This is a genomic window from Moritella sp. PE36 (assembly GCF_000170855.1).
Classification (GTDB): Bacteria; Pseudomonadota; Gammaproteobacteria; order Enterobacterales; family Moritellaceae; genus Moritella.
The window spans coordinates 1-51,887 of sequence record NZ_ABCQ01000030.1 but is presented as its reverse complement, the minus strand read 5'-3'; the positions used below and the strand labels follow the sequence as shown (position 1 = coordinate 51,887).

The 51,887-nt window shown below is 40.3% G+C and carries 44 protein-coding genes and 1 riboswitch; of the genes, 21 read left to right on the top strand and 23 right to left on the bottom strand.

The features are described from left to right. Window positions 1-305: 305 nt before the first annotated feature. Window positions 306-716 (bottom strand): hypothetical protein, encoded by a 411-nt coding sequence (locus tag PE36_RS15600; RefSeq protein WP_006033003.1) that lies wholly within the window; start codon window positions 714-716, stop codon window positions 306-308. A gap of 150 nt (window positions 717-866) precedes the next feature. Continuing rightward, window positions 867-2,540, bottom strand: coding sequence for a choice-of-anchor I family protein (locus PE36_RS15595; protein ID WP_369751265.1), 1,674 nt, complete (start codon window positions 2,538-2,540; stop codon window positions 867-869). A 267-nt stretch (window positions 2,541-2,807) separates the two neighbouring features. On the opposite strand from PE36_RS15595, the gene PE36_RS15590 reads away from it, so the two are divergent. Beyond that, on the top strand, window positions 2,808-3,107 hold the full coding sequence (locus PE36_RS15590; RefSeq protein ID WP_006033001.1) for a Dabb family protein: 300 nt from the start codon (window positions 2,808-2,810) through the stop codon (window positions 3,105-3,107). Window positions 3,108-3,184: 77 nt separating this feature from the next. On the opposite strand, the gene metE is transcribed toward PE36_RS15590, so the two are convergent. Beyond that, a complete protein-coding gene (gene metE, locus PE36_RS15585; protein ID WP_043994615.1) occupies window positions 3,185-5,479 on the bottom strand; it encodes a 5-methyltetrahydropteroyltriglutamate--homocysteine S-methyltransferase in 2,295 nt (764 codons plus the stop codon). 215 nt (window positions 5,480-5,694) lie between these two features. Here metE and PE36_RS15580 point away from each other — a divergent pair, with 215 nt between their 5' ends. Beyond that, window positions 5,695-6,612, top strand: a complete 918-nt coding sequence (locus PE36_RS15580) for a LysR family transcriptional regulator (protein WP_006032999.1) — start codon at window positions 5,695-5,697, stop codon at window positions 6,610-6,612. A gap of 69 nt (window positions 6,613-6,681) precedes the next feature. Here PE36_RS15580 and PE36_RS15575 read toward each other — a convergent pair whose 3' ends face one another. From PE36_RS15575 to PE36_RS15560, 4 genes are all read right to left on the bottom strand, one after another. After that, a complete protein-coding gene (locus tag PE36_RS15575) occupies window positions 6,682-7,401 on the bottom strand; it encodes a transglutaminase family protein (protein ID WP_006032998.1) in 720 nt (239 codons plus the stop codon). Window positions 7,402-7,526: 125 nt separating this feature from the next. Continuing rightward, on the bottom strand, window positions 7,527-8,249 hold the full coding sequence (locus PE36_RS15570) for a helix-turn-helix transcriptional regulator (protein WP_232286596.1): 723 nt from the start codon (window positions 8,247-8,249) through the stop codon (window positions 7,527-7,529). Window positions 8,250-8,314: 65 nt separating this feature from the next. Beyond that, window positions 8,315-9,112 (bottom strand): response regulator, encoded by a 798-nt coding sequence (locus tag PE36_RS15565; protein WP_006032996.1) that lies wholly within the window; start codon window positions 9,110-9,112, stop codon window positions 8,315-8,317. A gap of 457 nt (window positions 9,113-9,569) precedes the next feature. Next, on the bottom strand, window positions 9,570-10,445 hold the full coding sequence (locus tag PE36_RS15560) for a sterol desaturase family protein (protein ID WP_006032995.1): 876 nt from the start codon (window positions 10,443-10,445) through the stop codon (window positions 9,570-9,572). 143 nt (window positions 10,446-10,588) lie between these two features. On the opposite strand from PE36_RS15560, the gene PE36_RS15555 reads away from it, so the two are divergent. From PE36_RS15555 to PE36_RS24100, 4 genes are all read left to right on the top strand, one after another. Then, window positions 10,589-11,866, top strand: coding sequence for an imelysin family protein (locus PE36_RS15555; RefSeq protein WP_006032994.1), 1,278 nt, complete (start codon window positions 10,589-10,591; stop codon window positions 11,864-11,866). 93 nt (window positions 11,867-11,959) lie between these two features. Further along, the gene (locus PE36_RS15550) at window positions 11,960-13,429 is read left to right on the top strand and encodes a di-heme oxidoredictase family protein (protein WP_006032993.1); all 1,470 of its coding nucleotides are present in this window, start codon (window positions 11,960-11,962) and stop codon (window positions 13,427-13,429) included. A gap of 372 nt (window positions 13,430-13,801) precedes the next feature. Then, on the top strand, window positions 13,802-14,725 hold the full coding sequence (locus tag PE36_RS15545; RefSeq protein WP_043994614.1) for a DMT family transporter: 924 nt from the start codon (window positions 13,802-13,804) through the stop codon (window positions 14,723-14,725). A gap of 134 nt (window positions 14,726-14,859) precedes the next feature. Further along, window positions 14,860-15,081: a hypothetical protein gene (locus PE36_RS24100; protein ID WP_006032990.1), complete on the top strand. Its 222-nt coding sequence runs from the start codon at window positions 14,860-14,862 to the stop codon at window positions 15,079-15,081. Window positions 15,082-15,186: 105 nt separating this feature from the next. Here the strand turns inward: PE36_RS24100 and PE36_RS15535 are convergent, their stop codons facing one another. Both PE36_RS15535 and PE36_RS15530 read right to left on the bottom strand, forming a co-directional pair. Continuing rightward, window positions 15,187-16,920: a bifunctional UDP-sugar hydrolase/5'-nucleotidase gene (locus PE36_RS15535; protein ID WP_043994613.1), complete on the bottom strand. Its 1,734-nt coding sequence runs from the start codon at window positions 16,918-16,920 to the stop codon at window positions 15,187-15,189. Between the two features lie 508 nt (window positions 16,921-17,428). After that, window positions 17,429-18,763: an ISNCY family transposase gene (locus PE36_RS15530; RefSeq protein WP_198138623.1), complete on the bottom strand. Its 1,335-nt coding sequence runs from the start codon at window positions 18,761-18,763 to the stop codon at window positions 17,429-17,431. 425 nt (window positions 18,764-19,188) lie between these two features. Here PE36_RS15530 and PE36_RS15525 point away from each other — a divergent pair, with 425 nt between their 5' ends. Further along, window positions 19,189-20,379, top strand: a complete 1,191-nt coding sequence (locus PE36_RS15525; protein WP_006032987.1) for a sugar efflux transporter — start codon at window positions 19,189-19,191, stop codon at window positions 20,377-20,379. Window positions 20,380-20,942: 563 nt separating this feature from the next. Here PE36_RS15525 and PE36_RS15520 read toward each other — a convergent pair. Then, window positions 20,943-21,134, bottom strand: a complete 192-nt coding sequence (locus tag PE36_RS15520) for a hypothetical protein (RefSeq protein ID WP_006032986.1) — start codon at window positions 21,132-21,134, stop codon at window positions 20,943-20,945. Between the two features lie 318 nt (window positions 21,135-21,452). On the opposite strand from PE36_RS15520, the gene PE36_RS15515 reads away from it, so the two are divergent. Then, on the top strand, window positions 21,453-21,917 hold the full coding sequence (locus PE36_RS15515) for a hypothetical protein (protein ID WP_006032984.1): 465 nt from the start codon (window positions 21,453-21,455) through the stop codon (window positions 21,915-21,917). 245 nt (window positions 21,918-22,162) lie between these two features. On the opposite strand, the gene PE36_RS15510 is transcribed toward PE36_RS15515, so the two are convergent. The 3 genes from PE36_RS15510 to PE36_RS15500 form a co-directional block, all read right to left on the bottom strand. Beyond that, window positions 22,163-23,260, bottom strand: a complete 1,098-nt coding sequence (locus PE36_RS15510; protein WP_006032983.1) for a hypothetical protein — start codon at window positions 23,258-23,260, stop codon at window positions 22,163-22,165. 220 nt (window positions 23,261-23,480) lie between these two features. After that, window positions 23,481-24,947 (bottom strand): cell wall metabolism sensor histidine kinase WalK, encoded by a 1,467-nt coding sequence (locus PE36_RS15505; RefSeq protein WP_232286595.1) that lies wholly within the window; start codon window positions 24,945-24,947, stop codon window positions 23,481-23,483. Next, a complete protein-coding gene (locus PE36_RS15500) occupies window positions 24,937-25,641 on the bottom strand; it encodes a response regulator transcription factor (RefSeq protein ID WP_006032981.1) in 705 nt (234 codons plus the stop codon). Before PE36_RS15500 ends, PE36_RS15505 begins: the two co-directional genes overlap by 11 nt. Before the next feature lie 272 nt (window positions 25,642-25,913). Here PE36_RS15500 and PE36_RS15495 point away from each other — a divergent pair, with 272 nt between their 5' ends. The 5 genes from PE36_RS15495 (at window position 25,914) to PE36_RS15475 (ending at window position 33,150) form a co-directional block, all read left to right on the top strand. Beyond that, complete coding sequence (locus tag PE36_RS15495; protein ID WP_043994611.1) at window positions 25,914-26,369, top strand: hypothetical protein; 456 nt, start codon at window positions 25,914-25,916, stop codon at window positions 26,367-26,369. Between the two features lie 642 nt (window positions 26,370-27,011). Further along, window positions 27,012-28,553 (top strand): Re/Si-specific NAD(P)(+) transhydrogenase subunit alpha, encoded by a 1,542-nt coding sequence (locus tag PE36_RS15490; protein WP_043994609.1) that lies wholly within the window; start codon window positions 27,012-27,014, stop codon window positions 28,551-28,553. 12 nt (window positions 28,554-28,565) lie between these two features. Then, window positions 28,566-30,101 (top strand): Re/Si-specific NAD(P)(+) transhydrogenase subunit beta, encoded by a 1,536-nt coding sequence (gene pntB, locus PE36_RS15485; protein ID WP_006032978.1) that lies wholly within the window; start codon window positions 28,566-28,568, stop codon window positions 30,099-30,101. A 226-nt stretch (window positions 30,102-30,327) separates the two neighbouring features. After that, window positions 30,328-31,518, top strand: coding sequence for an amino acid aminotransferase (locus PE36_RS15480; RefSeq protein ID WP_006032977.1), 1,191 nt, complete (start codon window positions 30,328-30,330; stop codon window positions 31,516-31,518). A gap of 405 nt (window positions 31,519-31,923) precedes the next feature. Next, window positions 31,924-33,150, top strand: a complete 1,227-nt coding sequence (locus PE36_RS15475) for an OFA family MFS transporter (protein ID WP_006032976.1) — start codon at window positions 31,924-31,926, stop codon at window positions 33,148-33,150. Between the two features lie 61 nt (window positions 33,151-33,211). Here the strand turns inward: PE36_RS15475 and PE36_RS15470 are convergent, their stop codons facing one another. Further along, on the bottom strand, window positions 33,212-33,700 hold the full coding sequence (locus PE36_RS15470) for a hypothetical protein (protein ID WP_006032975.1): 489 nt from the start codon (window positions 33,698-33,700) through the stop codon (window positions 33,212-33,214). Between the two features lie 440 nt (window positions 33,701-34,140). Here PE36_RS15470 and mrcB point away from each other — a divergent pair, with 440 nt between their 5' ends. The 6 genes from mrcB to PE36_RS15440 all read left to right on the top strand — a co-directional run bounded on the left by mrcB (window position 34,141) and on the right by PE36_RS15440 (window position 41,515). Further along, window positions 34,141-36,420: a penicillin-binding protein 1B gene (gene mrcB / locus PE36_RS15465; protein WP_006032974.1), complete on the top strand. Its 2,280-nt coding sequence runs from the start codon at window positions 34,141-34,143 to the stop codon at window positions 36,418-36,420. A 56-nt stretch (window positions 36,421-36,476) separates the two neighbouring features. Further along, complete coding sequence (locus PE36_RS15460; protein WP_043994607.1) at window positions 36,477-36,914, top strand: tetratricopeptide repeat protein; 438 nt, start codon at window positions 36,477-36,479, stop codon at window positions 36,912-36,914. A gap of 19 nt (window positions 36,915-36,933) precedes the next feature. Beyond that, a complete protein-coding gene (locus PE36_RS15455) occupies window positions 36,934-38,811 on the top strand; it encodes a DUF294 nucleotidyltransferase-like domain-containing protein (protein WP_006032972.1) in 1,878 nt (625 codons plus the stop codon). A 9-nt stretch (window positions 38,812-38,820) separates the two neighbouring features. Continuing rightward, window positions 38,821-39,540, top strand: a complete 720-nt coding sequence (locus tag PE36_RS15450) for a 3'-5' exonuclease (RefSeq protein ID WP_006032971.1) — start codon at window positions 38,821-38,823, stop codon at window positions 39,538-39,540. Between the two features lie 200 nt (window positions 39,541-39,740). Continuing rightward, window positions 39,741-40,568: a GNAT family N-acetyltransferase gene (locus tag PE36_RS15445; protein ID WP_006032970.1), complete on the top strand. Its 828-nt coding sequence runs from the start codon at window positions 39,741-39,743 to the stop codon at window positions 40,566-40,568. A 98-nt stretch (window positions 40,569-40,666) separates the two neighbouring features. Continuing rightward, window positions 40,667-41,515: a helix-turn-helix domain-containing protein gene (locus PE36_RS15440; protein WP_006032969.1), complete on the top strand. Its 849-nt coding sequence runs from the start codon at window positions 40,667-40,669 to the stop codon at window positions 41,513-41,515. A gap of 91 nt (window positions 41,516-41,606) precedes the next feature. Here the strand turns inward: PE36_RS15440 and tenA are convergent, their stop codons facing one another. The 5 genes from tenA to thiD all read right to left on the bottom strand — a co-directional run bounded on the left by tenA (window position 41,607) and on the right by thiD (window position 45,853). After that, window positions 41,607-42,272, bottom strand: a complete 666-nt coding sequence (gene tenA / locus PE36_RS15435) for a thiaminase II (RefSeq protein ID WP_006032968.1) — start codon at window positions 42,270-42,272, stop codon at window positions 41,607-41,609. A 34-nt stretch (window positions 42,273-42,306) separates the two neighbouring features. Then, on the bottom strand, window positions 42,307-43,254 hold the full coding sequence (locus tag PE36_RS15430) for an ABC transporter substrate-binding protein (protein WP_006032967.1): 948 nt from the start codon (window positions 43,252-43,254) through the stop codon (window positions 42,307-42,309). Between the two features lie 89 nt (window positions 43,255-43,343). After that, complete coding sequence (locus PE36_RS15425) at window positions 43,344-44,150, bottom strand: ABC transporter permease (RefSeq protein ID WP_006032966.1); 807 nt, start codon at window positions 44,148-44,150, stop codon at window positions 43,344-43,346. Next, entirely contained in the window at window positions 44,143-44,961 is an 819-nt protein-coding gene (locus PE36_RS15420; protein ID WP_006032965.1) for an ABC transporter ATP-binding protein, read from the bottom strand. Before PE36_RS15420 ends, PE36_RS15425 begins: the two co-directional genes overlap by 8 nt. Beyond that, a complete protein-coding gene (gene thiD, locus PE36_RS15415; RefSeq protein ID WP_006032964.1) occupies window positions 44,954-45,853 on the bottom strand; it encodes a bifunctional hydroxymethylpyrimidine kinase/phosphomethylpyrimidine kinase in 900 nt (299 codons plus the stop codon). The genes PE36_RS15420 and thiD overlap by 8 nt, the downstream gene beginning before the upstream one ends. A 73-nt stretch (window positions 45,854-45,926) precedes the next feature. Continuing rightward, window positions 45,927-46,031, bottom strand: a riboswitch (TPP riboswitch). Between the two features lie 285 nt (window positions 46,032-46,316). Here thiD and PE36_RS15410 point away from each other — a divergent pair. Further along, on the top strand, window positions 46,317-46,865 hold the full coding sequence (locus PE36_RS15410) for a hypothetical protein (protein ID WP_043994604.1): 549 nt from the start codon (window positions 46,317-46,319) through the stop codon (window positions 46,863-46,865). A gap of 130 nt (window positions 46,866-46,995) precedes the next feature. On the opposite strand, the gene PE36_RS15405 is transcribed toward PE36_RS15410, so the two are convergent. From PE36_RS15405 to PE36_RS15390, 4 genes are all read right to left on the bottom strand, one after another. Beyond that, on the bottom strand, window positions 46,996-47,421 hold the full coding sequence (locus tag PE36_RS15405) for a cytochrome c (RefSeq protein ID WP_006032961.1): 426 nt from the start codon (window positions 47,419-47,421) through the stop codon (window positions 46,996-46,998). Next, window positions 47,411-48,274, bottom strand: a complete 864-nt coding sequence (locus PE36_RS15400) for a hypothetical protein (protein WP_006032960.1) — start codon at window positions 48,272-48,274, stop codon at window positions 47,411-47,413. Before PE36_RS15400 ends, PE36_RS15405 begins: the two co-directional genes overlap by 11 nt. Window positions 48,275-48,328: 54 nt before the next feature. Then, entirely contained in the window at window positions 48,329-48,793 is a 465-nt protein-coding gene (locus tag PE36_RS15395) for a DUF411 domain-containing protein (protein WP_052298096.1), read from the bottom strand. 698 nt (window positions 48,794-49,491) lie between these two features. Beyond that, the gene (locus PE36_RS15390; protein WP_006032958.1) at window positions 49,492-51,069 is read right to left on the bottom strand and encodes a BCCT family transporter; all 1,578 of its coding nucleotides are present in this window, start codon (window positions 51,067-51,069) and stop codon (window positions 49,492-49,494) included. Window positions 51,070-51,606: 537 nt separating this feature from the next. Between PE36_RS15390 and PE36_RS15385 the strand changes: the two genes are divergently transcribed. Next, window positions 51,607-51,887: GntR family transcriptional regulator (locus PE36_RS15385; RefSeq protein WP_006032957.1), on the top strand; the 281-nt coding region annotated here is incomplete at its 3' end.

The window sequence follows — 51,887 nt, the reverse complement described above, 5'->3', positions numbered from 1 at the left end:
GTGCCGAGTGAGCCACCATTGAGGATGATTTATATTATTAGAAACGATGAGTAACATGCGATCTTCAACAGGGTTATAAGTTAAGCTGACTTGGCTCATTCTTAGTCCTTACTGGATGGTATACGTTGTTTTGATATTACTTAATAGTAGTTTTTACATTGTAAAGTGCAAACGCAAATGAAAAACAGTTTTTAGGTAATTGTAATGCGGATTTGATAGATATGCGCTAAGGGCGATAAGCGGGAAATGGATAGAGAATAGGGGGGACTTAGCCCCCTTTAATCAATTATGCAGTCAAAGTATTATTATGCTTCAGCAGTTGCTTTTGCTGGTGCTTTAACAACTTTTTGTACTTTTGCTGGTTCAGTTTTTAGTTCACTGATCATAGTAGCAAGTAAATCAATTTTGCTTTCTACTTCATTCAGTTTTTGACCTTGAACACCAGTAAAACGGCTAGTAATGCTTTGCGCTTTAGTTTCAATTGATTCTAAAGAGATTTTTTTACCTAAAAGTGCAGAAACTTGTTCTTTTACTTTAGGTTCAACTTGCGTACCGCGCTCAACTAGAGATTCAAACAGTTGAGTTGCTTTATCTGATGACTTTGCTGCTTCATCAATGATTGTGCCATAAACACCAAAACCTGCAGTGATAGATGTTTTTGCTGTTTCTTTTGCGACATTGTAGATAGTTTCTACTTGGTTTAGTAAGTTAGCCATGATGATCACTCCTAGTGAAAGTATTTCGGTTAAGGTTTTTTTCAACTGAGTTAATCATATTGGTTTTATTTAGAAATCACATTCCAGAGCGAAATAAAAGATGACAAATTGTAAATAAAAAATGCATCACCTCAGGTAAGGAATTTTAGGTTACTTTTGTAATTGATAAGCAACCGTTGTACCACTGACTTCATTAGCGATTAATAAGAGCGGTTTACCATTTGGGCTTTTATGCGCAGCAATAAATTTCATGCCTTCAGGACCGAGATCGCCAACCACACTTGGGTCCCCCTTTGTCACGACGCCGTCTTCGATCTCAAATTTAGGCGCAAAGTCACGATTAACAATGTAATCAACGAAATAGGCATGTTGTGGTTCGGTAATATCATAAATCATAAAACCGGATGTGCGCTCTAGGCCAATAAAGGCATATTGGCGACCATCAATGCTGCCAAGCGCTAATGCTTCAGGCTCAGGACCTTTATCGTCACTGCGGTTATCGCCTTTGTTTTTACTATTATGGTTATTAAAATTGATCCCTAAGCGGTCAGCGGTAATACGTTCAAAGTCATTGCCACTGTCGAATACTTGTTTGCCTTGTGCATCCCAAATAGAGAAAGACCGTGAACCGTAGCTGTAGATCTTGTCGATGTCACCGTCATTATCGGTATCACCAATACTGGTCGTTACTTTGAGTCGTCCTAGCTGTTTTTTATCTTGAATAGCGTCAAATTGTGGGTGGTTTGTATCGAGTGTTAGTTTACCTGCTCGGGTCTCTTCAGAGAAACCTGCATAATCACGCGCATCACCTTCGTTGGCGGTGACGATGAAATCAGCGCCATCAATACTGTAGCTGGCTATGGTATCAGGCTGGTAAAGACCGTATACACCAGGGTAGGTTTGGATATTTACTTTGCCGTCTTTATCACTGGCATCGAAGGCGTTTTTCGCTAAACCATAATCTTTGCTGCCTAAATCAATAATGCGTTCAACACGTTGTGATTTTAGGTCGATAACAGCAATGGCATTATTCTCTTGCAGTGATACAAACGCTTGTGAACTGTCGTGGGATATAGCGATATATTCAGGTTCAAGGTCTTGGCTAATCGATGATTTTGGACCATTAATTTTTACGCCTTTGGGTAATTCATGATGACGTGCAGATTGAATATTAAAGTCGTTAAAGTTGATATTCGTCGCTTGTTGTTCTGGTACGTTGTTATTGATATTAATGATTGAAATAGAACCTTCTGGATCAACAGTATAAGCATCATTCGGCTCACCTTCATTTGCCACGACAACTTTATTGCCACCATGGGTGAAAACAACATTATCCGGTAGGTAACCAACTTCGACAGCGTGTAAATACGTTGCTTTACCTGTGTTATCGAGTGTATAAAATCCGATAAAACCACGACCTTGGACTGGATTATCTTTGCCGTCTCCTCGTTCGATCGCGACAGCCAGTAAATTATCAAAAATAGCGACACTGTTTACTGAACCTAAGCGCGCCAACTTCAAATCTGACGCTAAGTTTAATGTCGCTCTTTTAGTTAGATTATTAAGAGCCAATGGATCTTTAGCTGCTTGTGCAGAGCCAATTATACTGGCATCGAGAATATCTACTTGGCCACTTTCTGCGTTAACCACGAAAATAGAGTTACTTTGTGGGTGATAATCTAAGATCTCTGCAGCACTCACACCGTATTGGCCTGATTCATAACGCGCCAGCATAGTGACAGCAAGGGGGGATGGTACTTGTTGCTGTGATTGTGCAACAGATGTGGCATTTTGTTTTGCTGTGCAGCCTGTTACAACAGTCATTAGTGCCAGGGCTATGGTTGTGCTTATCAGTGTCTTTTTCATTTTATTCACTTATTTAATTGTTTTTATGAATGCGTATATTGATAAATATAGGGTAGATGTAATGCATATTAGTGATACTTATATGACAATTTTGTGAAATATTGATATTCATCCACCTAAATAAGACATTTAAAGTTATACTTTCGCTTCTTCAAATTCCCAGGTTGCTTAGGTAAATTGTTGCTTGGGTGAATTATTCGTTTGTTAATTAAGGATGGAACAATCATGGCGTTCAAACATATTGTGATGTGGACTTTACTCGACACAGCTAATGGTAATGATAAAAGCACCAATGCTAAATTAGCTAAAGAGGTGCTTGAAGCGCTTAATGGTCAGATCCCTGGGTTACAACGTTTGGAAGTGGGTATTGATTGTCTGCAAGGTGCGGGCTCTTACGATTTAGTATTAATTGCTGATTTAGATTCTCGTGAAACGTTAGATGTATACCAAGATCACCCTGCGCATCAAGCTGTGTTACCAATGATGAAAAGTATTACTAGCAAGCGTGCAGCTGTAGATTACTAATACCTACTATATAAAAATATAGATTGAGAAAGGAGAGCGCGCGCTCTCCTTTTTACTTTCTGGCGTGGCTATAACGCTTAGTTAGAAAATGTATCGCGTAAGTGATGTGCCGCAGTCACCATGTTCTTCAATGCTGCTTCTGTTTCTTTCCAGCCTCGTGTTTTTAGACCGCAATCAGGGTTAACCCATAAGCGTGCCACATCGATGTATTCACTGGCATTAGTGATTAACTGCGTCATCCACTCTACACTTGGTACATTTGGCGAGTGAATATCATAAACACCCGGACCAATATCATTTGGGTAACTAAAATCGGTAAAGGCAGATAACAGTTCCATGTTAGAGCGTGAGGTTTCGATCGTGATCACATCTGCATCTAACGCGGCAATTGACGGCATAATGTCATTAAACTCGCAGTAACACATGTGTGTATGGATCTGGGTATTGTCTCTTACACCTGACGCGCTGATTCGGAAGGCTTTTGTTGACCAATCTAAGTATTCTTGTTGCTCGCTTTTACGTAGCGGTAGTCCTTCACGCAGCGCTGGTTCGTCAATTTGAATCACTTTAATACCGGCATGTTCTAAATCAACCACTTCATCACGAATTGCCAGTGCGATTTGATTGGTTTGTTCTTCACGGCTGATATCATCGCGGGTAAATGACCAACAAAGAATAGTGACTGGGCCTGTTAGCATACCTTTCATTAGCTTGTTGGTTTGCGCTTGAGCATATTTACTCCAAGCTACTGTCATCGGTGCAGGGCGAGAAATATCACCAAAGATGATTGGCGGTTTAACGCAACGCGTACCATAACTTTGTACCCAACCATTTTTAGAAAATGCGAAACCATCGAGTAATTCACCAAAGTATTCCACCATGTCATTACGCTCAGGTTCACCGTGTACCAGTACATCTAGCCCGAGTGCTTCTTGGCGTTTTACGACATCTTTGATTTCTGCTTGCATCTTGGTGATGTATTGATCTTGGCTGATGATATTTTGTTTAAATTGATTACGCGTTTGACGAATATCACTGGTCTGTGGGAATGAGCCAATGGTTGTGGTTGGGAATAGGGGTAAATTCAATTCTTGCTGCTGGCTTGCAATACGCAGGGTAAATGAACTATGACGTTGTGCATCCTGGTCGGTAATTGCAGCAACACGTTCTTTAACCGCTGTGTTGTGAATTCGCGAAGACGTTGCTCGAGATGCAACAACCGCTGTTGATTCCGTTACTCTTGTGGTTAATTGCGCGGTTAACTTTTCCGAATTATCACCGTTTAGCAACGCATTGATGGTGCTAACCTCGGTTAATTTCTGTGTCGCATAAGCTAACCAAGATTTAAGCTCGGTATCGAGTTTGGTTTCGTTATCCAGATCAACAGGGCTATGTTGTAATGAACATGATGAAGCCACCCATAAACGTGCACCTAACGTTGCTTTAGCTTGTTGTAATGAACGTACTGATTTTGCTAAGTCGTTACGCCAAATATTTCGGCCATTGACGATACCGGCAGATAAAATAGCGTGAGCAGGCAGTAACGCTAATGCGGTGTCTAACTGCTCAGGCGCACGTGATAAATCAATATGGAAGCCAGCAACAGGCAATGAGAATGCTAACTCTGCATTATCACCTAGCGCACCAAAGTAACTGGTGAGTAACAGTTTGTTGCTACCTTTCGCTAATTCAGCATAACTGGTTGTCAATGCCTGTTGCCATTCACTTGTTAGATCTTGAACGAGAATAGGCTCTTCAATTTGTAGCCATTCAACACCTTCTGCGGCGATGTTAGCAAGTAGTTGTTTATAGGTTGCAACAAGTTGAGGTAGTAATGTAAGTTTATCAAAATCACTGTTGGTTTTACTTAACCACAGGTAGCTTACTGGACCTAGTAGATTGGCTTTAATTGGGAAACCAAGTGCTTTTGCTTCTTGTAGCTCTTCAATAAGCTGGTTGTAGCTTAACGCGAATTGCTGGTCTTCGTTTAGTTCTGGAACAAGATAGTGATAGTTGGTATCAAACCATTTGGTCATTTCACATGCCGCCGCTTGTTGACCGCAACAAGGGCTAGAACCACGCGCCATATTAAAGAGCGTATCAAGGGTGATCGTTTCTTGTTGATGGCGCTCTGGGATCACACCTAAGGTCGCTGACAATGCCAATACTTGGTCGTACCAAGCAAAGTCACCCACCGTGATGAAGTCTAGCCCAGCATCAATTTGCTGCTGCCAATGTTTAGCGCGCAGTTGTTTACCAACGGCTTCTAACTCAACTTTGGAGATGTCATTTTTCCAATATGACTCAATTGCTTTTTTTAACTCGCGGTCTGCACCGATACGTGGGAAACCTAATATGTGTGATTTAGCCATCTGTAACTCCATTTGCGTAGATGTATTTGTATGCTTGAGCCTTAAACTTTAAATTAAAACGGTAAACTTAAGGTGTAGACGCTTAGCTGTTTAGATGGCTAAAGTATTGAATATTATTTCACATGAATCAAATTCATATTTTTACTGATTAAGTTGAAATTAATTGATGTTGGCATTATGCTAAATTTAGTCATCCGTTTAAAAGGGAATTAACGATGCTCGAAGTTAAGCATTTGAAAACTATTATCGCATTAGAAAATACCGGTTCATTAGTCGAAGCATCTGAAAGTCTTTATATGACGCAATCTGCGTTATCACATCAGATAAAAGATCTTGAAGACCGTTTGAATACGGCATTGTTTATTCGAAAAACCAGACCATTGCGCTTTACCGTTGCAGGGGAGCGGGTACTTAAACTGGCGAAATCAGTGTTACCTATGTTCACCAACACTGAACGTGATATCAGCCGTTTGTTATCAGGTAATGCAGGGCGCTTACATATGGCTATCGAATGTCACAGTTGCTTTCAGTGGCTCATGCCGGCAATTGATGTGTTCCGTGACCACTGGCCAGAAGTAGAGCTTGATTTGACCTCGGGCTTTAGCTTTGCCCCTTTGCCAGCATTAAAGCGGGGTGACGTAGATTTAGTGGTGACGTCCGATCCCCAAGTATTATCAGGTATTCATTACGAACCGCTGTTTAGCTATCAACCGATGCTTGCAGTGAGCCGTCATCATGCTTTAGCGGATAAAGCGTATATCGAGCCAGAGGATCTGAGTGATCAAACGTTGATCACGTATCCTGTAGAGCAGGAGCGATTAGATATTTTTAATCTGTTTTTAGACCCAGCAGGGGTTTCCCCTCATGCTATTCGACATGCGGAATTAACCATCATGATGTTACAGCTGGTGGCGAGTGGCCGCGGTGTTGCGGCATTACCTAATTGGGCGTTAACAGAGTATTTAGAGAAAGATTATATTCTAGCTAAACCACTTGGTGAGGAAAGTTGTTGGACTACGCTATATGCGGCAATCCGTGTAGAGCAGCTGGAAATGCCATACATGAGTGAGTTTTTAAAAGATGCCAAAGCCAGCTCATTTCAGCAGTTGAAAGGGATAAAAATAGCGAGTTAATTGTAATCTCTCGATGTAAAGGGATCTTATGATCCCACGTGTAGCTTGCGTGTTTTATAAGTATAATTGTTAGGCGGTTACTTTCATTCTTCGAATTCGTTTAACATTCGCATTCATCAAATAGCGCAGCAGATAGCGAAACAATGGTTTTTTAATACCGGTGAGATTACTGCCTTTTTCTTTGTAAAAATCATCGGGTTGATCATATAAGCCAAAGTCATCCGCAATCCCTTCTTTTTGTATATAAGTACTATTTCCTTGCCATTCATTGTCTGGTTTTTTTAAGCAAGCAGTGGCAATAGCAAAGCCACTAAACGATTCACATTGATCTGGAAATTGAGCTTGAATGACGGATAGATATTGACTGTCAATAATGTAACCTTCCAAATCTAACCAGCGCCCTTCGAAATATATTTCGACCCAACTGTGAATTATTTTTTTTGGTGAGAAACTAAACATGTAGGCTGGAATTGCGCCACGTTGTAGCTCGTTGAAGATTGTAAAGCCATGAAATCTAGTTTGGATGTTTAACGCGCGCAATAATGCCATCAATAACGTGCCCTTAGTATTACACTGACCATAACCATCTTTTAATACTTGGCTGGCCGTTAATGTATCATCACGGTTGTAGCCGAATGCGATATCATCACGAACAAAATTGTATACTGCGCCAATGGCATCGTATTGAGAAAGATCTCGCCATCCATGCTGGGTGATTAATTGTTGAATATCCTTGTTGAAATAATCCAACATAGGGGTTGTTTTAAGATAGGTCTGATTAGCTGTCATGATGATTTACTCCGTTCACAGGTTTGAGTGATTAGAATAAGTTAAGCTGTGAGTTAAAAATTGAATAAACTGGCTAAGTTATTAACTTTCTATTTAGATATGTATTTCGTGGGGTATTCAATAATTTAGAGCAATGACGATTTGGCGTCACGTAATGTCATTCCAAATATGTTGTGAAATGTTCTGCTTAAGTGTGCGCTATCGGAAAATCCGGCGAGGTAGGCCGCTTCTGTGGCATTATTTCCGTGTTTTATTGCCTCAACAGCACAAAGCAGGCGTCGCCATAATAGATAAGGTCGCCACGCGATCCCCATTTCTTGTCTAAACAGATGTAGGAATCGACTTTCAGAAATGGCTAATTCACTTGCGACTTCATGCGCTCGCCAACGACTTGGTTTTAAACATTCACTGCCAAAGCAATCATTAAGTTTATTAACTAGCTGTTTTATTCTGTGGTCTAGTTGCTGACCGTCAATATTCAAAAGTTCAGCTGTTTTCTGCCAGTTAATATTAAGGGCGAGAAGTAGGGGAGTGAGTAAGGCTATTGGGGTGGTTGAGTCTGCCATTGGCTGGATTTTAGCGGAAGAAAAGTATGCTAAATCGGTTATTTTTCGAAACCTTGCTCCTTGTAAATATTCAGAGAGTAAAACACCTAACCAGGATTGTGGCTCAACTAAAATAACCCAGCCTTCTTGCATCACTAATCTGTGTTCAATATCGGAAGCAAGAACGAGGGGCTTTGTTATTTGTGTTTCAAGCAGTGTGACATTTGAGTTTGCACTGGGCCAGACGATTTGTATGGCATTATGTTTATGCGGTTTGGCTTCAACGGAAGCGCCATATAACATAAAAATTCCCGGTATAGCCCAGAGGTTCGGTATCATTGTAATTGCAGCTGCTTGTTTATTAAAAATTATTGTTCATTTAACAGTTGTTGCACCAGCATTCTAACCGTATCAATATCAAAAGGTTTATCACACAGTGCAGAGACACCGGCTTGTTTTACCGCGCTTAACTGCGCACTGCCTTCTTCAGATGTTACCATCAAGATTGGTAGGTATGATAATTCTGGGTTTGTTCTGATCTTCTCAACTAACTCTTTGCCATCCATTTCTGGCATATTGTAATCGGTCACAATCAAATCGAAGGTATTTTGTGCCAAATATTCTAATGCTTCAACGCCATTTTCAGCGGTTGTCACCCCCACAATACCCATACTGAAGAGTACACGACAGATATGCTTTCTTGCCGTTAAACTATCATCGACAACAAGTATTTTTAATGTGGTTACATCGTATAAATCCAGCTCTATTTCTTCTGGTTCAATGAAGCTAAGCGTGGCATTGAGGGCGCGTTGTAAATCAACAAATTTAAACGGCTTGGGTAAAATTGCGATAGCGCCAGCTTGTTTCACTTTATCTAACACAGAAAATCGTTGTTCACTCGAAATGAGCATAAAGGCAATATTTTCGGTGAGAATATTTGATTTAACGAATTCAGCAAGTTCAGCCCCCGAACCATCTTCAAAATACATAGCACTAATGATCAAATCAGGAATGAATCCAGTTAAACTTTGCTTTGCTTGTGCGATTGAGGATACACACTCGATGTTATCAACACCGGCATCCTGCAATTGTGTAGTGATAAACCTGCTTTGTGTAGTGGAAGGCTCAATTAATAAAATAGACAGGTCACGAATTTCAAGACTCATATGATCCCTTTTTATATAAGTTTATATTACGAATAAGTAGCCAATATCATGACAAATATGACTTTGTAGACACTATAAATTATCGTGACCGAGTAAGCTAGTGTAGCACTACCGCTATGCATCGTGACCTTGATTACTAATTTATAATTACGGGCACTTGATAGGTTTCAATGCATTGATTTTTAAAATAGTTTAAGTTATTTCTATTGAATTTTTATCATAACAGTGGGGATAAAATAAAATGACCAGATTCTTCTTTGTATTGTCAGTATGGTTATTAGTGGGTTGCTCTCAATGATAGGTTAACCGAACATTGCGCTAGTTGGCAGCCTACTTCTGGGGTTTACGACTGCGGCGTATACCTAACATCGGACCGTTATGGTATTCACTTTGTTGACCACTACAGTTTTCACTCTCTACAAATGTTCTTAATCGTATTGGAACCTCACGAATAAAATTAACTTTTAATACCCCACCACTGCTGTTTAAAAGTTTGTCGATCAATGGCTTTTTTGTCAATCCCAAAAGCGTTGACTGATTGTCCTTCGCTGAGTAGCAATGAATTAAATGAATAATCCCAAATTGCCAATGCGGAACCAAAGTTTTTATCAAAATGTTGTGTTGCTGCACTGTGGTGAATTTGATGCTGTGCAGGGCTGATAAATAGATATTCGCATTTAGCAAACCCTAGCCAAACAGGGCTATGCCGTAAATTACTCGCGGCAATATTAAAGATAAAAACAAATAGATTAACCCCTAATATTTGGCTAATACCCAGCGGGTTTTTAAACAGATAAATAAACAAACCACTCATCATTGCGCCGATGAATAAACTACGCAGGCTATTAATTAACATCTCCACTGGATGAATACGGTACAAGGTCAAAGGCGTCATCGTGGTTGCACTGTGGTGTACGGCATGAAAACGCCATAAAAAACGGATTTTATGGAAGGAAAAGTGAACTAAAAACTTCCCAAAGTCTTGGCCGATAAACAGGCTAAAGGTAAAAAATACGACCAGCAATGACTGATTTATTTCCCAATAATTTCCTGTTCCAAATAAAGTATTTAAAAAATTATTAATGGATAACGCATAACTGACTTGTAAGGCTAATAACGGCACGACCAAAAATTTAAAAATCCATTGATTGATAAACAACCAGCAGACATCGACCAAGCTGGATTGATTAAACCACAGCTTTACTGAAAATAACTGTTTACCAGAAATAAAAAGAGCAACAAGACCGCTAGTTAAAAGATATAACCAGTATATACGCTTGTCTGCTTCAAATAAAAAAAACCAAGGGGAGATAAAATGTTCTAACCAATTCAAATTGTTACCACTCTCTGTGTAAGCATAAATTTGTTTATATATTTAGCAAAAGCTTGCATTAACTAATGATAATAATTATTATTCGCCAATGCAAATAACTATCATTATATTATGATGTAAATCAAAACAAGGAAGATAGCTTCATGTTAAACAAAAAAATCATTGCTGCTGCACTATCAGCTGCTGTTGTTCTTACTGCATGTGCCGAGCAAGCAGAAGATCACGAGCCGGCAACGATAACCGTCACTGAGCAGGATGTAAAAGATAACTACATCATGATGGCACACGCCGCTTATGCAGATTCATTGACGACCGCGTTAACTCTGCAAGCAAAAGTAGAGACCTTGTTAGCCGCACCGACAGTGCAAAATTTAGACAATGCGAAAGAAGCGTATAAACTTGCACGTGTGCCGTATCAGCAGTCAGAAATTCTACGCTGGGATACGGATATCACTATCAATGCGGGTCTTGATAAAGACGGCGGCCTAAACAGCGTTGATGAATGGGAAGGGCAAGTGAATGCATGGCCTTTAGATGAGCAAGCTATTGATTACGTTGAAGGTAATGAAAACTCCGGCATCATTAATCAAAAAAATGGTGCTGATATCACTATTGATTACCTCATTGCACAAAACGGTGTTGGCGGTGAAGCAAACGTAACAACTGGTTTTCACGCAATTGAATTCTTACTTTGGGGTCAAGATTTAAACGGCACTAAAGCAGGTGCGGGTGAGCGTAGTGTTAACGATTTCCAAATGGATAAAAGCGGAACATGTAGCGCATCTAACTGTGACCGTCGCCGTGATTACTTGAATGTTGTAACACAACTGCTTGTTGATGACTTAACAGCAATGACTGCAGAGTGGACAGAGCAAGCGGCTGACACTAAAGGCACACTGGCAAATAATTTTAAAACCTCAGCAGATGGTATCCGTTATATGTTATTTGCCATGAAAGCAATGGCAACCGATGAGTTAGCATCAGCACGTATGAATGAAGGGTTAGAAGGTTTAGATCCGGAGCAGGAACATGACTGTTTCAGTGATTTAAGCCACGTTGCCATTTATTATAACCTACAAAGTGTACGCAACGTATTTTACGGTAGTTACCAAACTATCGATGGTGAGAAAGTCTCAGGTGCGAGCCTAGCTGATTTTATCAATCAACAAAATCCAGCTTTATTTAAACAATTTGATGATGCTTTAAACGCAATCGAAAAAAATATGCTGGTGGTTTACAATGCAGGGGAACAAGCAGAGCCTATCCGTTTTGATCAAATTATCGGCCAAGCAGATGATGCACCTGAGAAAAAGGCAGCATATGCGGCAGTTTACCAATTAGTAGACTTGCAATCCTCTTTCAATTCGGTGGAAGAGCTGTTATCACTACAAGCCTTGAATTTATCTGGTAGTGGTGACTAATATTTCCCAGTAAATCCCTTTAGCTTAAGACAGTCCTTAGTAAAATAAGCGCTGTCTTTTTAGTTTGTAACAAATAAAAAACAAGTAATCATCATGAAAAAAATCACCCTTTCATTATTAGCGCTTTTTTCCGTTAATTGCCTGGCAGCAGAGAACATCGATAAACAGCAGCATCTTTCTGCAGGTGAAACCAGTGTTAAAAGTATATATGCCTCTGCCTTCTCTTCACATTCAGCCAATATTAAAACCGCGAAACAAATATTAAAATTTAACGGCGGTAATAAATTCTTCGAAGAGCCATGGGCACAAAGTGCAGGGTCAGTTAGCTCACAAGACGGTTTAGGGCCATTGTTTAATAATAATGCCTGTCAGGACTGTCATATTCGTGATGGTCGAGGTCATGCCTCACAAGCCGACATCGGTAAAAAAGGTACCGATTTTAATAGCATGTTATTACGTGCTTCAAAAAGTGTGATCACTGCTGAACAAAAAAAAGCAATCCAGCAATCATTAATGGCAAATGTGGCTGATAGCTGTATCGGCGGACAATTGCAACACCAAGCAAACTTCGCTATTCAAGAAGAAGCCAGCCAAGCGGTCAGTTATGAATATTTAACTGTTAAATTTACCGATGGTTTTGCGGTGGAACTACGCAAACCAACCTGGCATGTTAAAGCCAACGGCTGTGAAATCGAAGAAGATACAGTGCTGTCTGCTCGAGTTGCACCACCTATGATAGGGTTAGGGTTAATAGCATTAATTGACGAACAGCAGATTGTTGCAAAACAAGATATTGAAGATAGCAACAAAGATGGTATTTCTGGCCGCGCTAACTACGTTTGGTCCGTTGCAGATGAAAACATCAGGTTAGGCCGTTTCGGTTGGAAAGCCGGTCAACCGACTATTCGTCAGCAAGCCGCCGGCGCGTTTTTAGGGGATATGGGTTTAACCACAGACCTTTTCCAAACAGAAAATTGTTTACCGCACCAAAAAGATTGTAAATCATCACCTAACGGTAATGGCGATATGGTTTCTGAGTATGACTATGAGGTATCAACTAAGGTATTAGACAAAGTGACTTTTTATTCGAACCATTTATCAGTGCCGCAACGTCGTAACGCTTATGCAAGCAATATATTAGCAGGCAAAAAAGTGTTTAACGAGATTGGCTGTAACCAGTGCCACACCGAGAGTTACACTACGATGGTATCAACCGAGTTTCCAGAGCTATCCGAGCAGAAGATCTACCCTTACACGGATATGTTATTACATGATATGGGTTTGGAATTAACTGACTTTGATAAACACAGTCAGTTTGTAGAAGGTGATATCCAGGTGGAATTTTTAGCGCAAGCTAATGAATGGCGTACCTCACCGCTTTGGGGATTAGGCCTTGCCCAAACCGTTGATCCACGTGCAACTTTCTTACACGATGGCCGCGCCCGCTCTATTTTAGAAGCTGTATTATGGCATGGTGGTGAAGCAGAAAAGCACAAACAAGCAGTATTAACACTCAACAAATCTGATCGAGAGAACCTTATATCATTCTTGAAAGACTTATAAGCCGGAACATAACGGCAGCACTCCCAATTTTCTCATATGAGGATTGGGAGTGATTTTTCACATCACAACTACTTACCTCCCCATATTAGGCGCTGCCCATACAAGTCTAATGGGTGAGTGATATATTGCCTCAAGCAGCTCAATTCGATTTCAGATGGTATGGTTATGGTGTAATCCTACTTAGCTGTTAATCAAACTTATCTAACCGCATCTCAGTTCATGTTTCCATCCGTTTCCTGCTGAGTAATTTCTATTAACATTAAATACAGCTTTAAATATAGAAAACAGAAGAAAGGCGCAAGAATCAGATTTTTATTTTTCGACACTTAGCTAATATGGTTAAATACAAATTAACACAGAGTGGGACTCATTATGACATCTTCTATTAACACCTCAATGAATGCACGCGTATGGGCGATGCTTATTTTGCTTTCCATGCTATGGGGAGGATCGTTTTTTTTCGTCGGTATAGTTGTGACAGAGCTTCCTCTGTTGACAATTGTTACCCTTAGAGTGGGGATTGCTGCCATGACGTTATGGGTTATTGCTCTAATGATTGGACTTCGGCCACCCAAGAAACTAAGTGTATGGGGAGCTTTTCTAGGGATGGGATTGCTAAATAACGTGTTCCCATTTGCGCTGATTGTGTGGGGACAAACTCAAATCGCATCTGGACTGGCATCTATTCTTAACGCAGCCACACCCATTTTTACCGTTGTGGTGGCAGGATTATTGCTATCTGATGAACGTCCTACTCCATTAAAACTTGCCGGGGTAGCCGTTGGATTTATAGGTGTTGTTGTTATGATTGGACTCCCTGCTTTAAGTGGCAATGGCAGTTTACCTGCTCAGTTGGCCGTTATTGCTGCCGCTTTGTCTTATGCCTTTGCAGGTGTTTATGGTCGCCGATTTAAAGCTATGGGCATAAACCCCATTATTACTGCCGCAGGGCAAGTTACAGCATCCACACTAGTATTGTTTCCTATTGCCTTAATTGTAGATGGTCAATTTGATGTTGTTGGAATTAGCTTAGAAACATGGTCTGCGATTGCAGGACTTGCCGTTCTCTCGACTGCAATTGCCTATGTTATCTACTTCAAAATACTGGAGTTGGCAGGAGCAACTAATGTTTTATTGGTTACGTTATTGGTTCCTGTCTCGGCTATTTTGCTAGGTTCGCTGTACCTAAATGAATCCTTGGAGACTATTCATTTTGTTGGGATGTTGCTGATTGCTCTGGGCTTGTCTGCCATAGATGGAAGATTATGGGCTCGAGTTAAATCTGCTAGGGCTTAATTTTCAGTATTGGAAACAGAATAATATGGATGAAAAAACGATAATTCGTGGACTAGAAGCGCTTAGCCTAATAGATAAAGATCTTGAAAAGGCATTTAAAGAATTAGGGGCTCCACCCGCTCGAATAAATCCTCATGGATTTGAGTCCTTACTATTTACAATTGTTAGTCAGCAATTATCTACGCAGTAGCCGCTGTAATTATGGACCGTGTGGTTTCTCTGATGCAATCAAGGCTATCACTAGTCTAAAAGGGGTTGGTTGCTGGAATGCCGAGATTTATTTGATGCTTTATCTAGAGCGACAAGATATTTTCCCTGCTGATGACTTGGGGTTATTAGTCGCTCGTTTTGGATAAATTAACAGTAACATCACCTTATTCCCATCTTTGTCGAATTAACTAAATACGCTAAGTCATTCCTGTCTAGGTATGGTTTAGCGCATCTATTCATCAATTATATGTTCACATCGGTTTGCCATACCACAACTGCTCACGTGAAGACGATTTATAGTCTGTTTGGATAAAATCAATGAAGCAATCTGCCATCGAATATTGGGTAACAATGCCATCAGCTTCCATCATGGTTAATGCTTCATAACCTTCTTTACCTTTCATGGTATAAGCGGAGGAGCTTCCGTGATAAATCATTTCATGATCAATATCGTTCCAACCATCTTCTTCCGTATAGATAGTAAGTTTAGTAATTCGCTTACCAAGGGGGCGTTCGGCATAATAGCTAAAATTCAGATTGTAGGTATAAGGGTAGCTTCCCGAACCAGAGCCAAGAACCCCATTATTGGTGGCGTTGTTGATTGCACCCTCTAGTGCCTGTGCGATATATTTGCCTTTGATGCGATAAACACCAATGGGAACGGCAAAGGGAAGTAGCTTACCTGCAATATCACCAATTGAAATATTACCGCGGTGTAAAGACGTTCTCACACCTCCAGCATTATGAATTGCAAAGTCGACTCGATGACCATTTTTATTCATCATATGAGCAAAAGATTCGGCTACTAGCGGGGCAATATCACTGCCTCCCTTCAGATCGGGAACGCGGATATGTCGCATATCCTCTGCTAACTTAGCAATCACAGTATTTTGCAGTTTACGTACTTTCGGGATATATTTATCCTGTAGCAAGCTTTGTAGTGTCGGATCTTTTTTACACACAACCACGTTTTCATGTTGAGTGAGGTAGAGGCTCGCTTTTGCATGGATTTCATCATCATTGGCTGTTAACAAGCTCGCATCAATACAAAGTCGGCGACCAATAAGCAGCTCATTTTTGCCCTTGAAAGTGCTCACCGAACCATCGGCTGCGAAATCAATGTCACAGTGGCCAAGTGCCTGTGAGTGAAATCCCGCTTGAACAATATAAGTACCATTAACCTGATATCCGTATTCAGATTCTTTTTTCAGTCCTAAGTCACTAAAATCTCCGAGAAGGGTGTGGCTATGACCGCCAACAATCAAACTGATATCATCCACTTCTTTAGCTAATTCACAATCACCATCAAAACCAAGATGACTCACTAATATTATCTTATTAATACCTGATTTCCGGATAGCCCGAACAGTATTTTTGGCGGTTTCAAAGGCATTAATAAATGGCGTGTCCGGATCTACATTCGCTATATCAGCCATCTTATCCAATGACACCCCGAATATAGCAACGGGCTCGTCATCTACAACACGAGTCATCCAGCGTGCAGTCTGCTGAGCAGCCTGATAAGAGAATAAGTTAGATCGCCCGTTTAAATGATGAGACTTCGTTTTTATTTCGTTAGAAAGGTCCCAGTTACCAGCTAACAGTGGGAACTGAATACGATCTAAAAATGTAGCCACAGGTTCATTGCCCATATCGAGTTCATGGTTACCAATTGTCATCACATCAATGCCCAGTGCATTGAGCATATCTGAGTTGGCCTTACCTTTAAATAGCGAGAAATAGAGCGTCCCCTGAAAGCAATCTCCAGCATGAACAAATATAAAATCTCGATTATTTTTCAGGGCAGTCGCTTTAAGTTGTTTAGCTCTGGTCGCTATACGGGAAAACCCGCCATTACTAACATAAGGCGATATACTTTTTCCCTCAATGTTAAGCTGTAACTGCAGTGACTGAGGTTCAAAGTAGGAGTGCGTATCATTTATATGTGCGAGTGTTATCCTAACTGGCTTATTATTCTTTATCATTATTTTCCAATTTTCATCGTTCGTTGTCACTGAATGGAAAGCCTTTTCAGATAAGTTTAACATATTCGATTAAGGTTTTTTCTGTAAAGACTGTACAGCAAAAATTTTAAAAAACATTATAATAACTCTAATTCGATTCTGCCCCTTTTTGGCTTAGAGCTTCAACTCACCAACTATATGTTCACATCGGTTTGCCATATATTTTCTCATGTGATGGATTGGAGTGATTTGTCATATCACAACTGCACACGCTATTTTGCCCCTGTAGCGACTTGTATCCCATATTAAAAAAGCATTAGAAACAAGCTTTTTAATAAAAATTAACGTGAAAGTGAGATTCACCATAACAGTGCAAAATGATCCATCCAGAATTACGGGTTAAAATTGGTTTTAAAGGGGTAAAATAAGCGTTAGAGAGGACTTTTTTCCTGAATAGTGAAATGACTGTTAGGGCAAGTTTAAAATGTCACATCGGTTATTTATTTAGAAATGTCACATTGTTATGCCTTTAATCCCGAGATGAACTTGCCTTGAACTCTACATCAGTAAGGTAAATCGGGTTCATCAAACGCTTGGGCGCCTTGCGGCTTGTCATTCTTGAGTTACGGTTACGACTCGGTTCATTTACTCGTTCATCCTGTGAACGCTTCGCCGCAGCTAAGACCGCACCCAATCGTTTATTACTCACAACCTCAGCTTGCTGAACATGCCTAAGCTTATCAAATATGCTGTATTCAAATGATTCACCGCAATGTTGAATGGAAAGCGTGCCATCAGGGTAATCATAAATCATGACTTTTTTACCTATTAAGCACTTGGTTTTATCGGTAGGTGTGAGCATATAAATGACTTTATCATACTGCAATGTAAGCGATGAAGTTAAGCTGCGGCTCACTTGACGCGCAAATATATCATCAAGCTCCACGTTAGATTCTTGGAGTAGGCGATGCTTATCGTCGGTACTGTGGGGTAAGCACGCAAAGCGTGCGTTATGGAGTGACATATAGTGTGGAACCCAGGCATTAGCTTCTTCAATCGTATTGATACCAGCAAGCCTCATCTCCTTGATTAATCTATCTTGCAGCGTAAAGTTTGCACGCTCTACACGTCCTTTAGCTTGCGAGCTATTTGCACAAATAAGCTCGATATTTAACTCGTATAACGCTCGGCTATACTGCGTCATTTGCTTGCTTGTTTTACGACTAGGATTATTGATTTTAAAGACGGAATGCTTGTCGCTATAGAGTGCAATCGGCTTCCCATGTTCAGAAATATACTGACGTGTTACGTTCATATAATCATAGGTGGTTTCAGCTTCACAGAAATAAAGGGACATTAATTTACTTGTCGCATCATCAATAAACACGAGTAGGCAGCATTTAGGTGAACGGCCTTCAAACCAATCATGATGAGAACCATCGATTTGAATTAATTCACCAACACAATCTCGTCGATATCGGGGCTGATAGATTTGCCGTTTCTTGCGACGGCGAACAGTCCACAGGCCATCTGCAACCATCCATTGACGGAGCGTTTCACTAGATAGCTTGATGTTGTGATTCTCTAATAGTTTTTCACAAGCAAAAGTGGGTTTGAAATCACTGTATTTATCTTTGACTATGTTGAGGATTTGTTCTCTAAATTCGGTTGGGTAACGCCGATTACTTGGCATGTTACGGCGCTTAGATACGAGTCCAAGATCGCCATTAAGACGGTATGCATTAACAAGTCGCTGAATATGTCTACGGGTTAAATTTAACAGTGTAGCAGCCGCTACTTGAGTGATCCGTTTATGACAAATATCTTTAATAACACCTAAACGATGCAGTTCTTTTTCGCTCATAGTAATCAACATTGCACAGCTCAATACCTGGATTAATTATCACCAAGCATATCAGAATGTGTCATCTCTAAATTGTTAGAATGTGACATTACTATATTGCACTTACAGAATAGTGAAATGACACTGCGCATTATCACCTTTATGTTCAATAGGGCTTATATTGACTATATGACCCTTCCCTTGTTAGAGCCGTTGTTCACTCACTATATACTCATATCGATTTGTCATATATTTTGTGCATAAGCTTGGCAACTTAAGTTGACCATATTTATATCTCATAACGGTTCGATGGATTATTTTGTAAAAGATGGTGGTAAAGCCGTCATAATTTGTCAAAAAACGTTCAAGTTGATCTTGCCAACTAGAAATAATATCAATACACTCAGTTAGATAGATGTTATTTTGCTTTTTATAGGATACGTATATTGTTTAGAAATCAAACGGGTGTTTTATTTGCTGTTAACGGACTTACTGCACTTGCGTTTGCGTTTGTTCTTCCAGTCATGAGCCTATTTTTAGTTACTGAATTGAATGTGGAGCCAGCATTCATTGGCATTTACACTACTTTAACTGCAATTATGACAGTGATAGTCAGTCAAAGACTAACTATCCTCATTGATAAAGGTACATCAAGCAAGCTGTTATTTGTCATTTCTCTTGTCGGTATTGTTCTATCAGCAATAGGGTTCTCATTAGCAAGTGAATTTTGGCATGCATTATTAATTGGGTGTACGTTGATGCCTATTGCGTCATCGTCCATTCCACTTATTCTTACTATTATTAGAAAATATGCGGACTCAACAGGTAAAAACACCGCTAAACTTAATTCACAAATGCGCTCTTCGGTATCGTTGCTGTGGATTTTTGGTCCTCCGTTGGCTTTCATGTCTGTGGACAAACTTGGGTTTGAGTCCAATTTTCATCTTGCCGCGTTTATAGCCTGTTCAGTTATTGTTTTAGTCATCATATTATTGAAAGCTCCGGTGAGTAGCTCTCTCGCTAAAAGAAATGAGCGTATTGAAAAATTACCCAACTCAGCTTGGTTTTTAGGTGGTGTAATATTACTTGCTAATATTGCAAACAGTACATATATCAACACAATGCCAATTTATTTGACTCAAGAGTTGGGCTTATCTACATCGTACCCGGGCTTATTATTTGGTTTTACGGCTGCCATTGAAATTCCTGTTATGCTCTTAGCAGTAAGTTGGTCGCAACGATTTGGTAAAACTACAATCTTGAAAGTTGGTTTTATATCGGCCGCAATTTTTTATATTGGTATGTATTTTTCGTCGTCTTTCGTCTCTTTTTTTGTATTACAAATTTCTAACGGTTTATTCTTTGGCATATTTGTTGGGTTAGGCGTAACCATGATGCAGGATCTTGCTCCAAAATGTGTTGGTAAAGCATCGGCGATCTATACCAATGCGATGTTGCTAGGCACTATGCTAGGGACGAGTTCTATGGGGCTTATCTCCCAGTACTATGGTTTCAAAACGCCTTTATTATTGTGTTTTATTTCGGTACTTATGTCCTTTGTTGCTCTAACGTTTTTTGACAACATATATTCAGTAAAACGAAAACGGTTTACTGAATATAACAAGCACTCAAATTAATATTTAACCCGTGGCGTATCTTTTACTTCACAACATCATATTTCACGGTTTCGAGCTGGTCGTTAAAATAATTGAGTAGTCCTTTTTTTTGGCATCTTCATTAGTGGCGAGCAGTATTAATCTATCCATACTTTCTCTAATTCTGACCATATTATTTAAAGCATAAATCTAAGTCATATGTCCATTCACTGCTTCCGACCACTGCGCATAACGCATGTTATGTAAGATCAGAGTCTAGTGATGGTTCGCTACGTTAAATCTAGCGAACTAACTCCCACCAAGAATGATTCCAGGCACGTAGCTAACGGCCATCAAACATCCCAATGAAATTTCCTGTTGTGACAACAGATAAATATTACTTAGTAATACTTATACCCACGACCTAAGCCTGTTGCATGTTTCACCTAAATCAAATTTACAATTTGACGATTCATTTACGACTTTCGATACCGATCATCGTTATGCGCGTGATCGTCTTTATGTTCAATAGGCCGTACAGGGACGATTTTATCTCCAGATCAAAAACCTCCGATAAGGAGGTCTAATTTACTGTTCAGCTACAATTACAAAAAAGTAGTTAATAAATTACCAGAACCAACATTAAATCCTCTAGCATCCTTCGTTTTATCAGTCTTTGGATTGTAAGTCCCCAACTTAAAGCCTTGCTTGTCTTTTATTGTCTGAACACCATTGCTTGCAGTTGATATCTTTCCCAATGTAAAACCACGCTTATCTTTTAATACTTTAACTGACATAAAAATTCCTTTATTAAATTGGATTGTATTTCGACTCTAACAAGAACTTTATGAGGCCGAAACAACATGAAAATATTAGCGATCATAATTTCAGCGATAAAATGGAAGAAGCATTGCAGCTACAAATATCTAAATATGATTTAGTTTTTCAAATGCAATTTAAAAAATTCTGCTATAGAACCTAAATCAAACTACCCCATAAGCAATATACAATGGTAAGATTATGATTAATCTATAAAATTGTGTATCAAAAATTATAGTTTCCATTTAAATCTATACAATTGAGTTATAACGTACTCATTAACAGGGTTATTAATAATGAAAGTAATAAAAACATTAATGCTACTAAGCATACTCTTCGTGACAACTGGATGCGTAACGAGGCTTGAAGCAACGGTGTCTCCAGGCCAGTCATTAACCAATTTGAGCAAGGGTAAAATTTATGTTCAGCATTTCACACCAGACAAGCGTAATCTAAATTATATTATTGCGGATAAGCTGTCCTTACTAGGACACCCTGCAACACCGCTTGATTCTAATGAAGTCCCAGAAGATGCAGACGTAGTGATTACATACGTAGACAATTGGCAATGGGATATGACCAATTATTTAATCAAGATTAAAATTGATTTTAGAAATGCAGAAAATAAACAGCTAATAGTGACTGGAGAATCGTTTAGAACATCATTAGCTCGTAAAGATCCTGACTATATGATTCAGGAAGCACTTGAAAAAATATTCCAAGAAGCTGGAATAGCATATAATCATCTTCCAAAAGGATAGCTAATGCGACTGCGCATAACGCATGTTATGTTTAGTGGGAGTGAATGGAACCGCTTGATTCCTTCACGTCCCCTACAAAATCTAATGTGTATTACCTCGGCTAGTACAATAATTCTAAGCCAGTTATGTCCAAAAATGAGATTCAACAGCTAATAAAATAACTTCATTTAAAGCCTGCTATAGCTAAAATTAAGGGGGGACACAACTGGAAAACACTGTGTCCCGGCACTATTAATTGTTCAGTACTAGTTGTTCACTATTGAGTTTGTCGTTACTTGTGTCGTTTCAACCGTTACATCTTCAGTTGAGGTTTCGATGAGGTTGTTTTCGATCTTAGTTTCGGCATCGTCAGTAATTGCAACATCACTATCTTCTGTTGCAAACTCAGCTAACTGAGCTGACAACTCACGCTCAAAGGTACTTACTTGTGCTTTGTATGACAGGTTAGACAGATCTTGGTTTAAAAATTTAAGTCCTAAACCTTCTAATGTGGCACGATAGTGTAAAACAATTTCTTCACGCTGGTTTTTATCTAGGTTATTGATCCAGTTAACATCGGCTGCGATATGTTCAGCACTTTGTATATCTTTTTTAATCAGGCTTGCCGTGTCTGTGAGCGCTGTTGTATCACGTGGCGCTGTCGCGATAACGTTATTAAGCTGCTGTAAACCCAGCAAAACCTTATTGTAACTTTGTGGAATTAATCGCTTATTTAACTGATGGAATTGTTTTTCTAATGGGGCGTAATATTCTGCAATCACTATGTTGATTTCGAGAGCATGAATTTTTTTCTGTATTTTATCACGATCAACTTTTTGTCTTGATACCGCACGATTTCTTTCAATATTATTAATGAATTGAATGATGTTTTGGTTAATATTGTTGAGCTCTCTTTGCCATTCCTTACCGACTTTTGGGGTCAGGTATTCTATGTCAGCTAACGGCTGAGCTAAAATTGTCGTGACTTGCTGCTTGATTTTTTGCGCTTGGATTAATTGGTCACTGACTTCTGCAATACTCGCCAATACTGAACTCTCTGATGGCCCACCAAAGAAGCCCTGGTTGTTTGGATCAAATCTATTCACTAGTTTACGTGTACTCACTAAATCCTGCTCAACAGACTGCCAAGTACGCGGGGCATAATAACTGAAGTTCTTATCTTTAGCCTGCAGGTAATCTTGCTCAACTTGTGTTATTGCGTCTTGCACTCGTTGGTTAAGTGCTAGATTGGTTATTTTATCTTGTTGTAGATCGGCAGCTACAGACGAGCTCTTTTCAAAGCTGGCACAACCTGTGGCAAGCGTGATAAATAAAACAATAGCTGTAAGTTTCAATATTCGCATATGGGTCCATCCTAAACGAGAGTGTTGGAAGTCGTGGTAACTTAGTTTTTATATAAAATTAGCACGAATTAAGGTATTTGCAGGCTGAATGATATGAGTACTTTAGAACTATTCAAAACTGTGAGCTAGGATGAAAGATAATACAGGGTTGAATTATGTAGAACAAAACCGACAGCTTAGCCAATAAAGACTAAGCTGCCGTACTATTTACATGTTCCCATTATATGCTCCCACTTGTCGGTAAGCTAAAACTGAACGTTGTACCTTGGCTCAATACACTCGACACCGAGATCTTGGTATGATGTAATGACAGTAATTTCGCTACGATAGCGAGTCCTAATCCCGAGTTTCCTTGTTGACCATTGACGGTATTTTTAGCTCTGAAATGGGCATCGAAAATATGCGCTACATCTTCTTTTGGTATACCCACACCTGAATCGGCAATACTGATAATCAGCTGATTATCTTTCGGTTGTAATTGGATCTTAATACTATCACCGGGTTGGCAGTGCCTTAAGGCGTTATCAACCAAATTGGTAAATACCCGCTCTAATTTAGCAATATCGGCAATTGCTTGTAGGCTAGGATCTTTAGGTTCAACTGACAGAGTGATGTCTTTTTGTTGTGCTTGTAGTTGGAACTTATTCAAGACGTCCTGCGCAAGTTCGGCAACTGCCACGGGCTCTTGATATAGGCTCACCGTATTACTGTCTAGCTGAGCGAGCTCGATAATCTGCTCGACAAGACGCTGTAATTGGTTCGCATTCTTTTGCGCGACTTGAATGAAGTCACTGCCAGCAGCCTCTGGATATTGTATTAGCCAAGTTTCAAGATAACCTTTTAATGAGGCTAGTGGGGTTTTGAGATCGTGAGAGATATGTGAAAGCATTTCTCGACGGAGTTGTTCTGTTGATTTAATTTGCGTTAACTGCTTGTGTATTTTATTTTCTAATGACGAAAAGTTATTATGTAAATTAATGATCTCATTCGCGGCGTATTGATGCGGTGTTGATGTTGAAACCGTGGTGAAGTCATTTTGGACAAAAGTAGTTATATCTTGATCTAGTTGACTAATAGGCCTGACGAGTCGTGCAAATATGAAGACTAACAGCGCGAAGGCTAACGCGAAGAAGATGACTAGGGCAGCAAGGATTTTATACATATCACTGTCGAATGCTAAGTTCTTCACAATACTGTCGTATTTATCTCCACCGAGAATAACAAAAACATAACCAATTTTTTGATGGTCTTTAAATATAGGGGCTGTTGAAAATAGTTTTTGCTGATCAAGACTTCTTGGATTATCAGCATAAATAGGATAGTTAACGCCTTTAATAAAGCTATCTAATGGTTTTATATTAATCGTATCACGTTTGATCTTACTTGGTTCTGCGGCATATACTAATAATTTACCTTGGTTATCGGTGATGTATATTTCATAACTAGGACCAAGTAGCATTAAGCTATGGAAGGCGGGTTTTAGTGCTGTTCGACTAATATCACCTTGTTGTAAATCCTCTGAATAGTGGATGATTTGTTGAGCTAAATTTTTGTGTAGGGTTTGTTCTACGCGGGCAGAGTTGGTATCGGTAATTGCACAATAAATAAAAAACAAGCCCGCAGTCATAGTGACAAACAAAATAATCAACGGGAATGTTATCTGCCCTAATAAGGATCTATGTGACATCGCTGACCTCCAGTTTATAACCAACGCCCCACACAGTTTTGATGTAAGTGGGTTTTGCTGGGTTTGGCTCAATTTTGTTTCTTAATCTATTCATGTGTGAGTTGACAGTATGCTCATAACAGTCGTTATGATAATCCCATACTTCGGCAAGTAATTGCTCTCTGCTATATACTCGACCTGGCGATTTAGCTAAAAAGGCTAATAACGAAAACTCCGTACTGGTTAGTGTGATTAACTGTTTATTTCGATACACACTATGCGTTGCTTGATCTATGACTAAATCTGCAATCTTAATCTGTTCAGGTTCAACATTTTTTATTGCTTGCACATTACTACGACGCAACAGGGCTTTAACCCGAGCCTGTAACTCTAATACACTAAATGGTTTAGCAAGGTAATCATCCGCACCGGCTTCTAAGCCTTGAACACGATCGAGCTCTTCTGTGCGGGCGGTTAACATCATGATTGGCACGATGGCATCATTGATTCTTATTTTTTTACATATATCGAGTCCATCCATATCAGGTAGATTTAAGTCTAACAAGATAAGCTGAAACACATTGTCGCGCAGTTGCTGAAATGCATCTTTAGCGTTATGGCAACAAGTTACTTTTTTGCCAATCATTTCTAGATTAATGCGAATTAAATTAGCGATATCCTGCTGGTCTTCGACCACCAATACATGTGTATCCATATGTGTCCTTTTATCTCTTACGTCATCTTGATATATTTTTATTTATCGTATTGCAGTGCATTTATCTATTACAGCATGTTGATAACTATTTATGTATATAGATAGTATGGCAACTGTAAAAAACAGGGCATATTAGCCTTGTTAACTGCGATCTATGTTGGTTTTTTTGCAACTGCTTGTATTGATATCATACATCTGTGAGTTTATTCATGCATTTTTATTTATATTGGCTACCGTTACATTATAACCCCCCGCAAATAGAGTGTAACAGCATGCTTGGTCAGATAACTGAAACTGATAAATTAATCTTGTTATATCAATTTGAAACTCAAGGCGAACTAGCGTCTGAATCCGTGCTTGATATTTCTGACGAAGAAGCGCGTTTTATTCGTACTTCTGGCGAGTATATTTTGTGGGAGGCGGGTAAGCGTGACTTTGACTACCCTGAAGTTGCGAACTCTCATTGGCTAGAAACAACGTACTGTGGTCAAGCGGCTAAATTAGACTGTTTACAAACTCGTGATGCGGTCTTATGCCCTTTGTTTATGAGTGAGCAATTCCATGGCGAGTGGCATATCCATAATGGTTTTTTACGGATGAATATAGAGTCACCACATCATCATATCGAATTGTTCTCTGTGGCCAGTTATGACAGTAATATTCATTCATTATTGCTGTTTAAGGATAAACAGTTAGAAGGATCAGCAAATATAACGTTAATGGTGTAGGAATCGTGACGGAATTACAGAGCCAGTTTTCACTGTTTGATATGTAAAACCATTTGATTTGATAGCTATAGCTGATTAATCATCATTTAAACAACCGTTTTATTGTGGAATCTCTATTTTTTGTAACTAAAAATTAACCTATGCAGCTGTAAAATTAGCCATCAATTACCAACAAAAACGATAAAATGTAAAAAAATGACACTTTATAATAAAAAGTAACAACATATGTTTTTTTATTTCACTGTGTCATTTTTTCATTTTATAGCCTTTCGATATCGTCTACCATTTCAAACGAAACCTTCTTTGCTTAGTCATGTAAATCATTGAAGATTAAACCAATTTAATCTTGTCAACCACACTTCAAAGATGCTTTAATCCGACATGGATAATGATCTATTTTACTTTTAATCCACATTTTAGATTCCAAATTCCATTTGAAATGCGGTAAGGTCAAATAAATTGTTGTTGCGTTAAGTCACATTTTTGTGAACAATCGTTAGTGACAAATAACCCATTTCATTTTTATTATGAATGGTTTGAATCCGATACTTTGTACTTATGCTTCTCCGTACCTCATGCTATATGAGATACACATGGAACGTAGTATTTTATCTTTGATGTTGAAACAGACAGGAACAGATGATGCAAATAGGTATACCAAGAGAGAGCCTCAAAGGTGAAACTCGAGTTGCTGCCACACCAGCAACTGTTGAGCAGTTACAGAAATTAGGTTTTTCTGTGTTGGTTGAAAGCAACGCAGGTCAACTAGCTAATTTTAATGACGCTACTTTTGAAGCGGCTGGAGCAACAATTTCGGAAGATACCAAACAAGTTTGGGCTTCTGATATTGTACTAAAAGTTAATGCACCAGCAAATGACAAAGAAATTAAGTTATTACAAAAAGGCACTTCATTAATCAGCTTCATTTGGCCAGCTCAAAATGAAGAACTTCTAGAGAAGCTTGCAAAACGTGACATTAACGTTTTAGCAATGGACTCAGTGCCGCGTATTTCACGTTCACAGTCACTTGATGCATTAAGCTCAATGGCTAATATCGCTGGTTACCGTGCGGTAATCGAAGCAGCAAATGAATTTGGCCGTTTCTTTACCGGTCAAATTACCGCCGCTGGTAAAGTACCACCTGCAAAAGTACTGATTATTGGTGCTGGTGTTGCTGGCCTTTCTGCCGTAGGCGCTGCGGGTAGCTTAGGTGCGATTGTTCGTGCGTACGATACACGTCCTGAAGTTAAAGAACAGATCACCAGTTTGGGTGCTGAGTTCTTAGAGGTTGATTTTGAAGAATCAGCTGGTTCTGGCGACGGTTATGCGAAAGTAATGAGCGAAGACTATAAAGCTCAAGAGCAGAAGATGCTTGCTGAGCAAGTTGCTGATGCTGATATCATCATTACCACGGCATTAATTCCTGGTCGTCCTGCACCACGCCTAATTAGCCAAGAAATGGTTGATGCAATGAAAGCGGGTAGTGTGATTGTCGATTTAGCCGCTGTGAATGGCGGTAACGTTGAACCAAGTGTCGTTGATAAAGTTATTACCACTGATGGTGGCGTTAAAGTCATCGGTTATAACGAAATGGCACGTCGTCTACCAGCACAAGCATCACAGCTTTACGGTACCAACTTAGTTAACTTGCTTAAATTACTTACACCAGAAAAAGACGGTGAAATGATCATCAATTTTGATGATGTTGTTCAACGTGGTGTAACGGTAATTAAAGACGGTGAAATTACTTGGCCTGCGCCACCGATTCAAGTTTCAGCTGCACCTCAAGCTGCGAAAAAAGAAGAAGTGAAAGAAGCGCCAGCTAAACCTGAAAAGAAAAAAACGGGTATCTACAAGGCGTTATTAGCCGGTGGCGGTATCTGGGCATATTCAGCGCTAGCAAGTTATGTTCCTGCTGAATTCTTAAATCACTTAATGGTATTCGCACTGGCTTGTGTGATTGGTTATTACCTGATTTGGGATGTGGCAGCGTCATTACATACGCCGCTGATGAGTGTAACTAATGCTATTTCAGGTATTGTTATTCTTGGTGCTTTCTTCCAAATGGGCGCAGAGAGTGGTCTTGTAACCTTGCTCGCATTCCTCGGCACATTTATTGCCACTATCAACATCGCCGGTGGTTTTGCCGTTACTGAGCGTATGCTGAAAATGTTCCGTAAATAAGGATTTTTTATAATGTCTCAAGAATCAATTGAAGCTGCACAAAATGCTATCAATGCTGCGCAAGCAGCGGTAGATGCAGCAACACAAGCCGCGCAATTGGCACAGATCACAGTTGCAGAACAAGCACCTGTTACTGTTAACGTGGTACAGGAAGTTGCAGTCGCAACGAGTGGTAAAAGTATTTTAGAAGCAGCATATATCGCTGCAGCGGTACTGTTTGTACTTGCTCTTGCTGCGTTGTCAAAGCAAGAAACTGCGCAGAGAGGTATTTATGTCGGTATTCTGGGTATGGTTGTAGCGGTTGTTGCAACATTATTTAGTAGTGACGTAACAAATGTCGGCTATATCATTGCTGCTATGCTTGCTGGTGGTGCATTTGGTGTACGCTGGGCAAACAAAATCGGCATGACTGAAATGCCAGAAATGGTTGCGATCCTAAACAGCTTCGGTGGTTTAGCCGCGGTACTTATCGGTTACAACAGTTATATCGAACACGGTATTACAGAGCCAGTCATGTTAAGCATCCACTTAACACTGATCTTTTTAGGCGTGTTTATCGGTATCGTGACATTTGTTGGTTCATTAATCGCTTGGGGTAAACTAAACGGCCGTGTTAAATCGAGCGCGTTAATGCTACCACACCGCCATAAAATGAACTTAGTTGCATTACTTGCTACGATTTATCTGATGTTCTCGTTTGTTGGTGCTGGGTTTGAAGGCAACACGACAGCATTAGTATTAATGAGTCTTATCGCAATTGTATTTGGTGCGCATTTAGTACTATCAATTGGTGGCGCAGATATGCCAGTGGTTGTATCTATGCTTAACTCTTACTCTGGTTGGGCCGGTGCGGCAACAGGTTTGATCTTAGGTAATGACCTATTGATCGTAACGGGTGCGTTAGTTGGTTCTTCTGGTGCAATCTTAAGTTATGTAATGTGTAAAGCGATGAACCGTTCGTTTATCTCTGTTATTGCAGGCGGCTTCGGTAACGATGTTATTGCGCCAACAGGTGATGAAGAGCAAGGTGTTCACGTTGAAACATCTGCAGCTGAAGTAGCTGAAATGCTAATGGGCTCTAAGCGTGTAATCATCACTCCAGGGTATGGTATGGCTGTTGCGCAAGCACAGTATCCTGTATTCGCAATCACCAAGAAATTGCGTGATGCGGGTGTTGATGTACGTTTTGGTATTCACCCTGTAGCGGGTCGTTTACCTGGTCACATGAACGTATTACTTGCTGAAGCAAAAGTACCTTACGATATCGTATTAGAAATGGATGAGATCAACGCAGATTTCAACGACACTGATACCGTACTTGTAATCGGTGCGAATGATACGGTTAACCCAGCAGCGAAAGAAGAAAACTCGCCAATCTCAGGTATGCCGGTACTCGAAGTATGGAATGCAAAAAATGTTGTTGTGTTCAAACGTAGTATGGCGACTGGTTATGCTGGTGTTCAAAACCCATTATTCTTCAAAGAGAATACAACTATGCTATTTGGTGATGCCAAAGAAAGTGTAGAAGAAATCTTCAAAGCAATGTAATTGCGCTGTCAGTATCGGTTAAATGATACAAGATTCTTTGAAGATTGAAGGAGCCGAAAGGCTCCTTTTTTTGTTTTCAAATAAGGGATGATTCATCACTGAATTTATTTATCATATCTCTGTTATTTTTTCGTCACATTGCTATGAATTTAGGAGTTGTGATGGTATAAATAAGTCAAATCTTAGGTTTAATACGTAGTTTAATTACAAACAGATAGGGAATACCATGTTTGAGAAAATCGTTACAGCAGCAGCAGATCCAATCTTAGGTTTAACAGAAGAATTTGCTAAAGATCCACGTGCCGAAAAAATCAATTTAGGTGTGGGTATTTATAAAGATGAAACCGGCCAAACTCCTATCCTAAAATCAGTTAAATTAGCAGAGCAAAAGCTAATTAATGAAGAGAAAAGTAAAAGTTATTTGAGTATTGAAGGCCATAAATCCTATGCGTCTGCAGTACAAAAACTATTATTTGGTGCCGATAGCGAGGTTGTAACTCAGCAACGTGCAATTACAGCACAAGCACCGGGTGGTACTGGTGCACTACGTACAGCTGCAGATTTTATCAAAAGTCATTTAACCAGTGATCGTATTTGGGTAAGTAACCCAACATGGGCAAATCACGGTAATGTGTTTAATACTGCGGGCCTAGAAGTTAAGCAGTATGCTTATTATAACGCAGAAACACGCGACTTAGATTTTAATGCGATGTTAGCCTCTTTAGCTGAAGCTGAAGCGGGTGACGTGGTTCTTTTCCATGGTTGCTGCCATAACCCAACAGGTATTGATCCTACGCTTGAACAGTGGACTACACTTGCGCAGTTATGCGCGAACAAAAAGTTATTACCACTGTTTGATTTTGCATACCAAGGTTTTGCAACAGGTGTTGAAGAAGATGCGGCTGGTCTACGTGTATTCACAGAGCATTGTGAAGAGCTATTAGTTGCTAACTCATTCTCTAAAAACTTTGGTTTATACAACGAACGTGTTGGCGGTTTAACGCTTGTAGCGAAAGATAAAGATGTTGCTGCTGCGGCATTTAGTCAAATTAAATCAGGTATTCGTGCCAACTATTCAAACCCACCTGCACATGGTGCGGCAGTTGTTGCAATTATTCTTGATGATGAAGTATTACGTAAACAATGGATTGCAGAAGTAGCTGAAATGCGTGTACGTATTCACGAAATGCGTGAGCTATTTGTAGCAACACTTGCTGAAATGGGAGTGACTGGCGACTATAGCTTTATTACTCGTCAAAATGGTATGTTCTCGTTCTCGGGTCTTACTAAAGAACAAGTGGCGACATTGAAAGATGAGCATGCTGTTTATATCGTTGGTTCTGGCCGTATCAGCGTTGCTGGTATGACTAAAAACAACATGCAACCGCTATGTAAAGCGCTTGCAGCGGTACTTTAATCTTTACTCGATGATTAATGACAAACCAGTTATATAGCGAATAATGAAATGAGTGCTTCGGCACTCATTTTTGTTTCTGGGATTTAGTATTGAATTAGAATGAGTTCGATTCTGCAATCATTCTCGCTATAAAAGAAGTTGCCAATTTGTGCGATATGATGAATCAGTGTACATAAATAGGGTGAGTATAATAAAAGCTAAAGATCTGGTGTTATTAATATATTACATATTTGGCTTATTTTGGTCTGTTTAGCTGCAAATAACAGCTACTATGTAGAATTCAACCTGTGACAGCCCGTTCTGTTTATGTTTTATATCAACAAAAATAAGATATTTTAAATTAAAAGTTGTACCTAGATCACAAAACGTGTAAATTGCCGCAATCTTTGTAATTTTGAGGCAATAATGAGTAATAAACCACTGCAAATCCTATTAGCTGGCATCGGCATAAACTTAACCATCGGTATCCTATACGCATGGGGTGTTTTCACTGTACCTCTAGCAGAAGCGTTAAACGTTGATGCTGCAGATGTAAAATCACCGTATAAAATTGCTGTTTTCACATTTGCTACTTGTTTACTTATTGCTGGTATCTTACAAGACAAGATTGGTCCTAAAAAAGTGGCCATGCTTGGTGTGACGCTAGTTGGTCTTGGTCTTATTGCTTCAGGTTACACTACGACTTTAGCTGAACTTGAATTTACCTTTGGTGGTATTGTTGGTGCCGGTATTGGTTTCTCATACGCATGTATTAGCCCAAGTGCAATGAAATGGTGGCCTAAAGGTAAGAAAGGTTTAGTAAGTGGTCTAACTGCTGGTGGTTTCGGACTTGCTTCTGTATACCTAGCGCCATTGTCTACAAGCCTGATTGAAAGCTACGGTATCTACGATACATTCAAAATATTAGGTGCGGGTCTATTAGCTATCGCAATCCCATTAGCATCTCTGTTAGTTGCGCCTCCTGCTGGTTATGTTGCTGATGTATCTGAAGCGAAAGCGGCAGCGTCAAGCGATGATATCAACCTTACTTGGCAACAAATGCTGAAAACCCGTCAATTTTACCAATTATGGGTAATGTTCTTGGTTTCAGCTGCTGCAGGTATCATGCTTATTGGTAGTATTGGTAACATCAGTAAATCAATTGGTCTGACATCAGAGCAAATTGCATTCAGTGTTGTTTTACTTGCTATCTTTAATACTGGTGGTCGTGTTATAGGTGGTTTAATTTCTGATAAGATTGGCCGTGTTAATACTCTTGCTTTAGTATTCTTACTGCAAGCGGGTAACATGGCGTTCTTCACTACCATTACAACGCAAATGCCTCTTATGGTAGCGATTGCAATTGGTGCGATGTCATACGGTGCACTATTAAGTGTATTCCCAACGATTACTGCTGATAACTATGGTCTAAAAAATTACGGCACTAACTTCGGTATCCTTTATTCTTCATGGGGTGTATCAGGTTTCTTCGGTGGTTTCTTAGCGACTGTTGCAGGTTCAACTAACAATACTTATTTTGCTTTCGCGGCATTATTACTGGCTGTTACTGTGATTGCATTCTTTACTAAGCCTGTTGATAAAGCAGCTGTCTTAGCGAAAGAAGAAGGCAAATTAAAAGCCGCTAAAGCTTAATCATTAGCGCTTAACAATTTGTGTCAAAGGGATAGCTCAAGCAATTGACTATCCCTTTTTGTCAGAAATGAACATTCCCGCCTAAACTAAAATATTTTAAATCAGCTTCAATCACGGTATAGCCTGCTTCTATCGTAAATGCGTCGCTGAGCTCAATACCAAATAGTACACCGCCAGAAAAACCGTCGTCTTCCCATTTCTGCGTATTTGATTTTAATGTTTCTTCTAAATAACCAGCTCTTAATTTGGCGTAAAATTGACCCGGTGTTCGATAGGCTGCGTAGATAGCGTAAGATTCGTATTCAAAATCAATATTGTTCTCATCCATATCGACAAAAGTACCTTCAAATTCTAATCCGAAGCCACTTTTTTGAATTCCAATCATAAAAGTAGCGGGAACTTTTGGGTCGAGTTCGTCAAATGCAGTATATATATAACCAGTTTTAGCACCAAGGTAAAAATCGACGTCACCTGATGTCTTGTCGCCAGCTAGGGCGGGGGTTGCTACAATTGAACCGAGTGATAAAACGAGAGGGATTAATATTTTCATCGTGGATCCTTGATTTATGTGAACTATGACGTGTTTTTTTAATCATAGTCTTAACAGCTGATTTCGCTATAATATGAACTAATTCTCAGTCTAGAATCTAAGTAATAAGCCAATTTTAACGATATTTATCCACTGTATTCGATACGTAATAGCAGATCTCGTATTGAAAAATGGTTATTTTGTAATATAACTACATGGGTTTTTATTCTAAAGTGGTCGAAGTGGGGTTAATCGTATTTATTTATCGACATATTCAAATAAAATTATTTGATGAATACAGCTGTTAAATACTGATTTTAAAGTATTATTTTGTATTTTATTAAACCATGGTGAATTGAAGGCTAATATCGTTTGGTGTTTATTTACTGTGATATGATCCGAATTGAGTTATAGATTAAAATCTGTTGGCGTTTACGGCGGGATGGCAACGAGGAGAGCTTGTGAGTAAGACATTAAAAGGCGATAACAACAAAAGTCGCAAAGGTTTATGGTGGACGTTATTATTGATCCCGGTGTTGATCGGCATCGCAGTCATGATTTATTTAGATGTGATTATTCGTTCTACTTTTGATGAAAATCAATGGGCGGTACCATCGACGGTTTACGCGCGCCCGCTCGAGTTATATGAAGGTGCAGCCGTAACAGTCGCCGACTTGAAAACCGAACTTGGCTTGTTGGGCTACAAATTTGTGGCTTATCCAACAAAACCGGGACAAGCAAACATCCAAGATGATCAGGTCCATATCTATACCCCAGGTTTTCAATTTAGTGATGGTTTAGAACCGCCGCGTAATATCTTACTGACAGTGAAAAATGGCTTAGTGGCGAAGCTTGACACTGATGACCGTGCCTCGTTATTACGTTTAGAGCCTGTCGTGATTGGTGGTATCTACCCTGCTCATAATGAAGATAGACTATTAGTACAATTGTCTGATGTGCCGGAATCGTTACAAGCAATGTTAGTGGCGGTTGAAGATGATGGTTTTTATGATCACTTTGGTATTTCTTTGCGTGGTATCGCTCGTGCGTTAGTGGCGAACATTAAGCAAGGTGGCATTGCGCAAGGCGCGTCTACACTGACTCAGCAGCTAGTTAAAAATTATTATCTCAGTTCTGAACGTACTTTAAGCCGCAAAGCCCAAGAAGCCTTGATGGCGATCCTGCTCGAATTTCATTTTTCCAAGGTTGATATCTTAGAAGGTTATATTAACGAAATTTACCTTGGTCAAGACGGACCTCGAGCCATTCATGGCTTCGGTTTGGCCAGCCAGTATTATTTCAAAACACCACTTGCTGAGCTGTCACTGGATAAACAAGCGTTATTGGTTGCACTCGTGCGTGGCGCAAGTTATTACAATCCATGGCGGAATCCTGAACGGGCACTTAAACGCCGAGACTTAGTGCTGAATATCGCAGTACGTGAAGGTCGTTTGGATGCAGATTTAGCGGCTGCAGCAAAAGCCCTGCCACTCGGCATGGGAGAACAAACCGCAAGTAGCACGAAACGATTCCCGGCTTACCTTGATTTGGTGCGTCGTCAATTACAGCGCGATTATAAAGTCGAAGATTTAAGTGAAAATGGGTTATCTATTTTTACCCATTTCGATCCCTTGGTGCAAAGCAGTGCGGAATCAAGTTTAACAAAAGCTATCGCTCGACATAAGCGTGATGGGTTGAGTGCTAAGCTTGAAGGTGCTGTTGTTATAACGCGGCCAAATACAGGCGCGGTGATTGCTATTGTCGGTGGTGTTAATGCGCGTTTTGCTGGTTTTAACCGTGCTATTGATGCAAGACGTCAAGTTGGTTCGTTAATAAAGCCAGCGGTGTATTTAACCGCCTTAGAACAACCACAGCAGTATAACCTAGCGACTTTAATTAGTGATGATGAATATAACCTTAATCTGCCCAATGGCGATATTTGGTCACCTAAAAATTATGATAAAAAAGATCACGGTGAGGTGCTGTTATATACAGCGTTGGCTAAGTCTTACAATCAATCAACAGCCCGTTTAGGTAACGAATTGGGGTTAGATAAGATCGCAGATACACTGCGTCGTTTGGGTGTTGAGCAAACTATTCCTGAGTTACCCGCTATTACTTTAGGTGCTGTGGATATGTCACCGATTTCTGTGGCACAGATGTATCAGACATTATCTGCAGATGGATTTTATACTCCTTTATTAGCGATTAGTGCCGTCGTTGAGCCTGGTGGTACTGTGTTGAAAAGTTATCCATTAGCGGTGGATAAACGTTTTGATGCAAGCTCGGTGTATATGCTGCGTCATGCCATGCAGGCTGTTACCCATGAAGGTTCGGCAAGAGCATTACAGTGGCTGTTACCTGATTTTGAAGTTGCTGGTAAAACGGGCACGACCAATAATCTAAGAGACAGTTGGTTTGCTGGGTTTTCTGGTGACATGATGGCTGTCGTGTGGATGGGACGTGATGATAATGCCTCGATTGGTTTAACAGGCTCGAGTGGTGCGTTACGTGTATGGGCTGAAATTTTCCGTCAACGTTCAGAATTACCGATTCAGAATCTGCCACCAAAAGATATTACCGTGGGTTGGGTGGATAAAGATACCGGCCAAGGTAGCCAGGGTAGCTGTCTTAACTCTATTCCACTCCCCTTTGTGAGTGGTTATGAACCTGAAATTGAATTACGCTGCAATCAAGGTGTTAAGCGTGTCCTTGAATGGTTCCGAGATCTTGTTGAATAATGCTATTTGTCATTGAACGGTACTCTTTGTTATTGAAAATTAACAGTGGAAATAAAATGAAAATATTAAAACGCGTGTGTTTGTTGTCTTTACCCTGGCTGCTGACGGCTTGTGGCACAATACCGACGTATAACGCGAATGGGACTCAGGTTCAAGAGACTAATAATACCGTCCCAGTGTTGGGTAAACAAAGTAAACCTGCACCTGTCGATGAGACGGCTCAAGCGCCTGCTGCGGTATTATCGTTAATGAAACGTGCTGATAAACAGCTGAGTAATGGCGATAATAACGGTGCGATTGCCTCGTTAGAGCGGGCTATCCGCATCGCGCCACGTTATCCAGAAACTTATTACCGTCTTGGCGAGCGCTATTTTTATCAAGGTAGTTATAAACAAGCTCGTTCATTGGCCGAAAAGGCTATCACATTGGGTGCTGATTGGCTGTTACGTCGACAAGCGGAGTCTTTAATTGAACGCGCCTCGGCATATCAATAAATTATCAATAGAGTAAAGAATGGAAATCGAACTACTAGAAATTAAAAATTTTATAAGCCAGTACCAACCTTTTGACCAACTACCTGAAGAAGCATTGTTAGAGGTGGTTAAGAGCATTGAGATCTCGTACTTCCGTGCAGACTCGATGATCATTGAATATGGTCACAAGATCCATGATCTGTATTTTATTCGCAGTGGCGTAGTGGAAATATACCGCCGCAAAGGTGAATTATACAACCGCTTGGATCAAGGTGAAATATTTGGCCAGATGGGCTTATTGGCCAATAATAAAGTTCGACTTCCTGCTAAAGCGGTAAAAGACACGCTGCTTTATTGTATTCCAGAAGCAATCTTCCATGATTTTTGTGAACGCTATGAAGCCTTTTCTGATTTCTCTGAAGTTGAAGGTACTATCCGTTTAAAACAAGCGGTTGAAGATAATAGTGATGATGCCAACTCATTAACCACCTCAAAAGTGAAAACATTATTAAGCCGAGACTTAGTGATGTTAAAAAATACTACGTCAATTCAAGATGTTGCTAAGGTGATGGCGGAAGAGAGTGTCTCAGCCGCGTTGATTAATGACCCTACTATTATCCATGAAGATGGCAGTAATCTTGTCGGTATTATCACTCAGCATGATTTATGTGCAAAAGTGATTGCGACGGGGATGAGTGTTGATAATCCTGTTTCTGATGTCATGTCGACAGAGCTGATGTCACTTGATCATAATGCCTATGTGTCAGAAGCAATGCTGATGATGCTACGCTATAACGTTCATCATTTACCTATCCTAAAGAACAAACAGCCGATTGGCCTGATTGAAGTGGCTGATATTATTCGTTACGAATCACAAAATAGTTTGTTGTTGTCGGGCAGTATTTTTCAGCAACAAAACATTGAAGACCTTGTGTTACTTTCTAAACAGCTCAAAGATTGTTTTGTGCGTATGGTGAATGAAGATGCCAATTCTCACATGATCGGTAGCGCAATGTCCGAGATTGGTCGCAGCTTTAAACAGCGATTACTTGAACTTGCCGAAGAGGAGTTAGGTCAGCCGCCGGTACCTTATTGCTTTCTAGCGCTAGGCTCGATGGCGCGTGATGAACAACTGATAGTAACAGACCAAGATAACGGCATTATTTTAGATAATAGTTATGACGATGCCCTGCATGGCGAGTATTTTGAAAAATTATCTAAGTTTGTCTGTGATGGATTAGCGGCTTGCGGTTATACCTATTGTACAGGCGATATTATGGCAACTAATCCAGAGCATCGTAAAACGCAATTGCAGTGGGAGGAATGTTTTGCTGACTGGATTGATAATCCGAACCCACAAGCGTTATTAAACTGTTCTATCTTCTTTGATTTAACCGGTGTTTATGGTCGTGTTAAATGGGCTGAACAATTAAACGCCTTTATTTTACGTCGCGCCAAGAAAAACAATCGATTCTTAGCATGTTTAGCACGTAATGCTTTAAACCGTACGCCGCCATTGGGGTTCTTTAAAAACTTTGTGATGGAGAAAGATGGTCGTCATAACAATTCCATTAACTTAAAACGTCGTGGTACAGCGCCGCTGGCCGATTTGATCCGGGTGCACGGATTGGCGATTGGCTCGCAATCGCAAAATTCATTTGAACGTTTGGAAGATATTATTGAAGCGGGGATCCTACCGCCGTCAAAAGGGCAGGATCTACACCATGCGATGGAATTGATTTCCTTAGTCCGTTTACGCCACCAAGCGCTAGACGTAGAATCGGAAATTGAACCGGATAATAATATTGAACCAGAAAATATGTCGGAATTTGAGCGCCGTAATCTTAAAGATGCATTTTTGGTGTTAAGTAACGCCCAGAACTTTTTAAAGTATCGTTATACCGCTAATAAAATGTAGGGATTATGAATGTACAATTTTATTAATAAAGAGATTTTAAACTGGGGCGCGTTCTATAAACTGAAAATAGAGCAGAGCAAGGATGAACGTTTAAAGTCTTTTTATCGCGCAGGTACGTATCACGATGAAACGAAATTAGGTGATATTGATTTTGTCGCATTAGATTTTGAAACGACGGGGCTAGACTCTGAACAAAACAGTATTATTAGCATTGGCCTTGTGCCGTTTAATTTGCAGCGTATTTTTTGTCGCCAAGCGCAGCACTGGTATATTGAACCTGAAGATAAGCTGAAAGAAAACTCTATTATTATTCATGGTATTACTCATACTGACTTGAAAGGTGCACCGGATTTATTGCGTATTCTAGAACCAGTATTAGATGCGTTAGCAGGCAAGGTTGTGGTGGTTCATTACCGCCGTATTGAACGTGATTTTTTTGATAATCATCTTCGCAGTTTTATTAATGAAGGCATTGTGTTTCCGGTTATCGATACGATGCAGATTGAAGCAGATGTTCAGGAATCGCAAAATAACAGTTTTTTTAGCCTGTTTAAACCCAAGAAACGCCAAGAGTCGATTCGTCTTGCTAATAGCCGTGCACGTTATAATTTACCAGCCTATCCGCCACATGATGCATTAACGGATGCAATTGCGACAGCCGAGTTATTACAAGCGCAGATCCATTATCACTTTTCACCTGATACGCCAATTAAAAAACTGTGGTTATAGTGTGGTGATAGCTCGGTGATAATTTGGTGATAGTACGGTTAAAATATTTTTAATGTTGTCGTATTTATTCAATCTTTGTGTTTGCTACTACCTTAATATTGACGTTATCGACTGGTACACGACTTAGCTAATAACGACTATTAACGGTTATTACGAGTAGTCCCCAGTCATAACAAATCAGTAAATTATAGGTATGACAGATGTTAACAATTAAGAAAATTGAAGAAACCGTGCAACTTGATACACTAAAATTACAGTATCTTAACACCACTACAGCCGCCCTTGATGGTATGTGGTTATGTGGTTTCTTACCGATGGCAACCCACTTTGGTTTTTATGAAAATGAAACCTTAGTGGGTTACTGCGCTATTAACGCCGACGATTACCTGCTGCAATTTCATCTTGATCCACAAAGCCAGCTACAGGCGATAGAATTATTCACACTCATCGTTGAGCAAAACAGTACTGTGATTGGTGAAGTGAAAGGTGCGTTCGTCAGTACCGCGGAACCGTTATACTTATCGTTATGCTTAGATAACTATGCAAATCACCAAACTCACTCACTAATGTATCAACAAAATCGGGCAGCAATACCATATCAAGGTGAATCAATCGAAATGCAGCTCGCGAGCGATGCACAGTTATCTGATTTTGTGCAATTTGCAGTGAACGCGATTAGCGCCCCTGAAGAATGGCTTACTGGCTATTATCAGCGTTTGATTAATCGTCAGGAATTATTCGGTTATTGGGAAAATGATAAATTATTAGCAAGTGGCGAATGTCGCCTGTTTGATACTGTCCAAACTGAATATGCTGATTTAGGTATGATAGTTGCTGAGTCTGAACGTGGTAAAGGCCTTGCGACTCAAGTATTAAATTACCTCATAAGACGTGCTGAATCGAAAAATTTAACCGCAATGTGCTCAACAGAAATGACCAATATTGGTGCGCAAAAGGCAATTGTCAGAGCTGGCTTTAGTTCATGTCACCGCATTATTCAATTTAGTAATGGTCACAAGATGGACTAACGTTTAGATGTATGGATTAAAGTTGGATGTATGTACTAAAGTTGAATGTAGAAATTGATGTATGGATTTACAAATTAATGTATGGATGTAGAGATTAGATGATAAATTGGATCCGAGCGCCTAAACGTCCTGATATAGCCAAGTATGTGGAAAGTTATTGGTTGTTAGTCAAAGAAACGGAGAGTGAGTCACATCAATCACCAAAGTTAAATCCACATCCAGAAAGTCATTTGATATTAGCCCCGCAGGCACAAAGATATCGTTATGATTTAAAATCAGGGGTGAAACAAGGGCTAGGTAGCCATTGGCTGTTTCCACAAGTACAGACTTTGCAGCTTGATCATGCCCATGCCTTTTTGTATCTTGGCATCAAATTTCGGGTTGGCGCATTATACTCACTCGCCATGCCTTCATCGCAACCGCTCATTGATGAGGTGGAAGATGCGGACCTTCGTGCATTGTTTAATGAACATAATTTAGCGACAGATGAAGCATGGGTTGATCAGCATATACTGGCCATCGCCAAGGACGATCCTGAAGCATGTTGTGATCGTTTAGATGATTATTTAGCGACTTGGTTAGCGAATAATCATGAAGATAAACACAGTCAATTGACGCGAAAGGTCTTACCCTTGTTAGCAACAGTACCTATCGCACAGCTAGGTGAAACGCTTTATTGTTCACAACGGACTATCGAGCGCAGCTTTAACCGAGTAACAGGTCTTACGCTCAAGCAATGTCAGTCAATGCAAAAATTAGAAAGCTTGCTGGAATATTTATATCAACGTGATAAACAAGATATTGATTGGGTCGAATTGGCTTATCAGTTTGGTTTTAGTGATCAGCCTCATCTCATTCGTTATTTAAAAAGCCAAATCGGTGCAACCCCTAATAACTATGTGACACAACGAGACTTGACGATTGATGTTTATGGCGGTGTCGAATGAAAAAAGTTGAATAACAAAACCAGCAATCTACCGATGAAGACTGCTGGTCAAGTTAAGCTGTTGGGCTTTACCCGGTGATAGCTATTTATCGCTATTTATCAGCATCAAGTCCTTGCTGCCAAAATGCAATTTCCATACGCGTCGCCGTTCTAAACACATGAATTAGATTGCGGCCACGTTGACTGTTGACGTCAATCTCAGCGAGTAACTCATCAAGATGTGCAGTGCCTTGTGCGACCCCTTGTTGGAATTCATCTCCACTGTAGAGTTCAATCCAACTGGCAAACGGGTTATCAATTAGCTTGGTGTTTGCATTCGCAGCGAGTTTACGGCCAATTTCGGCGTAACCAATAGAGCAGGGCGCTAGCGCAGCGTAGAGATCGACGATATCACCCGCCATACCCGCATCCAGCACATAACGTGTGTAAGCAACGGTGCCAAAGTCTTCTGGTTCTGCTTCTAAATCTGATTCTGTTAATCCCCACTTGCCACAGTAAGTAACGTGGTGACCAATTTCAGAATCCAGTAATGCATGCACACTCGGCAGTGCTTTACGCATATCTGCTAAAGTACGGGCTTTGTAAATTGCTAAGGCGTAAGCACGGGCATATTGTTTAAGAAACAAGAAATCTTGCTTAAGGTAATGTAAGTAACTCGGCTGTGCCAATGTTCCTTGTGCTAATTGTTGCACAAACGCATGCTGAGTATACGCCTGCCAATCTTCACTGCAGGCATTGATTAGATCTTGATGATTCATAATTTTCTCGATGATTTTATACAGTAATGGCGAATTACAGCGTCGGCACGTAATCTTGTGCTTTGGGTAATGTTTTGATGATCTTTTGCGAATACATGAATTCGGCATAATCGTCATAACGTTTTAAATCAACCGCAGAAGGACGCAGCGCGAAACGAGTAAGGGTATCGTTCCAAGCGCGTTTATTTAACTCGTTATTTAGCGTGTCAGGTGCATAAGCAGCAAACTCTTTCCATGATGCTTGTGGGTGATTAACTATGTAGGTAGTTGCTTTCTCCAAGGCTTTATTAAAGGCTTGGATAGCGGTTTTGTCATAGGTATTGGCGTTAGCGACAAATATTAATTCGTCATAAGCTGGTACACCGTGCTCTTCTGGGAAAAATGCTTTTGCTTTAAAGCCTTCAAGTTCCAGTTGATTGGTTTCAAAGTTACGTAAGCCACCCCAGATTGCATCCACTTTACCTGATGCAAGTGATGATGATAGCGCCCAACCAACATTAATTATTTGTACGTCATCATAATTAACGCCGCCAGTCTTTAGCATAGTGCCGATTGTCGCTTCTTCGTTACCCGCAATAGCGATACCAATTTTTTTACCTTTTAAATCAGACATGTTGTTAATTTTGTTGTTGTCGAGCACCATTAAGGTATTAAGGGGTGTTGCGATCAAGGTTGCAGAACGGATTAGCGGTAAACCAGCTGCGACATCAATGGTTAAATTAGGTTGATAGGTGATCGCCAGATCAATTTTATTCGCGGCGACAAGTTTTGGTGGCATGCTTGGATCCGAGGGTTCTTGGATCACGACATTAACGCCTTGCTCTGCAAAGTAGCCGCGCTCTTTAGCAATAATAATAGGGCCGTGGTTAGGATTAACAAACCAATCTAACATCAGGGTTAGGGTCTTTGTTTCTGCATGTACGTTTGCCGACAATATAGCTGCGGTAAATGCCGCAGCCTTGAGTAAAGTGTTGTTTTTCATTAAATGTCCTTTTTATATTTATAGTGTTGTATTTAATATGAGTGCATTCGTTATTTTTAATAAACACTGTGTTAGTCACAGCTGCTTGATTATTTTTCCCAAGGAATGAGTTTTTTCAATGCTTTGTCAGTGACAAAATAAAGCAAGACTGACAGGGCGGATAGGATCAGCAATGCGGCAAACATTTCATCAATCATCATGCGTGCATTAGCCTGGAGCATGAGATAACCCAAGCCAGCACTGGAACCGACCCATTCACCTGCTACTGCACCAATCGGTGCAATAACGACAGCAACACGGATACCCGATGCTAATGTCGGCAGTGACGCGGGGAGTTGAATATGGCGTAACAGCTGCCATTTAGTCGCCCCCATGGTTTTAGCCAGATCTAAATAACCTGTTGGTGTATTACGTAAACCGTCATAACAACAGGTCGTGACGGGGAAGAAGATAATTAAGGCGGCCATGACAATCTTGGATGCCATGCCATAACCCAGCCACAGCATCAGTACCGGTGCAATGGCGAATACTGGGATAGCTTGACTGGCAATCAATATCGGTAATAACCAATGCTTAATGGGTTTAAACAACAGCATCTGCAGCGCAAAAAATAGCCCCATAAATAAACCGAGTAACAAGCCAAATACAATTTCTTGCGCGGTGACTAATGTATGTTTTAACAAGACGTCATGACGCTCGATTAAACGTTCAAAAACAGCGAGTGGCGCGGGAAGAATGAAAGAAGGCATGTCAAAAATAACTACAATACTTTGCCATAATCCGATGATAACCAGTGCACTAATGATCATGCGCAGTACCGGGCTAATAGGGACTTGTTGTTGCTTGTCTTTGCTATTCTGCAGATGCGTAAGGTTTGAATTAACAATGTTATTCATGTTCAGCTCCATATTCCTGTGCTAAACAAGTCATGATTTGTTGCTGTAACTGTGCACATTCAGCATCGAATGGACGCGGTGTCGCTGTTGACGGTACTTGCAAACGTTCTGCGCCAGCAGGGTTGCCTTGCATAATATAGATATGATCGGCGAGGCGGATCGCTTCTTGCGGTTCGTGGGTAATTAATACCACGGTTTTATCCTTTAGCAATTCACAGGCGAGATCTTGTAATCGATAACGGGTGACGGCGTCCAAGGCTGAAAAGGGTTCATCCATTAATACCACCGGTTTGTCTTGCATTAATGTTCTTGCCAGAGCGACACGTTGACGCATACCGCCAGACAGTTGTTGCGGAAAACGATGGGCGTTATCTGCAAGTCCAACTTTAGCGAGCAGGATCAGCGCTTTATCTTGGCCGGACTTAGACGTTTCGGCGCCGAATTTACTGCTTAACGTGACATTATCGAGCACGGATAACCAAGGCAGTAGTAAGTCTTGCTGTGCCATGTAAGCAATTTGATTACTTAAATCAGGTAGTTCTCGATTATTAGCGCTAATTGACAGTGCACCTGACCACGTCACTTGCTGATCTAATAAGCCCGCAAGATAACGTAGCATTGAGGTTTTACCACAGCCGCTACGACCTAAAATACAGGTCCATTGTCCAGCCGGCATCGCCATATTAAGGTTGCTTAATACGGGGTCAATACTGTCGTTATAACGTAAATAACCGTTGGTAATTGTCATGTTTACGGTAAGGCTATTTTTGCTGTCTTCAGGTTCTAACATTACTTGTGATGAGCTAGACATCGGCATGGCCAGCAAAGAAGTGATTTACTGGACCATGGCCGCTACCTATATCTAATTCGTCAGCATGGGCAATAGCATTGGATATGTATTGTTTACCCAATTTAACCGCTTGTAGCAGATCATGGCCTTGAGCTAAATAGGATGCGATGGCAGAAGACAGGGTGCAGCCAGTGCCATGGGTATTTTGGGTATGGATGCGTTTTGCTGTTAACAGTTGAAAATGGTCTTGGAAGATTAGCAGGTCATTACTGTTGTCATCTTGTTCTAAATGACCGCCTTTTAATAATACCGCATTGACGCGAAGTTGACGTAATTCGCTGATCATGTCACCCATCTCATCTTCATTGCGAGGTACATTACAGCCAGTTAAAGCTGCGCCTTCAGGTAGGTTCGGGGTGATCAAATCGGCTAATGGTAGCAGTTCTGATTTAAGCGTACTGATCGCAGATTCTTTTAGCAATAAATCGCCGCTAGTGGCGACCATAACCGGGTCAACAACTAAAAAGGCGGGCTTATATTGTTTTATTTTAGCGGCAACGACTTTGATAATATCGCAGTCTGCCAGCATCCCAACTTTAACGGCAACGATGTTTAAATCGCTAAATACGGCATCAAGTTGCTTTTCAACATGTTCCAGTGGAATGGGGAAAATAGCGGACACGCCAAGGGTATTCTGTGCGGTAATGGCTGTTATGACAGTACAAGCGTAACTACCGGTTGCCGATATGGCTTTGATATCAGCTTGAATACCTGCACCGCCACCACTATCAGAACCTGCGATCGTTAATACGATAGGTATTGATGGGCTTTGTTTTAATGAAGCTGGTGTTGATGTGCCATTTTTTGAAATACTGTGTTTTGATAAAACGTCAGTGGGTGTGACCTTTAGCATAAATATCCCTAGTACAGACGTATAGGAACTTTATCAAGCCAAAGATTGAGAGACGTAGAAGGTCAAATCATGAGAAGCAAGACTGATAGTTCCCTACGTCAGTGTTAACTGAATCAGGTTCAACGGGTCTCGCAATTAATGTGCGATCTCAGCCTATTAGGCCCCCCGACTATATAAGCTGCAATAGTAACAAGTTTTGTTGAAATCGCAATCAAACAATTAAGCCATTGTTATGATTGTTCGAATTCTAGTGTCTTTCATAATGGTTCATGTTGTTTTTGATTAATAGATTATTATTTGTCGGCGCTGTCACAGTTACCCATAAAGGAGTGGTCGCCATGCTTGCTATAATAATTAATATAAATAAAATCAATATGATAATGTATTTTATCTTTTGCGGATTGCAAGCGTTAAATAAATTATAGATACGACTCTTGATTATTATAAAAACAAAGGAATGAAAATGAACGTAGTTAAAAAGACATTGGTAATTGCAACGTGTTTATACTTAGTTGGTTGTGCGTCGGGTGCGCAGGTTGAGAATATGGTGTATCAAGGCGAACAAAAAGTATATCCAGCTGCAGTACAAAATAACTTGGCCTTGTCGTCAGTTTCGGGTGGTGAAGATACAAATGCTGCTTGGACGTCAGAAATTAGTGATGTTGCGTTCTCTGATGCAATTAAAGAGAGCCTATTGGAGCAAGGACTTTTCTCTGAAAAGGGGAAATATCAACTATCAGCTAAAATAGTGGATGTTGAACAGCCATTGTTTGGCCTTGATATGACAGTCACGACAAAAGTTAACTATACGCTGACAGATACGTTAAGCGGTAAAGTGGTACTTGATGAAGTTGTGGTGGCCCCACATACAGCTACTTTTGGTGATGCATTCTCTGGTGTTGCGCGCCTACAAATGGCCAATGAAGGTTCAGGTAAGAAAAATATAGAAGCCCTACTTAATAAGCTTGCAGAATTAAACATTGAAGCAAATGAAGTTCATTTAGTACAATAATATTGCGACCGGATTTTATTCGGTAGGTATCATTGGTGTTATTTGATACAAACAACACCAATGTGCACAGACCATTATTTACTGTGCATCGCAAGCGAGTGATGCATAGCATTATGGACAGGATATTCTCCTAACGTCTTAGGTTTTCCTTTTTTTGATAGTCAACCTGAACTGGGCTCCAAAAAGTTTTCATATAAGCAATTACCGCATCAATTTCTTTTGGATTTAATGCATTCTCAAAAGCAGGCATGGTAAGGCGTTTGGTTTTATTAAATGGATCTCGCCAGCCTTGTTTTATCATACGTTGCAGCATGTTGTCGCTATGCCGCCACGTATGACCCTCCTCATTGTGTGGTGGGGCTGGTAGCTCTCCATATCCATTTTGTATTTTCCAATTTTCAGCCCCTTCAGCATTTTGACCATGGCAGACACTGCAATTTTGTTGGTATACTTGTAAACCCAGACTATCGGGTAAACTATGTGGTGCTGCATAGCTGTTTGGCGTTGCAGTACTAATCAGCGTAAATAGCATTAAAATCAGTGCTTTATCTGACATCAATAGATTCCCAGCTTTGTGCATTGTCGACACTTTTAATAATATGACCATCTTGGGTGCCCGCATAAATAACACCTGATGCTGTAATATGCAAAGTGCTGATGGTTGATTTAAGCTCACTGATTACTGCCCAGTTTTGGCCTCCGTCTTTGGTTAAATAGAGGCTATTGCCAGACGCTGCATAGATATGCTTAGGCTGTTGAGGAGCATAACTTAGGGCGGTTATTTCTCCTTGTAACTCTCCAGCTTGGCTCCAGAGGCAGAAGCAATCCATTGAACGACTGACTCCGTTGTTGGTTGCTGTAAAAACCCAGCCTGTTTGCATGCTGTCTGGCATATCTGAATGGATAATGGTACTGCCCATATCGATTGGACCTGCATCCATTAATAGCCAGTTTTCGCCTGCATCTTCAGTACGATAAATCCCTTGTTCAGGAACAATTGAATATAAAGTCTCAGCTTGTTGTGCATGCTGGGTTAATGCCGTCGTTGTGCTGCCGGCAAGTCCATTATTACGGGCGATCCAGTTTTTACCTTTATCCTGACTAGAGAGTATTCCCTGATGCTGAGTGGCGATAAAAATAACACCGTTTGATTTATTTACCGCCGCTCCTGTTAGTACGATAGCAGGGTCCGGTAATGTAATTGGCAACCAACTATTGTTGCTTGTATTGAGCTGATACAAAGCCCGAGGGTAGGCCACAATCAAGGTATTACTTGAACTGCTCGTAATCGCTACAACACCTTGTTTTGATAATGTCTCAGCTGTTGTCGCCATACTTGTACTGGCGAACAATATAAACACCAAATAGTGGGTGCTTTTGCGTAACAAGTTAAATATAAGTGCTGACATAATTATAGACTCCTAAATTATTACTTTTGATGATAAGCGTATGACATGAATGATTTAGTCTTTCGCGTAAACAAAAGTATCGGATGAGCCTTTTTGGAACCCGTAGCTAATTAATGGTGCGCTTTTAGGGCGACTATCCATTCCTGGCGCACCCCAAGGCATCCCTGGTAGTGTAATACCAGTGATCTCTGGACGTTCATTAAGTAACTTATTAATGGTATTTACAGGTACCAATCCGTCTACGACATAGTTATCCACAAAGAGGGTATGACAGCCTTCATAGCCTTGCGGAACACCTGCTGTTCGTTTGGTTTGAGCAAGTGAACGCATTGATTTTATCTCCACCTCAAAGCCATTTTTTTCTAAGTAAGCGGCATAATCATCACAGCAACCGCATTGCAGAGGTTTGTACATTGTTGCTTTGATTACGCTTTCTGCTTTTGATGTAAAGCTTAGCAACCCCGTGATAAGTAGAGTGATAGATAGGATTATTATTTTATTTGTATTTGATATTGTCATTTTAATTATCTCAATTTAATCGTTATGAATCTGTATGCGCTATACGCATCAGTATTTAAATATGTCATAGGAGAGCGCGATGCGTTGCATAGGCGAATTTAGGTGTGCGTGATAATGCATGACCAGATATAGGCCCATTGCATCAATTACACTTGCAATATTTAGCGCTTAAATTGAGAGACTAGGAGGACGTGGAATAAGATTTAAATAATAATTTTGATAAGTAAGAGGTTGGAATATAGGGGGATTCTCGGATAAGGTGTTATTAGTTTGGAATATAGGGTTGCCAATTAGGTTGTTACATTGGCCTGAGGAGCAAGTCGTGCTGTCACAAGTCGCACCGGCACTGTTATTACAAGTCATGTCTGAAACTGTTAAACACTGAATGCAATCTGTGTCCATTTCGGTAATAGCTGTTGATACATTCATATCATTTTTAAAGGCGGCGCCTGTATCAAAATTAAAATTTACGCCAGCAGAAGCCTCACTCAGAAGAAGAATGAAAACCAGTACAAGATGACATAACGGCTGTTTTAAAAAATGCATGGGAAAATTATGACATTACTTTGAGAGGGTTGTCAATTGGGCGTACTATAATTGAGACGATAAATAATTGAGAGGAGAATAGCTGCCAGTAAATACTGACAGCTTTTATTTTTAACCCGAGGTTAATATATCATTTGGAGGTTTGAGCTTGCTTAGCGATTATACTGTTCTGTTCTCAAACCCATTATCAAGCTCACACACATCACTAACAAGATAATAGTGAAAGGTAGTGCGGTTGAAATCGCACCAGCTTGTAATGCTTCAATTGCTTGCGTGCCGCCAACCCAAAGTAGCGCAGCAGCAATCGCACCTTCAATTAATGCCCAGAACACACGTTGTGGTATTGGCGCATCAACTTTACCACCAGCAGTAATGCTGTCGATAACTAATGAACCTGAATCAGACGAGGTAATGAAAAATACTAATACCAGTATGATTGCCAGCATTGATAACACTTCGCCCATAGGTAAAGAATCAAACATTTGGAACATAGCTAAAGGTACATCCGTTAAGCCTTCACTACCTAAAGTACCCACGTTATTCGCTACTTGATCGATGGCTACGCCACCAAATACAGACATCCATAATACTGTCACACCAGTCGGAACAAGTAGTACAGCAGTGATGAATTCACGAATTGTACGGCCACGTGAAATACGGGCAATGAACATACCAACGAATGGTGACCATGAGATCCACCATGCCCAGTAGAATACAGTCCAACCGTGCATCCAAGCTTCGTCTTCACGACCAATTGGATTACTTAATGGGATGATATTTTCAACATAACCCATAATAGTCGTTGGTACTGTGCCCATTGAAACGGCAAATGTAACTAAAATAACGAATATTAACAGTACTAATGCAAGTAGCATGTTGATGTTACTAATTACTTTTACGCCACCATCAATACCACGAACTACCGATACAACAGCTAGCAAGGTAACAACTATGATGATCGTTATTTGTAAAAATAACCCGTTCTCAATACCAAATATATGATGGAAACCACTCGCAGCTTGTTGTGCGCCTAAACCGAGTGATGTCGCTAAACCAAACAAGGTAGCTAATACCGCTAGGATATCCACGATATGACCAGCCCAGCCCCACGTTCTATCGCCTAAGATAGGGTAGAATACAGAACGCATTGAAAGAGGCAGACCTTTGTTATAAGCAAAGAAAGCCAGTGATAATGCAACAACACCATAAATTGCCCATGGGTGTAAACCCCAGTGGAACATAGTCGCGCCTAATGCCAGTTTTGCCGCTTCGGGTGTATTTGCGGTCACATTAAGTGGCGTCTCATACCAACCTGTGTAATAAGCCACAGGTTCTGCAACCCCCCAGAACATTAAGCCAATGCCCATGCCAGCAGCAAATAACATCGCTATCCACGACATGCTGCTATAATCCGGTTTAGCGTCATCACCACCTAAACGAATTTTACCGTATGGTGAGACAATTAACCCGAGGCAGAAAATAACGAAGATATTTGCAGACCACATGAACAGACCGTCAAAAGCCCCAATGATCCACCATTTGATGCCGTCCAGGAATGATTTCGATGTTTCCGGTTCTACTAATAAAATAGCGACCAAGAATAGGCCAATTAACGATGCACTGATACCAAACACTGGGTTGTGTACATCAAACCCCCATTTTTGGACGTTATCTTGTCCGACAGTATAATCAGTATTATCAATACTGTATTTATCCTTATTAATACTCATTAATCCTCAGTTAGAACAGTCCTGTTCTATATCGTATATTTATTTGTTATCGATAAGTTTAGCAAGTATCAGGTATAAATACCGGATAAATATCAATATAAAGTGTATTTAACCATAACGATAGAATAGTTATTAATAACGGGATAGCAAATTAGTTTATCGTAAAATGTATTCGTATAGCAGGTAGTTGAGGTGTGAAAAGCGCGTCGAGAATTAGCTATTACAGGGTTCTGCTTCTTTCTCGTTGGCCACGTTTCAAGCCCAGAAACTGACGCGGTTGCTTATCCACCTCACCATTAAGGTTTATTGGTAGAAAAAACGCTTCTCAATATTCAGTATAGACCAGCTCTAATCACTGTCCAGTTCACCAAATTAAGCACATTTACCGTTTAGCCAATAACCGTGCAGCGTACTAAATTGGGCATTCACATTATAGATTTAATTACCGCTCTAAATAGAGAGTTTGGTTACTAAGATGTTGACAATTTGTAAAAAGATAATAGTATTGAGTTAAATTTAAACATTGTCGACAATCTTATGCCTTTAGATGATCCAACAAAAATAGTCGCTGTGACTACAGCCGATAAAGTCTTTGAGCAAATGCAGCGTGCCATTGTTGAAGGTGAGATCCTTGCTGGCAGTAAGATCAGTGAGCCAGAACTCGCAAAGCAATATCAAGTCAGTCGTTCAACCCTTCGTGAAGCGCTAAACAGATTAGAAAAATGCCATCTAATTGAACGTAAAGCCAATGTCGGTTCACGGGTAGTGCAGTGCACCACTCAAGGTTTACTCGATCTGTATTTTGTACGTGAAGCGCT

Bases quoted from the DNA above. Each gene is read 5' to 3' on its own strand.
- PE36_RS15600 (WP_006033003.1), bottom strand. From the start codon at position 716: ATGGCTAACTTACTAAACCAAGTAGAAACTATCTACAATGTCGCAAAA.
- PE36_RS15595 (WP_369751265.1), bottom strand. From the start codon at position 2,540: ATGACTGTTGTAACAGGCTGCACAGCAAAACAAAATGCCACATCTGTT.
- PE36_RS15590 (WP_006033001.1), top strand. From the start codon at position 2,808: ATGGCGTTCAAACATATTGTGATGTGGACTTTACTCGACACAGCTAAT.
- metE (WP_043994615.1), bottom strand. From the start codon at position 5,479: ATGGCTAAATCACACATATTAGGTTTCCCACGTATCGGTGCAGACCGC.
- PE36_RS15580 (WP_006032999.1), top strand. From the start codon at position 5,695: ATGCTCGAAGTTAAGCATTTGAAAACTATTATCGCATTAGAAAATACC.
- PE36_RS15575 (WP_006032998.1), bottom strand. From the start codon at position 7,401: ATGACAGCTAATCAGACCTATCTTAAAACAACCCCTATGTTGGATTAT.
- PE36_RS15570 (WP_232286596.1), bottom strand. From the start codon at position 8,249: ATGTTATATGGCGCTTCCGTTGAAGCCAAACCGCATAAACATAATGCC.
- PE36_RS15565 (WP_006032996.1), bottom strand. From the start codon at position 9,112: ATGAGTCTTGAAATTCGTGACCTGTCTATTTTATTAATTGAGCCTTCC.
- PE36_RS15555 (WP_006032994.1), top strand. From the start codon at position 10,589: ATGTTAAACAAAAAAATCATTGCTGCTGCACTATCAGCTGCTGTTGTT.
- PE36_RS15550 (WP_006032993.1), top strand. From the start codon at position 11,960: ATGAAAAAAATCACCCTTTCATTATTAGCGCTTTTTTCCGTTAATTGC.
- PE36_RS15545 (WP_043994614.1), top strand. From the start codon at position 13,802: ATGACATCTTCTATTAACACCTCAATGAATGCACGCGTATGGGCGATG.
- PE36_RS24100 (WP_006032990.1), top strand. From the start codon at position 14,860: ATGGATTTGAGTCCTTACTATTTACAATTGTTAGTCAGCAATTATCTA.
- PE36_RS15535 (WP_043994613.1), bottom strand. From the start codon at position 16,920: ATGATAAAGAATAATAAGCCAGTTAGGATAACACTCGCACATATAAAT.
- PE36_RS15530 (WP_198138623.1), bottom strand. From the start codon at position 18,763: ATGAGCGAAAAAGAACTGCATCGTTTAGGTGTTATTAAAGATATTTGT.
- PE36_RS15520 (WP_006032986.1), bottom strand. From the start codon at position 21,134: ATGTCAGTTAAAGTATTAAAAGATAAGCGTGGTTTTACATTGGGAAAG.
- PE36_RS15515 (WP_006032984.1), top strand. From the start codon at position 21,453: ATGAAAGTAATAAAAACATTAATGCTACTAAGCATACTCTTCGTGACA.
- PE36_RS15510 (WP_006032983.1), bottom strand. From the start codon at position 23,260: ATGCGAATATTGAAACTTACAGCTATTGTTTTATTTATCACGCTTGCC.
- PE36_RS15505 (WP_232286595.1), bottom strand. From the start codon at position 24,947: ATGTCACATAGATCCTTATTAGGGCAGATAACATTCCCGTTGATTATT.
- PE36_RS15500 (WP_006032981.1), bottom strand. From the start codon at position 25,641: ATGGATACACATGTATTGGTGGTCGAAGACCAGCAGGATATCGCTAAT.
- PE36_RS15495 (WP_043994611.1), top strand. From the start codon at position 25,914: ATGCTTGGTCAGATAACTGAAACTGATAAATTAATCTTGTTATATCAA.
- PE36_RS15490 (WP_043994609.1), top strand. From the start codon at position 27,012: ATGCAAATAGGTATACCAAGAGAGAGCCTCAAAGGTGAAACTCGAGTT.
- pntB (WP_006032978.1), top strand. From the start codon at position 28,566: ATGTCTCAAGAATCAATTGAAGCTGCACAAAATGCTATCAATGCTGCG.
- PE36_RS15480 (WP_006032977.1), top strand. From the start codon at position 30,328: ATGTTTGAGAAAATCGTTACAGCAGCAGCAGATCCAATCTTAGGTTTA.
- PE36_RS15475 (WP_006032976.1), top strand. From the start codon at position 31,924: ATGAGTAATAAACCACTGCAAATCCTATTAGCTGGCATCGGCATAAAC.
- PE36_RS15470 (WP_006032975.1), bottom strand. From the start codon at position 33,700: ATGAAAATATTAATCCCTCTCGTTTTATCACTCGGTTCAATTGTAGCA.
- PE36_RS15460 (WP_043994607.1), top strand. From the start codon at position 36,477: ATGAAAATATTAAAACGCGTGTGTTTGTTGTCTTTACCCTGGCTGCTG.
- PE36_RS15455 (WP_006032972.1), top strand. From the start codon at position 36,934: ATGGAAATCGAACTACTAGAAATTAAAAATTTTATAAGCCAGTACCAA.
- PE36_RS15450 (WP_006032971.1), top strand. From the start codon at position 38,821: ATGTACAATTTTATTAATAAAGAGATTTTAAACTGGGGCGCGTTCTAT.
- PE36_RS15445 (WP_006032970.1), top strand. From the start codon at position 39,741: ATGTTAACAATTAAGAAAATTGAAGAAACCGTGCAACTTGATACACTA.
- PE36_RS15440 (WP_006032969.1), top strand. From the start codon at position 40,667: ATGATAAATTGGATCCGAGCGCCTAAACGTCCTGATATAGCCAAGTAT.
- tenA (WP_006032968.1), bottom strand. From the start codon at position 42,272: ATGAATCATCAAGATCTAATCAATGCCTGCAGTGAAGATTGGCAGGCG.
- PE36_RS15430 (WP_006032967.1), bottom strand. From the start codon at position 43,254: ATGAAAAACAACACTTTACTCAAGGCTGCGGCATTTACCGCAGCTATA.
- PE36_RS15425 (WP_006032966.1), bottom strand. From the start codon at position 44,150: ATGAATAACATTGTTAATTCAAACCTTACGCATCTGCAGAATAGCAAA.
- PE36_RS15420 (WP_006032965.1), bottom strand. From the start codon at position 44,961: ATGTCTAGCTCATCACAAGTAATGTTAGAACCTGAAGACAGCAAAAAT.
- thiD (WP_006032964.1), bottom strand. From the start codon at position 45,853: ATGCTAAAGGTCACACCCACTGACGTTTTATCAAAACACAGTATTTCA.
- PE36_RS15410 (WP_043994604.1), top strand. From the start codon at position 46,317: ATGAACGTAGTTAAAAAGACATTGGTAATTGCAACGTGTTTATACTTA.
- PE36_RS15405 (WP_006032961.1), bottom strand. From the start codon at position 47,421: ATGTCAGATAAAGCACTGATTTTAATGCTATTTACGCTGATTAGTACT.
- PE36_RS15400 (WP_006032960.1), bottom strand. From the start codon at position 48,274: ATGTCAGCACTTATATTTAACTTGTTACGCAAAAGCACCCACTATTTG.
- PE36_RS15395 (WP_052298096.1), bottom strand. From the start codon at position 48,793: ATGACAATATCAAATACAAATAAAATAATAATCCTATCTATCACTCTA.
- PE36_RS15390 (WP_006032958.1), bottom strand. From the start codon at position 51,069: ATGAGTATTAATAAGGATAAATACAGTATTGATAATACTGATTATACT.